Here is a 55,378-nt window from a genome sequence, read left to right on the forward strand (position 1 = left end):
AGCGGTGAGGCCCATCATCTCGTCGGAGTCCATGCGCAGCAGCAAAGGCTGTTTCACATCGGGCGCGACAGCGTGGTGGTCGATCGGGGCGCCAGGATCGTCCGGCGTGAGCGCGGCTTGCAGGGGGTACACATCCGCACTGCCTTCCGCAACCAGGCTGGCGTCCGCGATGCCCAGGTCCAGGCCAGTAGCCCGCTGCATCTGCGAGAACGACCAGTCCAAGCCTTTAGCGAGAGCTACCGCTTTCCCGAGACCAACGTTCAACAGATGGACACGCCCTGTTTCCACATCGGCAACGTTGGATGTGGTCAGGACTTCCTTCCCCTCTTCGTCGTACCCCCCAGCAGCCGCAACGTCTTCCTGACGCTTCCCAAGCGCCATACGCCGCTTCACGAGCGCTTGCGCCCACGCTGGGCGATCTTTTTGCTGGCGGCTGACTCTGGGCATGGGGAGTATGGATGCGTACATTTAGACGCTACTACGCAGACTGTACGTTCTGGGTTCCCCCAGATCAAAAGTTCCTACCCAAGTCGTACATTGACAATGTATGGGTGTACCCATAAACTGAACCATGCGAATGAGCGAGATCAGGCGGCTGCGCACGGAGCGCAACCTGTCCCGTGACGAGCTGGCGGCAAAGTCAGGCGTCTCGTCACTGACGATCCGTGCGCATGAACTAGGCACTGTCAACGGCACCGAAACCAAAACTGCAGAAGCGATTGCTGCGGCTTTGGACGTTCCACTTCAGGCTCTTTTTTTTCCTCTAAACTTGGATATATCCAAACAAGATGGAGAGGGCCAGGAGGCTTCCATATGAAGCTCGCTTACACCTACGACGAGGCAGCGGCGCAGTTGGGCTGTCAGAAGGATTTGGTACGGGACCTCGTGGCCAGCGGCGACTTGCAGGCATTCACCGTGAGCCCGAAGCCGGACGCCCGGAGCAAGCGCATCAGCCACGCGGAACTCACCCGTTTTATCGCTGCTCGCGAGGACGCCGAGCGGCGCAAATTCGCGGGCCTGACCCTCAGCTCCAACGCGCGGCAAAGCGCGTGAGCTTGGGCCGCAATTCGTGCGGCCCAACAACAAAAAGCGCGCCGTACGGGAGTCGCAGTCCCAGGCACGCAGATCGGAGATCACATGAACAGTACCCCGCGTCCGACCGTCATCACAAGTCCCCCGCGATACAAGCGGCGGCTGTCCACCCTGGTGGACAAGGTCAGCGTCCCTCTGCACACCCGCGAGGGCAAGCGCCGCCTGTTCCGCCACAGCGTCTGGCCCTACGTCAACCCCGCCTTCCCCAGCTGGACGTCGCTCACCTTCTGGCCCGGCTGGCTGAGCAACACCGCCAGCGGCCGCATCTGCCTGATGACCAGCGAGGTCTGCCCGACGGGCGACCTCGACGCCACCCTCGACCGCATCCAGGCCGAGCACGGCGTCCACCTGTGGCTGCGCCCGATCCGGGTGCCCACCACCTGGCCGCGCGGGAACTGGTGGTGGCCTGAGGTCAGCCTGACCGTCTGGGAGCTGCACCTGGACAAGGCGCATACGGGTCTGAAGGCGGTGGCCGGGTGAGCCGCTCCGCCCACGACGCCCGCAACCTCGAACAGATCGCGCTGCTGCACGAGCACCTGGATAGCAGGGTCGGCAGTGGCTACCGCCCGCGCGCCTGGTGCCTGAACCCCGGCTGCCACGAGCCCATCGACCCGGCCTGCGCCGCGTGCCCCCACTGCGGGCACCCGCAGGCCCTGCCCGTGCCCACCACCGTCTCCCAAACGCGCTGCCTGCTGTGTGGCCGCGACGGCTGCGACGGCTCGCTCTCGCAATGCACGGAGCGGTGGCGCTGATGCCTCACCCCAACGGACCCCGTACCCGAATTCTGCGGCTGTACCGCACGTTCACCACGCTCGACGCCGGGCTGGTGGCCGCTGCCCTTGGCATCACGCAGCAGCAGGCATCAGGCCAGCTCATCACCCTGTTCCATGCCGGACAGGTGCTCCGTGCGTCACGTCGGAGCGCCCGCCGCCCTTACCTCCGCATCGAATACCACCGGGAAGTCCGCTGATGCGCGCCTATCTGCGTCAGGCCACCGGCTACGGCCCGCTCGGGCTGCTGCTGGCACTCGTGCTGATCCTGGTGGCCACCCTGCTGGGCCTGGACGCCCTGCGCCAGTCCGTCGCTGCCGTCGCCGACCCGCTGCGCCTGCTGCTGGCCGCGCCGGAGATGGCGGGCGCCCTCGCGGCGCTGTTCCTCTCCCGCCGCTTGCAGGACCTCGTGCCTCAGGAGGTGCGCCCGTGAAGCTCTCCGACGTTCAGAAGCGCCTCGCCGCGCCGTTCCCCGCGCATCTCGTGGGCTGGAAGCCCCAGGCCCTGACCAAGGACCGCTCCCGCGCGTTGCTGGTGGCATACATCGACGCCCGCGCCGTGATGGACCGCCTCGACGCCACCTGTCCCGACCTCTGGGAGTTCCGGACCCGTGAGGTCACCGGCACGCCCACCCCCATCGTGCAGGGCAGCCTCACCGTCCTGGGCGTCACCCGCGAGGACTACGGCGAGGCGGGCGAGGGCGAGGCGGGCACGATCAAGGCTGCCGCCTCCGACGCCCTGAAGCGCTGCGCGGTCCACTTCGGCATCGGGCGCTACCTCTACGACCTCCCGAAGTGCTGGGCGGACTGGGACGACAAGAAGCGCGAGCCGGTCAGCACTCCCGAGCTGCCCGAGTGGGCGCGGCCCGAGCACGAGCGCAGCCCCGGCGGCGCCCACATCGTGCAGGCAATGGAGCAACTCCGGTACGAGCTGCCGGAGGACCTCGACCTCCAGCGCGAGGTCTACAGGTGCCTCAAGGCGGCCCTGAACACCGTCTACCCGGCCGCGCGTCAGCCTGTCGCCCGTGAACCCGAAGCGGAGGGCGACTTGCCGACGCCCCCTCTTGACCCCATCAGCAAGGCCACCAAGAGCCAGATCGCCGCGCACCTGGAAGGCCCGCGCTGGGGCCTGGAGCGGGACGAGCGCCTGGCTTTCACGTCCTGGCTGGCCGACCGGCGGGACGCGCCGCTCGCCTCCAGCGCGGAGCTGACCGAGACCGAGGGCCGCCGGGCACTGAACGCCATCGAGCGTTGCGCGAAGCCCAAGACCCTGCTCGGCCAGTGGCGGGCCGACCCCGCCGGGCTGCCCGGCGAGGCCGAGGCGTTGGGGGCGGTGGGCTGACGTGGCCGAGATCAAGCTGCACGGGAAGCGGGGGGAGGGCAAGGTCGCGCTGTGCGACGACGCCGACCACGCCCTGCTCTCGCAGCACCGCTGGCACCTGAACAGCGACGGGTACGTCCGCACGTACTGGCGTAAGCCCGGCGTCCGCAGCACCACGATGCAGATGCACCTGCTCCTGACCGACGAGAAGGGCGGGCACTACAAGGACCACCGGGACGGCAACAAGCTCGACAACCGCCGCGCGAACCTGCGGCCCTGCACGCAGCAGGAAAACTCCTTCAACCGCCGGATGCACCGCAACAACAAGAGCGGGTACAAGGGCGTGGTCCGCCGCAAGAGGAAGTGGGCGGCCTTCGTGCACCAGGACGGGGAGCAGACCTTCCTGGGCCTGTACGACAGCGCCGAACTCGCTGCCGCCGCCTACAACGGCGCGGCCCGCGCCCTCTTCGGGGCGTTCGCCCGGCTGAACGTCATCCCGGCGCCGGAGGTGGCCCATGCCGCCGACTGACGCGCCTGCACTGACCGACGTGCTCGCCGAGCTGTTCGCGGCGGCAGCGGCGGGCGGGGTGGCCCGCCGAACGGTCGCGCGGGGCCTCCAGCTGCGGGCGGTCGTGCGGGAGAGCGGACGGCGCGAGCTGCTGCTGTGGCGCAATGCCTCCCGCCTGCCCAGCGGGACCGAGTGCAAGGTCGTGGCCCGCGACGCCGGGTTCGTCGAGCCGGTGTTCAAGGCCTGGCCCTGCGAGGGCGTGGACGGCTTCCACCTGCGCGACCGCGCCGACTGGCAGCACCCCTGCACCCACGTCTGGGGCGCGACGGTGTTCCTGTCCGGGCGCCAGGAGGGCGGGACCTCGCGGACCTGCACGCGCTGCGGGACCACGGCGAGCGTGCTGCACAGGAAGCGCGCGAAGGCCTCGACCTTCCTCTACAACGACCACGAGGTCAGCGAGGCGACCTACCTGAGCGCCACGGTGGCCGGGCCGATGCCCAGCACCCTGGACCGCGAGGAGAGGGCCGCGCTGATCGCGGAGCTGGCGCAGATGCCCACCACGATCAACGACCGGCTGGCGCTGCGGGGCGAGGTCTGCGGCCTGTGCGTGTACGGGGAGCCTGCCGAGTACGGGATGGTCGCCTGCACGCTGGGCTGGGAAGCCCACGACAACGTCTGGATCGAGCCGTTCGCCGGGAAGGGCTGGCTGCCCGCCACACAGGGACACCCGGGCGTGCCGCTGCCGCTGCTGACGCCCGCCTGCCGCTGCATGGCCACCGGGGGCCGTTGGGCGCCCCGGAGGGTGGCGTGAGCAGCAAGAACGCTGGAGTGCGTCTGGTCGCCCGCTTCCTGGGCGTCCAGAACACCATCCCGGTGCCGGTGCCCTTCGTTCACCTGCTCGGCGACTACACCGCTGCCGCCTTCCTCTCGCAGTGCCTGTACTGGGGTGAGCGCAGCGGCGATCAGGAAGGCTGGTTTTACAAGACCCACGCCGACTGGTACGAGGAATTGCTGCTCACCCCCGACCAGATTCGCCGCTGCACCCGGACGTGCGAGCCGTATCTCGAAACGGCGCGCCGGGGCGTCCTCGGGAAGACGCATTACCGCGTCCGTGAACACGAGCTGGGGGAAGCCCTCCAGATGTTGGGAAACCCAACGTCTAGAAGTGGGGAAACCCAACATCTAGACGTTGGCAAACCCAAGGTCCAGACGTCGGGAAAGTCCACTTCTAGACGTACGGGAAACCCAACATCTCCTAATAAGGAAGCAAAGACTACAGCAGAGACCACAGCAGAAGAGGGCGCGCAGCGCGCCGCCGCTCCGTCCACGGGGCAGGTTCAAAACGACCCATCCGGCACAGGCGGCGCTGATCGCGCCGAAGCCCCTGACGGGGCCCGAGGGTCACACGCCACGGCCGTTTCCGGAACTCAGTCGACGGGTGGGCACGAACCGAGCAACGCCACCAGCACGGAAGAAGTTCCGGCGCGGCCCGGCGAGGTCGCCCTGCGCTCCGCGATGGGCGAGAAGTTCTACGGCGAGCTGCTGGCCGAGGACCCCGACCGCGCCGCCTGGGGCGACCTGACCACGGAGCGCGTCGGCGAGCTGCGCCGCGCCGCGAAGGCCGAGGCCAAGGAAAAGAACCTCGACGCCTGGCGCACCCCCTTCATCCGGCTGCTGGACCACGAGATCGTCCGCGCCCCCGAATCCCCCTCCACCCCCACGAAGGCCAGCGTGTCTGACCTCGTGCGTGCCCGCCTGCAAGGAGCGAAACCGTGAGTACCCAGACCCCGACCGACCTGGCGCAGATCGACGCTAAGACCCTCGGCATGGCCCGGCTGCTGGCCGCCCACCCCAACGCCCAGCGCGGCCTCCAGCGCAGCATCGAGCGGCAGCAGGAGCAGCGCGAAGCGCAGCGGACCCCCCGCCGGTTCGCGGCGCCGATGGACTGCCCCCACTGCGGCGCTCCCGGCATCACCTACCTGACGCTGCCCACCAAGGACGGCCCGCGCGAGTTCAAGCGGAGGCCCATGGACTGCTGCCAGCCTGCTCTGCGCGACGCCGCCGAGAACGCGTTGCACTACGCGCTGAACCCCAACAACTGCGCGGAGGAGCGCGTGGAGGCCGCCGACCGTTACGCGGCCCTGAAGGGGAGCATCACCGCCCCGGCGCTGCTGCGCGAGCTGGACACGCACGAGGCGCTGCTGGCGGATATCGAGGCCCGCGTCTCCGGCCTGACCCGCGCCCAGGGTGGCGTGGAGTACGGGAACGGTGCCCAGAACCTGCGGCTGGTGCAGCCGTGAGCCGCGCCCTCTCGCCCGAGGTGCAAGCCACGCTGCGCGCCGCCACGATCAGCGAGGACGGCCTGACGCTGACCCTGGCCGGGGAACTCGACCGCAAGCTTTATCAGGCCACCGCCAAGGCTATCGAGGCGCTGGGCGGCAAGTGGAACCGCAGAGCTCAGGCCCACCTGTTCACCAGCGACGTGCGCGACCTGCTGGCCGGGGTGCTCGACGGCGACGCGCTGCCCAAGAAGAACCCCCTGGCCTTCTTCGCGACGCCGGAGCCGCTGGTCGTCCTGATGCTGAACCTCCTGGGCGACGTGCGCGGCCAGCGCGTGCTGGAGCCGAGCGCCGGGGACGGCCACATCGCGGACGCGCTGCTGGAGGCGGGCGCCCTGGTGGACGTGATCGAACTCGACGACACCCGGCACGGCCACCTCATCGGGGCCGGGTACCAACCGGTCGCCCGCGACTTTCTGGCCTTCACGCCGAGCGAGCGCTACCCCGTGATCGTCATGAACCCACCCTTCACTGCCGAGGGCGACGCCCAGGCCTACATCACCCACATTGAGCACGCCTGGGCGAACTGCCTCGCGCCGGGCGGGACCCTCGTCGCCATCGCGCCCAGCGGCTTCACCTTCCGCGAGGACCGGCGGGCGCAGGCCTTCCGCGCCCTGGTCGAGGAGCACGGCGAGTACAGCCCCAACGCCCAGAACGCCTTTGTCGAGAGCGGCACGGGCGTCCAGACCGTCACCCTCTACATCCGCAAGCCCGCTCCCCCGCAGGAGGTTGCTATGCTCGTCCCCACCGAACAGGCCGCCAAGAACGCCCGTAAGAGCAGCAAGCAGGCCGCTGTCGCAGAGTCCAAGAAGCAACCCCAGGTCTTCACCGAGTACATGCCCGGCGACTTCGTGATCTGCGAGATCGGCGGGCAACCGATCAACAGCGGCATCACGGGCCTCCACGTCGGCACCCCCCTGCGGTTAGACGTGGTGAACCGCAACGGCCCCAGCACCATCCCGCAGAACGCCATCACCTGCCGCGACGACTACTCGCCCGTCGCGCCCGTGCGGGTGGGGGACCTCGTGACCCTGCGGTTCCGCCAGGGGGAGCTGTTCAAAGTCGTCGAGCCTGCCGGGGCAGACGGGGTAGTGGAGCTGGAGAACATCGCCGCCCCCCAGGACCGGCCCTCCAGTCCACTCTCTGGCCTGCGCGTGACGCGGCGGGTGAACATCGCCGACCTCTACGCCGACCTCAGCCTTCCCCTGCCCAGCTACCTGCAAGAGGCGGCCTCCAATGGTGTTGTCGTCGAGCCTGAGGTTGCCCCCGACCAGCCCGTCCCTGCGGAGTGGCTGGCCCAGCTGGAGGAGTGGCGCACTCGCTTCCACATCGGCGCCCGCGTCCGCTTCCCGGCGGCGAGCAGCACCGAGCCGGGCGCCGTGGAGGAGTTCGTGGGCGTCGTTGTCAGCCACGAGCCTGGGATCAGCGAGCACTGCACCGTGGACGAGGACGGACATAGCACCGTGGTGAAGTTCCGGAACCTTGCGCTCGAAGCTGCCCCCACTGAGGAACCTGCACTCGCCAGCGACCCGGCCCCAGCGTCAGCCACCCCCGACCTTCAGGCCCCCCGCCTCACCCCCGGCGCCATCGGCCTGCTGCTGGTGCCGCTGAGTCAAACCGTCCGCAGCAGTTGCAATGTCCGCAACCACTACGACCCGCAGGCCGTCGAGGAACTGGCGGCCAGCCTCGCGGCCGAGGGCCAGATCGAGAACTGCACCGGCCGCTGGAACGCCGAGGGCCAGGTCGAGATCGTGGCGGGTGAGACGCGCCGCCGCGCACAACTGCTGCGCGTTGAGCGAGGCGAGATCGGTGATGCCTACCCGCTGATGGTCCACATCCGCGAGATGACGGACGCCGAGGCGCTGGCTGTCAGCGCGACCGAGAACATGCGCCGCCGCTCCATGACCGCGCTGGAGGAGTGCGAGGCGATGCAGCGCCTCAACGACGCCGGGCGCAGTGTGGAGGAGATCGCCTCGATGTTCGGGTTCAAGAGCCTCCAGCCGGTGCATGACCGCATCCTCGTTGCGCGGAATTTGCACACCGCCGCCCGGGAGGCCCTTGACAAGGGCAACATCAGCTTCGCGCAGGCTGCCGTCATCGCCCGCGCCCCCGGCCAGCACCTTCAAGAGAGTTTGCTTCAGGCGGCCACCAGCTGGAACCCCACGAGCGCCAAGGGCTTGGCCGAAATGCTCACACGCGGGCAGTTTCTGGTTGCCAATGCGAAGTTCGACGTGGAAGCCAGCGGGCTGGAAATCCGGCGCGACCTGTTCGACGCTTTTGCCCCCTACTTCGAGGACAAGGCAAAGGCGCTCGACGCACAGATCGCGTGGGCGCACGCCCGTGCGCAGGAGATTGAGAAAGACGGTGGGCAGGCGTTCGTCCATGTCGTGACTGGCGAGAACGGCAACTTCTACACGTCTGATCATCGCGCCTACGAGTACGTTGGCCCCAACGATCCAGCTGCGGGCACCATCGTTTACGTCAGCACCCTCTTCGGCACGAGCAGGGAGGAGCGGGCGAAGCTCCGCAGTAACGCTCAGGCCACAACAACAGAGGACGGTGGCACGAAGGTCGAGACGGTACGCCCCATGCGAGACAGTGCCTACCTGGAAGCGCACAAGCTCCGGGCCACCGCTGCCCGCGCCGCCGTCCTGGGTGACCAGCACCTTACCCTCGCCCTGACGGTGTGGGGCCTGATCATCGGCTCCACGAACGACGTGGTGCGGGTGAATCTCCAGCCGGTGAGCGCCGCGCACGAGATCCCCGAGCTGAAGGTCCGGGCAGAGGCGCTGGCGAACCTCCTGGCGCCCGACACCGACAGCGGGAGTGTGTACATCTCGGCGCTCGGCGCATCCGGCGTTCGCCCTGACCCCGAGCGGGTGCTGCGCCGGTTGGTGGCGATGAGCGACGACGAGCTGCTCGGGCACCTCAACACCCTGGCCTCGCTGACTGCCTACGACTGGTTCCAGTACGGCAACAAGACCCCGGCCAAGCCCGAGTACGCCTACCTCGCTTCCTTGACGGACGCACCGCAGCGCCTGGCCGCCAGCTTCCGCCTCACCGACGAGTGGCTCAAGCGCTACCCGCGCCACGAGCTGCTGGCCCTCGCGGACGAGGCGGGGCTAGGGCGAGCGCTGATTGAGGACTGCGGGACCTTGAAGGAGATGCGCGCCCGCCTGCTGGAGCACGCCGACCGCCTGCACGCCGAGGGATTCGTGCCCGCGCTGGTGCGCTTCCCAGAGCCGCCTGCGACCGCTGACGCCACCGCGACTGCCGCCGACTGATCCGCCTTGGGGGCTGCCTCGCGCGGCCCCCTCCCTGCCCTGGAGGGCCCGTCATGACCAGCACACTGACACCGTCCACCCGCCACCACCTCACCATCGCGCCCGCCCCGATTCCCTCCTCCCCGGACGAGCACCAGCTGGCGCTCCCCAACGGCGAGGTCGTCGGGCGGGGCCGCACGCTTTTCCATGCGCGCTGCTGGCGGGAAGGCTGGGACGCCCGCATGGACCTCCGCAGCCAGCGCAGCGGCCCCCGGCCCCACCACGACGGCTACGCCCACTGGCGGCGCGGGTGGGAGCGGGCCAACGCCCACGAGCGCCAGCGGGAAAAGCGCGAGCGGCGCGAGAGGAGCGCATGAAACGGACCCTGAAAGTCGCGGTGGACGCGATCAAGCACGAGCGCGACCAGGGAGGTCAGCCCTTCACGACCCTGCACCTGGAGCTGCCCGACAACACCGAGCTGCGGCTTCTCCAGCGCGCCCACCGCATCACCCGGAAAAAGGACACTCGCGAGGTGGCCACCTTCACCCTCCGCATCTATGGCGGCGGCGACCGGCGCACCTGGACCGTGACCAGCCGGGGCAGCAAGACCAAGGACTTCAAGGTCGTGGCCGTGGTGGAGGTGTACTTCAACGCGCAGGCCCGCTTCGAGAAGTACCTCGACCCGGCAGACCGGACCGCCTACGACGTCGAACTCACGGTGGAGATCGAAGAACCCACCACGCCGCTGTTCCCGAAGAAGGACGACGACAGCGAGAGCGAAGGAATGAGCGCGTGACGGCGCGAGTCCCCTCCCGCACCGAGGACTGCCATGCCTGAGACGATGACCTCACATCCGCTCGACACCTTCCTCGACTGGGCCACCGACCCGCAGCTCGCCGTGCTCGACACCGAGACCACCGGGCTGCAGGGCGAGGTGATCGAACTGGCCCTGGTGGACGCCTGGGGCCGCACGCTGTTCGACGAGCGCATTCGCCCCAGTTGTCCGGTAGAGCCGGGCGCGCAGGCTGTGCACGGCATCTCCGACGCCGACGTGCAGGACTGTCCGAGCATCGCCGAGTTCTGGCCGCGCCTGCGCGACCTGCTGACCAGCCACCACGTCGTGATCTACAACAAGGCCTTCGACCTCCCGCGCCTGGTGCAGTCGCTCGACGCGGCCATGCCCGGCTGGCACACGGCGCCGGAAGGGGGACCCAGCACGGACCTGAAGGCGTTCTGGGCCTTGAGCGACAGGGCGCGGTGCGTGATGCTCGCCTACGCCCCGGTTCATGGTCAGCGCGGTTCCTGGGACAGCTGGCGCTGGGCACGCCTGCGGGATGCCTGCGTGCGGCGCGGTGTGCGCGAGGACGATCTGCCCGGCGCGCATAACGCCCTGGGCGACTGCCTGCGGACCCTGCGGCTGATCCAGGCGACGGCCGCGCTGACCCCTGCCGATGTGCCGTGGCTGGAGGGCGAGGAGTGACGGCAGCCGAACTCGCAGTCTTCCAATTGCTCACTCCCGAGGAGCGTGCCCGACGCGCTGAACTGGAGGAACAGGTCGTGATCGGCGTGCGCGCGGGCATCATGGCAGGCCGCGCGCTGCGCACCCTTCAGGCCGAGCGCCTCTACCGCAGCACCCACCCCACCTTCGAAGCCTACGGGCTGGAGGTCTTCGGCCTCTCCCGCGCCCGGCTCTACCAGCTGATCGATTTCGCGGATGTGGCGGAGGAGGCCGCGGAACGCGGCATCGAGATCACCAACGAGCGGGTGGCCCGGGCGCTGGGCGTGGTGCCCCCGGGCGACTACGGCCTGGTGCTCGACGTGACCCGCGCCGTGACCGGCAAGCAGCAACCCAGCAGCGCGGACGTGCAGGGCGTGGCCGACACCGTGCGGAACATGGCCTCCGGAATGCAGGTCGAACACCCCGACACCCAGCAGCCGGTCCCGCTGAGCGAGATCCCGCCCGAGCGCCGCGTGGAAGCCGTCACCATGGCGGTGCAGCGCGGTGCTCAGGACCGGCGCGACTTCCAGGGCACCGACGATCAGAAGCCGATGGACTACGTGGCCGGATTCCAGAGCATGGGCCTGCGCGGCGGGCTGATGTTCGGCCCGGACGGGTACTGGCTGGAGGTCATGGACCCCACGACCGGCGACCTGCGCCCCGGCCCGGTCGTGAAGAGCATCTGGGACGCCCCCCGTGCGTGGCGCAAACAGCACGAGGCCGAAATTCAGGAGGAAGTGGCATGGCCGAGCGAGTGATCACCCGCAGGTGTGGTTGTGACGGAGACCATCACGAGGGCTGCCCGGCCCATCCTCAGCAACGGGTGCGGGCGCTCTCCGCCATCAGCAGCCTCGGCGCCGTGGTAAGCCTGCGCGAGCTGGAGGTGGACTTCGGCAACGCCGAGGAGGCCGCCAACATCGCCGCCGTGACCCTCGTCTACGACGAGGCGAGCGGCCAGGTGCTGCGCGGCATGTACCGGGGGATGGCGATGCGGGACGCTGTCGCCATGGAAGTCGCCCACCTGCTCCGAACCTTCCGGTTCGTGCGCGCGAGGTACGGCACCTGCCGCCCCTGGTGGCGCTGGTGGCGCCCGACATCTGCGGTCACCCTCACGCCAGCGCGCTTCCGCGAGGTGCTCCTCTGACCCCCTTCGACGAGACGTTTCTGCGCAAGTACAAGCGCAGACACCCGCACCTCTTCCCCCAGGACGCGGCCCCCGCACCGGCAGATCAGCCCGGTGCGGGGCTTCCACGTTCCGCCAGCAACGGCTACGCCACCGAGGCCGAGTTCCAGACCGCCGCGAAGTCGGCGCTGGAAGGGCGCGGCTGGGACGTGCAGGAGAGCCTGAAGGGCAGCCACGGCGGCGGGACCGTCTGGTATACGCCCGGCTGGCCGGACCTCGCCATCTACCTGCAAGACGGGACGCGCCGCCTCTGGTTCGCCGAACTCAAACAGCCGGGCAGGACGCCCACGGACGAGCAGCTCGCCTGCCACGCCCGCCTGCGAAACGCCGGGTTCCGCGTGGTCGTGGCCTGGACGCTCGAAGGCCTGCTCGCCATCGAGGAAGAAGAAAGGACTGCATGACCCAATCCGCTGAACGCCCTCAGGAGACCCTGACCGCCAAACCCGGCCTGCCCGACCTGTACCGTCTCCTCGCCGTGTTCAGCGGCATTCCCAAGCCCACGCTGCCCGCCCTGAGGGATTCCGGCCTGTGGACCCAGGACGAACATGCTGCCATCAGCGACTACCAGCGCGGCCTGCTGCGGATTCTCGCCACAGACGGCCGCATCCGCTGGGTCACCTGGGGACCGGACGGCCCGGGCTACGTCCTGACCGGGTACGGGGACGCGGCGCTCGACGTCTACCGGCAACGCTACGGCCCGGCCCACACCCCGCGGCGTGGCCCGTCCCTCGGCGAGATCTCGAAGCGCAACCGCCAGCGCGATGAGCTGGTGCAGCTGCTCAACCAAAGAAAGGCCTGCTTGTGAAGTGGAGAGACCGGCTCGACGAAGAACGACGCGTGAGTGACCTCCAGACGGGCCGCAGGCCCAGGAAGGTCACGCCCCTCTCTCTCGCAGCCCTGAAGCCTGGCGATCAGGTGTACTACCGTCCTCCTTCCGCCACGCGGCCCTACGCCGGGCAGCGCGCCCAGGTGGTGCGCGCGCCCCGACTGGACGTGAAATCTCCCAGCTTACGGCTGAAGTTTCAGGACGGGGCCGAGAAGACGGTGCCCGTGAGGCAGGTGGGCCGGGAGGGTCAGCCAGAGGTGGCCCCCTACCTGGTCGACGCTCGCAGCCGCCCGAGCTGGAAACGTCTGGTCGCGCAACTGGTGGAGGCGGGGAAACTGGAAGCCGCAGAGGCTCCCGGCGGCGCCGATCTCCGGCAAGCGGCCGAGCAGCGCGCCCGGCAACTCGCGGGCATGGTGGTCCCGAAGGGCAGCGAGGCGTCGAAAAAGGTGGACGTGGCCCGCGTGCTGCTCGAAGCGGCCCAGGTGGAGGCGACGGCCGCCGCTGCCCGGCAGGGTGGGCGAGCTGGGCGCGGCCCGGTGCGGCCCGTGTTCCTGCCTGATCCAACCCAGGACGTGGACACGGCCCGGCTCAATCAGGACCAGCGGGCCATGATCAACAACATCGCCCGCTGCATCCACCTCCGGTATTTCCTCTCGGACGCCGAGGGCCGCGCCGGGGCGCGGGTGCCGGGCGTCCTCCAGCAGATCGTCCGCGAGGCCGCCCGCCCGCTCGGCGGCACCGACCTCTCCACGCCGAGCGGCGGCAAGAAGAACGCGGTGGCCGGGATCATGGAGGACAGCCTGCGCTCGGCCTATCAGCTCGCGCTGGAGGCCTGCCAGCAACTTGACGCGGGCCAGACCGACCACGCCCGCGCCCTGGCTCGCCAGGTGCAGGAGCACCGGCTGACCTACCTCACCGCGAACGCCGAGCTGGAAAAGTACCGGGTCAAGCACCACACGGGCCGGTACTTCCACGGCGACGTGCTGAGCGTGCGTCTGGAGCACGACGGCGGCGGGATGACCCAGTTCTATGCCCGCGTGACCTTCGTGTACGCCGAGGACGGGCACACGCTGATCGTCGCTAATGCGGCCGAGATCGAGTCTCTGACGGCCACCCGAGTCGGGGCGCAGGGCTGGGCCAGCCTGTGCCGCTGGGTTGAGGACACCAGCGAGCGCGCCGGGGGCCGCAAGCAGGGGCGCCGCCAGGACGACGACGAGCACCTGATCTACCGGGACCACGACGGTTATCTGGAGCTGCGGCCCACGCTGGCAAAGTACCCGGACCTGCTGCGAGCGCTCGAAGCCGTCCGGCGGTCGCTGATGATCGACGAGCGACAAAAGGACATCGACCTGAGCGAGATTCCTGAGCATCACCCGGCGCCGGGTTACCACCCACCCGTCCCCACGGGTTCGCAAAGCAGCCCGTAAACTCTCCATATGTCCAGGAGCCACATAGACCACGGCGCGCACGGCTTCACTGTTCTGGCGCTCATGGAGGAGATGACCCGCTCTGGTCAGGACATGATCACAGCGCAGGATCTGCTGCAATACCGGACTCTTCCCAGGCTCTCCGTTGAGGACGTCGAATATCTGATGAAATTCTTGCTGGGCTTCGGCTGGCTCTCCGACCGGGACAGCGACTATGAAACGAGCATCTATCGCGTCACGCCAAGCGGAAAGCAAATGGTCTGGTACTGCAATTCAAACGGGCGAATAGCCCTTGAATTTCCAAGCCCCAACCTGCCTGCTACGCAGGTTAATGTCGGGCAAGGTGCGCAGGCTCCGTTTCAGATGGCTATGAACACGGGCTCTGGAACGATTTACGCCACGCAGACCAATCACATAGGCCCAGAACAACAGGCGCGTGTGCTGGAGTTGCTAGATAAGCTGTCGGCGATCCTCGAACGCATGGAGCCGAACACAGACCGGGATGTAGCTTCTACAGTGCTGAGTACGCTCCAAAACGCTGCCAAGGCGGGCGCGTGGGAACAGGTCAAAGCGCGCGCCAACGCCCTTATGACAACCGTGGCTCTGGTTTCGAGCATCGGCGCCGATGGGCCAGAAGCCTACGCCTTGGCACAAAGCATCTTCCAGGCAGTCACTGGGGCTTGACAAAACGCCCCCCAAATTCGCCTAATTCTGCTCAGACTGCACGCCGTCTACCCTGAACCCAACGCCTCCGCCTACGCGGGGGCGCTTTTCGTTCCGGGCCACCGTGCCGTCTGCCGCCCACCGCCGGAGGTGCCCGCCATGAAGCGCTGAACCTCTTCCCTCTTCTCGCCACACACAACCTGAGAGCAGCACCCGAAACCGCGCACGCCTGAGGGCTGGGCGGCTTTTCTTGGCCCTCAGAACGAGGAGCGGCCCGGACGCGGCGCACTCACCTCACAGGACGTGACCGCGGCCTTCAGGGCGGATCCATCCGGGAGTATCGCTGCCTTCTCCGGGCAGGCATCAGCGGCTGGCCCAGGGCCGAAAACCTGGGCACCCCTGCGCCCCGCCGAGCAGGCACGCCGCCGCGCCGCCCAACCTCCAGGGCACAGCGGACCGGCTCACCCGGTGACAACTCCGGGAGGGCGCACCACCGGGCCGCAGGACTCCCCTGCCCCACGACCACCTCAAGACGCCGCTGCCCCCTTGGGCAAATCCTTGCGCGTCGCCCCGCTGTCTACCCTGGTGGACACGGGCTGGAGCATGTATGGCACCACGTAAGAACCCCGCCCCGGCCGACACCGCCCTGCGGATCGAGTACCTCCCGCTCGACCAGCTCGCCCGCTGGCCCGGCAACCCCAAGGAGCACGCCGACGGTGCCATCGCCGCCAGCATCGCCCGCTTCGGCTTCCGCGACCCCCTCGCCATCGACGAGACGACCGGTCGCCTGATCGCCGGGCACGGCCGCCTCTCGGTGCTGGAGCGCGCCCACGCCGCAGGCAGCCCGCCTCCCCAGTTCGTGCAGGTCCGCGAGGACGGCATGTGGCTGGTGCCGGTCACGCGCGGCGGCAGTTTCGGCAGCGAGGACGAGGCCGCCGCCTACCTGGTCGCCCACAACCGCACCGGCGAACTCGGCGGCTGGAACGACGAACTGCTCAGGGGGATGCTGGGCAACCTCGACGACGACCTGCGCGCCGTGGCAGGCTTCGACCTCGCCGCCTTCGTGCAGGAGACGGACGCAGCAGCCGCGAGTGCCCCCGCCCTTCCGGAACCGCCTTCGGAGTTCCTGAACGACCTGATCGGCGGAGCGGCAGCGCCGCAGGCGCAGGCCTCCCCCACCCCGGCGGCGGGAGGTGACGCGGCCCCTGCCGAGCCTGCGCCTCCCGCATCTGGAGGGCCAGGCGGCCCCGAGTACGTGCAGGTCGTGTACGTGGTGCCTGCGCCGGACCGTGACCTCGCGCAGAAGGCCGTGAAGCAGGCCCGCGAGCAGTTCGGCGTGGCGACCGCGCCCGAGGCCTTCATGGCGATCATCCGCGCCTATCTGAACGAGGTGACCGCGTGAGCCCCGATCCGATGAAGGCCCACCCCGACGACGAGAACGAGATCCACGACATCGCCGCGTTCGTGGACCCAGCGCGGAACGTCGTCACGCCGGTCATGCAGCTGAGCGAGGAGCTGGCCGGGCAGCTCGTGTGGGCCTTCGCCCGCATCGTGCGCGCCGCCCACGGCAGCCGCGCCGCCCGCACCCCCGACGAGGACGGCATCACCCGCGCCCAGGAGTTCGAGGAAGGGGACGTGTACATGCTGGAGAGGCCCTTCGACGGGTACTTCGCCAGTCGCTACCTGATGGACTTCTACAACGTCGAGGAGCGCGGCATCTGCTCGCGGATGCACCTGCACACTGGGCTGAGGTTCGTGCGGATGATGACCGGCCCCGGCACCACGATCCGGGTGGGCAGCCTCAGCCCCTTCCTCGTCACCAACGTGCCCGGCGTGACGCCCTTCATCCCCTTCCAGTTCGAGGACGAGCTGCCCGACCTGCCCCAGGGCGTGGAGCGCACCCGCTACAACCTGCTGGTGCCGCCGAACAGCTTCGTGGACATGCAGATCCCGCGCGGCGTGTCGCACCAGTTCAACGCCATCGGCCCGAACGCGGTGATCGACTCCGTACACCCGGAAGAGTCCATCGAGACGTTCCGCGAGCGCATGTCCGGGTTCAAGATGCTGGCCCAGACGATCTTCCTGACAGAAGACCGTCCCGACGCCAGCAATTGCTCGGACCTCAGGGAAGAGGAATGACGGCGCCCACCATCCCCCGCAAACAGGTGTCCAGTCAGCAGGCCTGGCTCGACACCTGGGCACGGGTGGAAGACCTCTGCCCACCCGCCCAACTGGACGCCCTGATCGAGCACACCCTGGCCGAGATGCGCGCGCAGTTCAGCGGGCGGCAGGTGGCGTTCGCCTGGAGCGGCGGCAAGGACTCGCTGGTCGTGGAGTGGCTGTGCGACCAGCTCGGCACCGAGGCCTGCGTGTTCGGCATGACCAACCTCGAGTACCCGGAGTTCCTCGCCTGGGTCACCGACCACATGCCGCCCGGCGTGCAGGTGATCAACACCGGCCAGGACCTCGCGTGGCTGGCGAGGAACCCGCAAATGCTCTTCCCGCAGCGCGCGCAGGACAACGCCCGCTGGTTCCGGGTGGTGCAGCACACGGCGCAGCGGCGGTACTTCCAGGAGCACCAGCTCGACGTGCTGGTGCTGGGCCGCCGACACGCGGAAGGCAACTTCTGCGGCGCGGGCGGCCTCTACCGCAACCGCGAGGGCATCACACGCTACAGCCCGATTCGGGACTGGTCCCACGAGGCCGTGCTCGCCCTGATCAAGCGCGAGGGGTACAGCCTCCCGCCGATCTACGGGTACCCACGCGGCTGGCAGGTCGGCACCGGCTGCTGGCCGCAGCGCCTGTACACCAAGAGCCAGCAGCAGGGCTGGGACGAGACCTGGGAGATCGACCCGGACATCGTTCGTCAGGCAGCCACGGTGCTGCCCCAGGCCCGCGACTACCTGCACGCCCGGGGGCTGACGTGATGTGCGGCCTGTACGGCTTCTGGCGCAGCGGCGGCCCGCCGGAGGCGGACAGGTTGCGCGGCCTGGCCCTGCGCGCGGGCACACGCGGCCCCCACGCCCATGGACACGCCACGCAGGGAGGACGCCACGTGGCGCTGGGGCCGGTGGCGCTCTCGCCCTTGTCCACCGTGGTGGAGAGCGTGATCGGCCACGCAAGGCTGGCGACCGCTGGAGCACACGACGACCTCGCCTGCGCGCAGCCCTTCCAGGTGGGTCCGCTGTTCGTGGCCCACAACGGCACCGTGCCGGGAGCCTCCGCGCTGGCCGCCCGGCACGGCCTGAACCCGGCGACCGCCAGCGACAGCGAGGTCCTGGCGCTGCTGCTGACCCGCACCGACCTGCGTGCAGGCGTGGCCACCCTGCTCGACACACTGGCGCCGGGCGTGCCGCTCGCGCTGCTGGTGCTGACCGAGGACGGTCAGGTGGTCGCTGCCCGGCGAGGTCACCCCCTGCACGCGCTGACCCGAGAAGAAGGCACCTACCTGTGCAGCCTGCCCTTTCCGGGGAGCATGCCGCTGCCCGACGCCACGGTGACGGTGTACGGCTCGGGCGAGCAGTACCCGCTGGCCACCACGGCGCATCTGCGCCGCCATCAGGGAGGCCCGCAGTGGACCCCCTGATGCGCGAGGACGTCGCCGGGGACGTGTCCGCGCCCCACCCGGGCCTGAAGCCCTTCAAGTACAACCCGAAGAACAGCCGCCTGAAGGCCGAGGACAGCGACCAGGACGTGCTGACCCTGGCCCGCGAGCGGATGCGCGCCCTGTTCGAACGCTTCGACCACGTGTCGGTGAGCTTCAGCGGCGGCAAGGACTCCACCGTCGTCCTCAACCTGGCGCTGGAGGCCGCCCGCGAACTCGGGCGCACCCCGCTCGACGTGGTGTTTTACGACGAGGAGTGCATCTACACCGAGAACATCGACTACGTGCGCCGGGTGGCCGCCGACCCGGACGTGGCCCTGCGCTGGGTGTGCGTGCCGGTCAAGCACCGCAACGCCTGCTCCAGCGAGTCGCCCGTGTGGTACCCCTGGGCGCCGGAGGACCGTCACCTGTGGGTGCGGGAGCTGCCGCAAGAGGCGATCACCGAGATCCCGGGGTACGACCACGCGGACCCGGCCACCCGCCTGAGCATTCCCGAGGTGAGCGGCCTGCTGTTTCCGCCCACCCTCGGCAACGTGGTGCAGCTGCTGGGCATCCGGGCCGACGAGAGCCTGATCCGCCGGGCCGCCGTGAGCCGCCGGGTGGTCGACAACTACATCATCAAAGACCGGGGCGGCTACGGCGGAGCCAACGACGTGCAGCACGCCGGGAATGTCTGGAAGGCCTACCCGATCTACGACTGGCGCACCGAAGACGTGTGGTTGGCGCCCAAGCTGCTGGGCTGGGATTACTGCCGGGTGTACGACCTGCTCGACCAGATCGGGTTCACGCCGGGCAAGCAACGGCTGGCGCCCCCGTTCGGCGAGGAGCCGATGCAGCGCCTCGACCAGTACCACCAGTGCGAGCCTGCGCTGTGGGACCGGATGCTGGCCCGGGTGCCCGGCGCGCAGACGGCCAAGCGCTATTCCCGGACGGAGCTGTACGCCTTCGGGGAGATTCCGGACAAGCCGCACGGCATCACCTACGAGGCCTGGTTGCGGGACCTGGTGACCTCCAACTTCCCCGAGAAGGAAGCCCAGGCCGTCAGCAAGAAGATCCGCGCGCACTTGCGGATGCACTACCGCAAGACGGCGGACGCGCTGGCCCCGCACGTGGACCATCCGCTCACTGGCTACTCGTGGACCTTCTTCGTGAAGATGGCCATGCGGGGGAACTTCAAGGACCGTCGTCAGCCAGCCTTGGGCCGCCGCACTCCTGAGCAGTTCCAGAAAGACCTCGCGAAGTACCGCGCCGACCTCCAGCGCTATCAGGGCGAGCTGGCGGAGGCCCGCGCCCTCCTAGGAGACCAATGAATCACGGCCGCGATGCCCAACCCCTGTCACGGATCGAGTGGGTCCACCGCGACGACCTGCACGCCAACGGGTACAACCCCAACCACGTCGCCAAGCCGGAGATGGACCTGCTCAAGACCAGCCTGTTCGAAGACGGCTGGACACAGCCCATCGTGGCGAGGCCCGACGGTGAGATCGTGGACGGCTTCCACCGCTGGACCTGCAGCGGCGACCCGCGCATCTACGCGATGACTGATGGGTACGTGCCGGTGGTGCGCCTGCTGCCGCCCGCGACCGGCGACCAGATGCTCAGCACCATCCGGCACAACCGGGCCAGGGGCGAGCACGGCGTGCTGCCGATGGCGGACATCGTGCGCCGCCTGATTGACGAGGAGGGGCTGACCCCTGAGCAGGTGATGGTGCGCTGCGGCATGGAGAAAGAAGAAGTCACCCGCCTGTATGACCGAGGCGGGATGACGGTAAGGGGAACGCAGGGGCGAACTCAGTTCAGCAACGGGTGGAAGCCTAGTAGCTAACGATGGTTTTCCGGGTGAACTGCGGCCTGCCTCAGTGCCTCCAGATCATCAGCCGACAGCGCCTCACCCGTTGTTCGGCGCTGCCCGTACTCATCCAGCATGCGCTGATAGCGAGCGCGCGTTGGGCCATGACTGTTCGGGAACCGGCCGTTTCGGAGGAACATGGCGTAAATGCTGTCCTCTTCACGGGCAGCAAATCCCGCGAAGCTAAGAAGGCGGCTCTCGTTATTGCCATCAAATCCAATGAACCGAAGGGCGAAGTTCTCTTGGGCGGCGAGATCGATGCTGTGCGCCTCGACCGCATCGTGAATGGCCACGTACATGTCCAGCACGTCGTATACAAACTCCGATTCTTCGGCGGGAATGGCGTCTGGATCAATGCTCGTGAACAGTTCGTCGTATAGGGCCTCGTAGCCCCGGGTGACGATTTGTTCCATGCGCTCGTAGTGCTCCTTTTCCTCGGGTTCCAAGGCTGCAAGGATTCGGAAATTCTGCATCAGCATCAGCCGTTCCAGCTTCGTCAACTCCATAACGCACCTCCACCCTGACTATGCCAGGGGGAGGCACTAAAAACTCACGCAAAAGAGGAGGTGACCTACCCATGACCAAACGTGCCCCCGCCAAGCCCGAGACAAATCCGAAAAAGAAGAGCAGCAGCGGGGCGCGCAGCGCCGAAGACAAGCGCGTCAAGCACGACTGGAGCGCCATCCGCCGCGAGTACATCCGGGGGGACGACACCGTCACGCTGGCCAGCCTCGCCGCCACACCGGGCTACCCGAGTGAGAGGCAGCTCGAACGCCGATCCAGCGCGGAAGATTGGCCCGACCTGCGCCTCCAGATGCGTCGGGAGGTTGACGGGAAGCTGCGCGCCCTCGACCTCGACATGAAGACCGAGGTGCGTCGGCGGCAGCTGAAGGTCGGAACGGCCCTGATCACGCTGGGGGTCCGCGCCATGGCGCACCAGGACCCGGAGAAGATGGATACGCTCGACATGTCCCGTGTCATCAAGATCGGCGGGGAGCTGGAGCGCAAGGCCCTGGGCATGGACGAGCTGAACATCAACTTCGGCCGCATCAAGTCCCCGGACGACCTCGACAAGTTCAGCGAGGAAGAGCTGTGGCGCATCGCGGGGATGCTGCCACCCGACGAAGATGACGACGAGGAGTTCTAGCCGCCCGCCCGGCTGGATGACGCGGCAGCACGCCCTGCAAGCCATCGCCCGCAAACGCCTGCGCGACAGCGGCAAGCTTCCCGAGCAGCAGCCCCAGCGCGACGAGCAGAGCCGCTGGACCGAGCGCTACGGCACCGACCTGATCGGCTTTTGCGAGCGCGTCCTCGGCATAAAGCCCTGGAAAGGCATGAACGGCAAGCCGGGCCAGTACGAGATCCTGGAGGCGATTCAGGACAGCGTGCGGCGGCAGCTCGCGGGCGAGCAGAACGTCCCGTTCATCTTAGTGATCGAGGCGGCCCACGGCGTCGGCAAGACGTACGGGATCGGCGCCCCCCTGATCGCCTGGTTCTACCGCTGCTTCGCGCCGTCGGTGATCCAGTCCACCGCGAACACCAACGACCAGGTGCGCGACACCCTCTGGAAGAACATCCGCATGCACGTCGCCAACGCCAAAGCGCGGCGGCGTAACGTCATGCCCGGCCTGCTGCCCCGCGACATGCGCGCCGAGCAGAGCGCCGACCACTTCGCCATGGGCTTCGTCACGAACGACGCGGGCGGGACGGGCACGGAGCGCGTGCAGGGCCAGCACAACGACTTCCACCTGTGGGTCTTCGAGGAAGCCGAGGGTATCGCGGAGTTCATGTACGACGCGGTCAAGCGCCAGTTCACCGGCAACACCGTCCGCATCTGGCTGCTCTACGCCAACCCGAAGACCAGCGCCAGCACCTTCCAGGAGATGAAGCTGCACCCGCTGGCCCTGGTCTTCCGCCTCTCGCTGCTCGATTTCCCGAACGTCTGGGGCGGGACCAACGAGGTCCCGGGCGGCACCGACCGGACCACCTTCAACAACTGGATCGAGGACCAGCGGACCTTCGGGTGCGAGGTGGTGCCCGAGCTGGACGAGACGCGCCACACCTTCCAGGTTCCCTGGGACGTGCCGAAGGCGGGGGGCGGTGTCCACCCGGCGGGCACGATCTTCGCCCCGAAGCGTGGCTTCCTCTACGGCGCCCTGGGCGTCCCGCCGAGCGGAGGCGGCGGGGACACTTTCATCAGCGCGGGCCGCTTCGACGCCTGCCTGACCCGCGAGGTGGTGCCCGCGCCCCTGCTGGAACCGGCAGACCCGGTCGGCGATCAGGTGCAGCGCCAGATCTGGGCTGGACAGATCGGGGTGGACTGCTCACGCTTCGGGGACGACGCCGGGACGATCTACTCCCTGGCCCGGCGGGTGCTGCGCTTCGAAGAAGCCATCCAGGGCGCGCAGGAGCTGGACGAGATCGGCCGCACCGACCGCTACGTGCAGGCGGTCGCCAAGGCCGCCCGGCGCCTGGCTGCCCAGGGCATCACACGCCTGAGCATCCGCGTGGACGCCGGATACGGCGGCGGCATCGTGGACGGCCTGCGCAAGCTCACAGACCTCGCCGCCCTCTTCCCGGACGGCTTCGTGGTGCACGAGGTCGCCTTCGGCAGCGTGCCGAGCGACCCCGACCAGTACGCCGACCTGGTGACCGAGATGTACGCGCTGACCGACGAGGTGCTCAGCGCTGTCCGCATCGACAAGGCCACGCTGCCGCTGCTGCTCAAGCGGGATCTGGTCGAGCGCAAGTACGGCTACGTCACGCGCCGTGACCGAGATGTCCGAAAGCTGGAGAAGAAAAGCGACTTCAAGAAACGCACCAAGGGGCAAAGCCCCGACGACGGCGACGGCGCAGTCCTGGCCCTCGCCCCCGAGCGGCTGTTCCAGAGGCCCGGCCGCCACGATCCCGCTGCCGAGGCAGCAGCATCCCTGACCGTGCAGTCCGGGCAGGACACCGAAGGAGGTGAGTACAACGACGTTTATTCTTGGTCCTGACGGACAACCGGTCAGCAGCGCCCGCGAGGCCAGCGACGGGCCGACCGCCCAGCTGCGCGGCGCCAGCATCCCCGCGAACCCGACCATCCTGGATACCGCCGCCGGGATGGACCCCGGCCTGCGCGGTGGCTGGACCTACGCGGACGGCGGCGGCCGCCCGGCCCTGCGCGCCGGGCGCTACGGGGTCAACCGCGAGGCCGAACGCCTGCGCTGCCGCAGCGTGTACTTCCTCAACCCCCTCTTCCAGGCCGCGATGCGAATCGCCACCTCCTTCCTGATCGGCGATGCCTTCACCTACGGCGAGGTGCAGGACAAGACCGCCCGCCTGGGCCTGGAGGAGTTCTGGCAGGCCAACAACCTCGGCACCCTGATGAGCGAGCGCTGGCTCACCGAGTTCTTCCTCGACGGCGAGAACGCCACGGTGTTCCCGACCGGGGACGCCGACCCTGGAGCAGACGCCCCTGCCCGCATCGGCTTCCTCGACCTGGAGGCCGGGGTGCGCGTCGAGAGCGACACGGCCGTCGGCACCACGGCGTCGGACATGGTCACCGCCCTGCACCTGCGGCAGAACCTGCGCGAGCGCACCTGGGACCGGGGCCAGTTCGTCTGGACGGCCAACGACGCGCTCTGGAACGACCCGCGCGGCTTCCCGCTCGTCTCCGGCGCTGTGGACGCGGCCATGGCGTACATCGCGCTCGCCAACCACCGCCTCAACATCCACGAGGTGCAGCAGCGCGTTGTCGGCATCTACACCGCGATGCTCAACCCCAGCGAGCCCGACGGCGGGGAAGCGAAGTGGCGCATGAAGGCCGCCGCGTTCCGGCACATGCCGCCCAAGGGCGCCATCGTCCCCCTGATCACCAAGCCGGGGCACGTGGACAAGGAGGGCAACCGCTACGACGGCGTGACCGAGAAGCTGGAATTCCCCAGGCCCGCGAGCGGGGCGAGCGACGCCGCGTCCGACATGGGCGTGTTCCTCCGGCTGGTCGGCCTGTGCCTGGGCGGTCTCCCCGAGCACTGGTTGGGAGAGGGCGGCACCGTCACACGGACCACCGCCAACAACATGAGTCTCCCAGCAGTGCGCCTCGGGCAGATGCGGCAGGCCACCGTGCGGGGCTACCTCGACCGCCTGGTGCGAACGGAACTGCTGCGCCGCTGGCCGGGCCGCCTCTACACCGTGTACACCACCAGGACCAGCGCAGACGGCCTCACCCGCGTCCGGTCCCGCCAGCGGCTCCCGGCTGAGCGGCTGGAGTTCCCCTGGGTGCTGCCCTCGATCACTGAGGAGAGCCTGGAGACGACGCTGCGCGTGGTCACCGCGATGGCCGATCGTGGCTGGATCAGCGACCAGACCGGCGCGGGACGCCTGGGTGCCGACGTGCCCACCGAGGTCGAGCTGATGGCCGCCGCCGGACGAACGTTCGGCCAGGCCCGTACTCCTATCCCACCGCCAGGAGGTGAACCAAATGCACGACCAGAACCAGAACCCACCGACCCCACTGCGGGAACCAGCGCCTGACCAGCAGGACCGCCCCACGAAAGAGGTAGGCGGGAAGCCCCGTCAGCCCAAGCGCGTGAAGCGCGAGCAGGTCACGGAGCGGGAGGTGCTACGCGAAGCGTAAGGGTTCCCGGCCGCCACGCCCCAACTTCCCCTGAAAGGATCCCTATGCCCGAGCACCTTAACCGTTCGCCTTGCACCTCGGCCGTGTCCGTCCGCCTGCTGGAGAGCGCCCAGCCCCAGCCCGAGCAGGGAGCGTCTCTGCGCGAGAGCCGCGCTCCCGACCGCGCCCACGTCACCATCCGCGAGGAGACCCGCAACGGCAAGACCGTCACGCTGGTCGACGTCACGGTGGCGACCGCCGGGAAGATCAACCGCAACGGCCGCCTCTACACCCGCGAGGTCTGGCAGGCCGCCATCACGGCTGCCCAGGAGGACATGCAGGCCGGGAAGCTGTGGGCGCTGCTGGAACACCCCGAAGACAGCTGGGACCGCTGGGACCCCCTCAAGGGCCGCCTGGAGAACATCTGCATCCGCTACGAGTCCTTGACCCTCGACGGGAACGCGGTCAAGGCCACCGGTCTGCTGATCGAGACCGTGGCCGGACAGGACCTCAAGGCGCTGCTGGGCGGCGGCATCGCGGTAGGCGTCAGCAGCAACGGCACCGGCAGTGTGAAGTACATCCCCGCCAAGGAGGTCGCCCCGGATCATCCCGACCCCGAGGTTTACATCGGCGTCATCCAGGACGACTTCCGCCTCCTGACCATCGACATGGTCAGCGACCCCAGCGACACCAGCGGTCAGGCGCGGCAGCGGGAAGCCGCCCGGCGCCAGAAGGAGAACACCATGCACCCCAAGATCCGCGCCCTGATGGAGAAGCACGGCGTCAGCACCCTCGAGGAGCTGAAGGCCAAGGCCATGAGCGAGTACGTCGCTGCGATGGAAAGCATCGTCAGCGAGGCGACCCAGGCGCCCAGCCCCTCGCCCACGCCCGCCCCGGCACCGGCTCCTACCCCTGCCCCCGCGCCCACTCCGGCCCCCGCGCCTGCGCCTTCTCCCGCCCCGGCGCCCACGACGAACGCCGAGGGCACGCTGGAGCGCAACGTCCTGGCGCTGAACGCCCGCCTCGAAGCCAGCGAGCGCCAGGCCTTTACCGAGAAGCGCACCAACATCGCGATCACTGCGCTGGAGGCCGCGCAGCTCCCGCGCGCGCCCAAGGTCGGGGACCTGGACCTCGACGCCCGCTTCCGCGAGCAGGTCACCCAGGTCGCCATCAGCGCTCAGAGCGACGAGGAGGCGCGGCAGCTGGTGGACCAGATGATCCAGGAACGCCGGGTGCTGATGGGCGCCGCCAGCCTGCCGCAGCGCGGCCGCGCGCAGGAGAGCGCCGGACAGCGCGCGGGGGGTGTCTCCCTCCCGGGCGGCAACAACAGCGCCCCCGCCCGGCAGCTTGAGGGACACAACCCGGTCGCCAGCGTCCGCAGCAGCCTCGGCCTGAGATAAGCCGCGCCGCCCCCGTCGCCCCTGCCGCCCTGCGGCCAGGGGCTTTCTTCTTGTCCCCACCGAGGTCACCAGCATGGATACCCGCGCCCACGGCAGCCCCCAGGACGGCATCACCCTTCCTCTCGCGGTCCCCGCCAACGCCCGCAAGGGCCACCCCATCGCCATCGGCACCGGCGGCCTGATCGGCGTGCTGATCACCGACCGCATCACCGCCGACGACCTGAAGAACCCCGCCAAGGCCAACCCCCAGGGCCTCGTCGCCGGGCAGGCCAGCGTGTTCCTGCCCGGCATCAGCATCACCCTGCGCGTGAACCTGCCCGCCGCGCTGGCGCAGGGCGCCAAGGTCTACCTCCAGCCCGACGGCTCCTACAGCGACCTGAACACGGGCGTGAACGTGGGCTGGAAGGTCAACGGCCTCCTCGCCGTCCGCGCCAACAGCTGAGCGCGGCCCGCCCCGGCCCTCCGCCCCCTTTCCCCACGCACCACCAGGAGACCGCATGACCGTCCAGAAACTCCGCATGGGCTACCGCGAGGCGGCCCTGCGCGGCCACATCCCCGAGGCCAGCGTCGACAAGCTCACCATGATGACCATTCTCGAAGCGGGCATCCAGGCCTTCTACAAGGGCTACTACGGCGCCCTGCTCGACGAGCACCTCCAGAAGAGCCAGGACCTGCGGATCAGCAACCGCGAGGGCTGGGACATGGCCCTCAGTGCCCAGGACAGCGTCCTGGAAGACCTCACGGGCATTCGCTGGGCGCACCGGCAGCTCGAGACGCTGAGCACCAGCGACTTCCTGCTGGCCCTGGCCTACACCCGCGACGCGGCGCGCAAGCCCGGGTACGCGCCTTTCGAGAGCGAGCTGCTCAAGGTCGCCCGCACCCGGACGACCAACAACTTCAAGCCGATCAAGGCGCGCGGCGCGACCAACCTGCTGCACCGCTTCCTGGCCCGGCGTCCCGAGGCGACCAACGTCCAGTACACCGGCTTCATCGGCCAGGGCGAGTTCTACAGCGGGGTCAACTATGAGTTGGCCATCGGCTACACCTGGGAGATGTACACCAACGACGAGATCGGCGAGTTCGTCGAGGCCATGGAGGAGCTGGGCGAGGCGGCGGCGCGCACCCGGGCGTGGTCCGTCATCGACGCGATTGCCCGTATGGCGCCGCGCGTGCCGCTGCTCAACGGCGAGCAGGGGCCGACCATCCAGAACATCCAGGCCATCAAGAGCTTCATGGCGAGCCAGACCGTGGACGGGCGTTTCGTGGCCCGCACCATGACGGACATGTACCTGCCTCCGGCCTGGGACAGCCTGGCGTACGTCAGCCTCAACAGCCAGGCGCTGGCGGGCAGCACGACGGACGGCCTCCAGCCCAACATCAACCCGGTCTACCGGGCCGCCGCGCCTCACAACGAGCCGCTGATGGCCGAGATCTTCACGCAGGGGCCTGAGGGCAACCCCAGCTACAACGACCCGGCCGCCGGGTACGCCAACCTGAGCGACAAGGACTGGGTGGCGCTCGACCGCAACGCTCGCCCCATCGAGATCAGCTACCTCGAGGGCTTCCAGGCCGGGCCGCGCACCTACACCAAGATCCCGGACACCGTGGAACTCAACCACGGTTCGTTCGAGAACCACACGTACGCCGTGAAAGTGGGCGACGTGCACGGCGCGACGGTGTCCGAGCGCACGGCCGTCGTCATCGCCCAGGGCACCTGAGCCGGGCCTGAAGCCCACCTGTTGATTGAACGGGCCGGAAGCGACGCTTCCGGCCCGGGAGGACCTCTATGACGAAACTCCTCACTCTCGTGCTGGCGCTGCCGTACTTCGACGGCGTCACCTGGCACCGCGACGTCGGCCAGTCGTTCGACACCTCGAAGCTCGACGCCAAGGTGGTCGAGAAGCTGCAAACCAAGGGCTTCCTGATGACGGCGGCAGCGTACAAGGCCCGCACCAACCCGGAGGCCGCTGAGGTCCAGGCCACCGCCGACGCGACCGCCGAGCAGTTGGTGGCCGCGCGGGAGCGCGTGACCGAGCTGGAAGGCCAGCTTCAGACGGCCAACAGCAGTCTCACTACCCGGACCAGCGAGCTGACCGAGGCGCAGCGCAAGGTGACCTCGCTGGGCGAGCAGGTCGGCAGCCTGACGACGCAACTGGGCGAGGCCACCCGCAAGGCCCAGGCAGTCGAAGAGGATGTCCAGGCGCTGGCCCAGTACCGCGAGGTGGTCGGCCCGCTGCTGCCCACCACCGAACTCCAGCCGCGCGCCCATAAGAGTCTGCTGACTCACGGGTACTACACCGTGAAGCTGGTGCAGGCCGCCACCGACGAGAAACTCAAGGCCCTGCCCGAAGTCGGCGACACCACGGTGGAGACCCTGCGGCGCCTGTACCCGGCGCAGGGGTAAGCCGTGACCGCGCCTGCTCCGCTGTCCATCTCCGAGCGCCTGGAAGCGGAGATCGCCCTGACAGCCGCTGACCTGAAGATGAGCGAGGAGGTCTACAAGCGGCGGCTCAAGCTTTGGGACCGGCTGGCCAGCCAGCGGACAGGTCTGGACAAAACGTCCGAGCAGCACTTCCAATTCGTTCTCTCCCTGGCGGCAGCAGCCTGGATCGCCGAGCTGCTGCGGGACGCTGAAAAGTTCCGCGTTGAGGGACAGGTCGAAGAGGCTCGCGACCTGCGGATCCGGATCGCCCGACTGGAGAAGATTGAGGCGGCGGCGCGAGTGGCCACGCTCCCCGCTGCCGAACCGATGGCCACGCCGGGCTCAGCCAACCCCACTCCACTCCTGATGGCCTGGGGCGTAGACGGCGGCGAGCCGTGACGGGGCAAGTCGACCGCATCCGCGCCCGGACGCAGGCGCTGCTGGCGAGCAAGGCCGACCTGCTCTACACGGCCAGCAGCACGTTCTCGCAGGCAGGCCTCGTGCAATACGGTCTGCGGGACCTGAACAGCGAGAACGCGGGAAGAAATGCGGTGCGGCTGGCGACCGACCCCATTCCGGCGAGCCTGCGGGTGCTGAACATCCTTCCAGGCAGCCCGCGCCCGGAGACCGGCGAATCTGCCCGCCACGGGCAGGCCAGGCTCTACGTGGGCGACTGGACGGACACGCATCCGGTCACCGGGATTGCGTTCGCTGTCTGCCGCCTGGTGGACGAGCGGGCCTACCCGCTGGTCGCCACCATCGGGACCGTGGGCTTCCGCCTGCGGATCTCGGCTCTGGGTGCTCCGGCCCTCAGCGTGAACGGGGGGAACGACCTCCAGGCGACCGCGAACGACAGCCACCGCGGCCACCTCCCGCCCGGCGTGCAGCTCCAGCCGGGCGAGGTGATCACCACGGTGGGTGGCGACCGCTACCAGGTGGTGCCGCCCGTCCAGCGCGACGCCCTGGGGGACACGGTGGGGCTGAGCTGGCAGGGCAGTGGTGCGGGTGCCCCCCGCCCCCCGCTCTCCCCGCCTGGCAGCCCCGATCCGACCCCCGGACCAGCGCCCACCCCGACTCCCAGGCCGGACGGCAGCTATGACCCCTGGTGGGACGAGGAAACGCCATGAACCAGCCTGATCCTCCTGATCTGCGGCGGCTCCAGCAGCTGGCCGATCGATTGGCGGCTGCGGCCGCCGACCAGCTGAGAGCCGCCCACCTCCAGCTGGACGCCGCCCGGCAGTTCGCGGCGGCTGTGGCTCAGCTTCCGAAACTATGAGCTTCGAGGTCGAGGGCGACCTGCGCGCCCTGATTCAGGACGTGCAGACGCTTCCCGAACAGCTGACCACCGGACTCAACCACGCCTGGGCCGACGAGGCCAGCAGGCGCCTGCGCGAGTACGTGGGCGGTGGCCCGGTCACCAGCTACCTGCGCATGCGCTCCGGCGCGGCCCGGGACAGCGTGCAAGCGACCTGGAATGCCCAGGGCGCCAGCCTCTCCGTTAGCGGCCCCGGCATGAACTTCCTGGAAGAGGGCGGCACCATCCGCCCCAGGAAGGGCAAGTACCTGACCTTCCGCATCCGCGAACCCTGGGACGGCGAGCAGGCCACCGGCCCCTGGATTCGTGCGCGCCAGGTCAAGATCCCTGCCCGCCACATGGTCCGGGACGCTGCCGTGCAGGCCCTGGACACGCTGGGTGATCACCTCGACTTCATTCTGGGAGGTCTGACCGCATGACCGCGCCGGATGCCCTCTGGCCGCAGAACGCTGCCCTGCTGCTGCGCCTGATCTACAAGCGGGCCAAAGCACTGGGGCCACTGCCCGAGCTGCTTCCCCGCGCCCTGCAGGACGTCGAGATCGAGGCGGGCCGCTCCGAGTTCGCGGTGGTGGACAGCCGGGAACTCGACGGCGCGGGCTGGGACGGGACCTTCCTGGTCCTGCCCCGCACCTACACCGGCTACATCGCCGTGCACTACGCCGCCGACGTCGATCAGCGCGAGACGCTCCCCGACGAGGCCCGCCTGACCACCGCGCTCGCCACCTTCACCGAGGACCCCCGGGCGCAGGCCATCCCTGGTCTGCGGCAGTTCGGGACCGTCCCCGCCCGCTGGTTCCTCAACGACCGGCCCGTCAAGTTGGAACGCCCGCTCGTGCTGACGCTGGAGCTGGAGTGGTCGCTCGACGTCGACCTGCTGATCCCCCGTGAATTCCTCACCCCCGGAGGCTCCCCCCCATGACCGAGAAGAAATCCACCGGAGACCGCTTCGAGTACACGGGCGGCACCGCCGGTCACGTCGTGATCGACGGTCAGCACGTCGCGGACGTGAAGCCCGGCGACGTGATCGAGGCCCGCGACACGGCGCACGCCCGGCTGATCAAGAAGTCCGGCCAGTTCGAACCCACCACCAAGCGCGCCACCGCCACCCCCGGTCCCGAGCGCCTGCCCGAGATCCCGGACGCCACCGACGCCCCTGCCCCCGCTCCCACGCCTGAGGCGCCCGCCTCCACGGAGACCGCATGACCTTCGTCGCCAACACGGCGTCCCGCAACCAGGGCCGCCGCGGACACCTGGGACTGGCCCTCCAGGCCTCGCCCGGGACCTTCCTGCCCCCCACCCACTACCTGCGCCTGACCGGCGGCAGCGGCTTTCTTCCCGACGACCTGGAACGTATGAGCCAGGCCTTCCGCGGCACGGCCTTCGAGGCGCCCGCCGAACGCGCCGGGACCGACTACCAGGGCCGTAGCGTGAACTTCGAGGCCAGCGCCGCCGACCTGGTCATGATGCTGAAGGCCAACATGGGGATGCCGGACGCGCAGGGCGTGATCACGCCCGTGGACAGCACCCAGTGGGACAACTTCTTTCCGCTGCCCGCGATCAGCGGCCAGTGGTTCGTGCCCGGCGCGGGCCACGTCCAGTTCACCGACGGCCAGTTGCACGAGCTGACCCTGACCGTGCCCGAGCAGCGCACCGAGATGGTGACCGGCACGGCGAACTTCCACGCCGGGCGGGCGGTGCTGCACCCGGAGGGCGAGGCGGGGTTCACGCCTGCGGCCGCCGTCATCCCCAGCTACACCGGAGCCTTCGGGCGCCTGCACCACAGCGTCAAGATCGCGGGCGTGACCTACAGCCCGGACGGTGCCAGCACTGCGCGCTTCTACAACCCGGTCGAGCCGCTGCCAGCCACGGGCGAGTACGTGGACGGCTTCGCGCCCAGCGAGCAGCCCATCGGCGTGGAGTTCGGCATGGCCTGGGGCCGCCCAATTCCCTCAATTCTGGAGGCGTCCCGCACCAAAGCCTTCCTCAGCTACGTCTGGCGGCTCGCCAGCGGCGGCACCGAGGCGGCGCCCGCCAACCTGATCGAGGTGACCGCCTCGGTGCAGGTGACGGCCCGCGAGGTTCCGGTCAGCCCTGGCCGCGTACGGACCACGGCTACGTTCCGGGCGCGGACGCAGACGCCGGGCGTCAGCCCGTTCAGCATCACCGTCAAAGCCGCCTGACCCTGACCCCTCACCCGCACCTTCCGCCACGCCACCCGCGACTCCCGGGGCGTGGCGGTCGATCACCAGCAGCCCCGTGCGGGTGGCTGCTGACCAACGACAGGCAGGGACATGACAGATACGCTTGCACTTCTCCAGCAGCAGAACAGCCGGGAAGTCTGGCTCCTCCTAGACGCGGCCACCCAGGACGTGACGGTGGTGCGCCCCGGAACACCGGGAGCCGGACGCTTCGTGATCACGCGGGTCCCGGCCCGCGACATTCGCTCCAACCTGCTCTATGCCGCCCTGGGGCGGGACGGGTACCTGGCCTACGCGAACTGGTACAACAGCCAGGCGCAGCAGGCCCGGGCGGCCGCCGAGGGAAACACCCGCAAGGCGGATGACCCCGAGCCGTTCGACGATTCCTTGCCGGACGACGCCCGCTGGCGGGCACACACGGTCGCGCTGGAGGAGGCGGTCGAGGACGCGGTGCTAGCAGTCGGCCTGACCTCCCCGGAGTACGGGGCGGCGCGTAGCGTGCTGGGGGCCTACCGCTCGGTTCTGGTGCGCGAGATCGTGCAGTGGGGCCGGGAGCCTCCAGCGTGGGACCCCCCAGTGCCCCCGCCAGAGGAGGCCACGCCTGAACAGCTGGCGGCGGCTGAGGAGAACGACCTCCAGGGAAACTTCTAGAGCGCGAACTCCGTGCCGCCCTGACCCTGCATGCCATGAGCAGCGGGGGCATGGGCGGCGGGTACGGCAGCCCAGCCCTCCAGGTGGCCCTGTGCTACCTCGACGAGCTGGCGTGGCAGGCGGCTGTCTGGACGTTCGCGCAGGGAAGATCGGCCTACCGGGAGGCCTGGGACCTGGAGCACCGGAAACGAGAATGACACCGCCTGGCGCCCCAGGCGGTGTCGGGTCTCCAGCAGTCGGTTCAGCTGTGGGGCAGCTCGGCCACGTACGCGGGGCCGCCGTCGAGCGGCTCCAACAGCAGCTTGGCGCGGTAGCCCATGCGGTGGGCAGTGTCCCCGACCGTGCTCATGTACAGGTTGGCGTCCTCGGCCTCGATCTGCGAGACCCGGCCCGAGGTCATCCCCCAGGCTTCCCCCGCCTTGCGGACCGTCAGCCCCTGGGCCGTGCGGATGGCCTTGAAGGCGGCCCCGGCGCTGCCCAGGACCACGGCGGCCGCGATCTCGCCCGGGGTCATCTCCACGAAGCGGTCCGGCGGGAGCGTGCCGCCGGAAGCCTCCTGGCCCTCGGCCTCGTTCAGCAGCGCCAGGTAGTCGGCATCCGGCAGTTCGTCCAGGCCGAGCGTGTCTTTCCATTGCTGTGCGGTCTTGGGCATACGGTTCCCCCTTCAGGAATCGGCCTTCCAGGCCTGGAGCGCGGTCTTGAGGGCGGGGCCGGGCGCGTCGCCTTCTTTGGTCTCGGCGCTGGCGATCACGATCTCACCCGTGGGGCGGAAGAAGAAGTACACGCGGGTTCCGCCCTTGATGCCGCCGCGTGCGTGGGTCTTGAGTTCCCAGATGGGCAGCGCCTTGAGCTTCTTGGCGTAGCTGCTGCCCGCGCCGTGGGCGTGCAGGTCGGTCAGCATCACGATGGCCGCGTCCACTGCTGCCTGCTGGCCCGCCGCCACCATGTCCAGCAGGTCGTCGATCACGGCGGGCCGCTGGGCCTGAGGGCGGAGGTAGAGGACCAGGGCGGGCATGTGCTTACTATAGGCTAAGCAAAAGGCTTTGTCAAGCCAATGCTAAGCAGATGACTTAAATGTGTTATGCCCAACAGGGACAGGAGCTTAAGCTGGCGGCATGAGCCTGGACCCCGAGACAAAGGCCCGGATTGAAGCCGAAGAAGCGTATCGAGCAGAGGTGCGTGCTCGGCCTCAGGGCAAACCGCCGACACATAAGGGACGCCAGAACGGCATCTTGCTGCTTGTATTGGGCATCATCGCCGCTCTGTACTTCCTGGGATCAGGGCTGCCTCGGGGCCTGACTTCGGCCCTCCCTGCCCCACAGGGTGACCCGGTGGGAATTGAGGTGCAGGCTCAGGCCACACCAGACAATTATGGAGTAGACCTCTTTGTCACCTTGAAAGACGCTGGGGGGCAAGAAGTTGCTGCCGCGGGGAACGCTGTCATTGCGGTGTACTCGCGCGATTACACCGAGCCGGAGCAAGTTCTATGGAGCAAGAGCGTCGGCGTCCGCACCGACCAGTTTTCTCGGGGAACGCGCGGCCAAGGTGCTTTCGAGCGGGACGCCGTTTTTGCCGAACTGGCCTCGGTAACGACCGCGGAACTGCGGCGGGAATCCGGTAAGGCGATCGATATTCGTGTGCGCTACATCCTGCTGGACGACACCGTGCTCGAAGCCAAAGAGATTGCTTTTCTTCCATAACATCTGATTACCCACACTCCACTACCGCCCTTCGGGGCGGCTTTTTCTTGCCCCCGAGGAGGTGGCTCTTGACGCAGTCCTCAAAGCGCACCGTGGTCTATAACTTGCGCCCCAACGTCACTGGAATTCCCGGGCTCAAGCGCTTTGAGGAGAGCCTGGAGAGAATCCTGGGCGTCCAGACCAAGCTCCAGCAGCAAGGGGACGTGGTGCGGGGACTGCGGGACCAGACGGCCGCCGTGGTCGCCGCTGCCCAGCAGGAGGCGCAGGCCAACCGCGCTGTCGACCAGCAGGCCCGGCAATCGCGCCAGCAGCGCCGGGCTGAGGAACGCGCGGCCATCGCCCAGAAAAAGGCTGACGACAACAGCTACCAGCAGTGGTGGAAGCAGCAACTGCGCGAGCAGGAGCAGAGCGAGCGCCGGGCACACCAGGAAGGGGTTCAAAGGCTCCGCGACCGGGCAGCGACGGCGGCCCTCAACGCGCGCCTCTCCTCACAGGCCGAGAAGCTCGCGCAGCAGGAACTCCGCGCCACCATCCGCGAGCTGGACAACGAGCAAAAGAGCCTGCGGGCGGTGTGGCAGATCGGCAAGCTGGTCGGCCCTGACCTAGTGCAGATGCAGCGGGACGTTCAGCGCCGCGCGCTGGAGGCGGCCAGCGCCCTCGACAAGCAGTCCGACGCCTACCGGCGCCTGATGGGCGTGGCCGCCGCCTCTCAGCGCACCCAGGACCAGGCCACCGGACGCATCACCCCCGGCAGCCTGAGCCACGGCGTCGTGAACGGGATTCAGCAGAGCGGCCTGTTCACCCAGCTGGCCGCGGCGTCCGGTGTGGGTGCAGCGGCACAGAACCTGGGGTTGGTCGCCAGCAACTTCGCGCTGGCGAAGAACAACGCCCTGCAATTTGCGGGGGCGAGTAACACGGCCGCCACGGCTGCCGGGTTCATGAGCGCGGCTGGCGCTGGCCTCGCCGTCGGGCTGGGTGCGGTCGGCGTGGGCTTCGTTTCTCTCGGGAAGGTCGGTCTGGAGCAGACCAAGATTCTGGAGCGGGGCCTGAACACGCTCCAGGCGAGCGGCGTGCAGGACCTGGAGGGCTTCCAGACCCAGGTCAAGGCGCTGAAAGAGGATCTGGGCACCGTGGGCAAAAGCCTGAGCCTGGCGACCCTCACGGCCTCAGCCGCTGAGCTGGTGAAGGCCAACCTCAGCGCGGGCGATTCGCTGACCGTGCTCGCGGCCAGTTCCAAGCTCGCGGCCGCCGAGAACACCAACCTGAACGACACCAGCGCCCAGCTGCTGATGAACACCCGCCAGTACGGGCTGGAAGTCAGCGAGTCCGCGCGGGTGGCCGACATGTTCGCCAAGGCGGGCAATCTGGCCGCCGGGACCGCGAACGACCTGAGCCTGGGCTTCGGCAAGGTGGGCGGCACGGGCCTGCAGGCAGGCATCGAGATGAACGACCTGCTGGGCATGCTGGTCGAGCTGGACCTCAAGGGGATGCGCGCGGCCGACGTGGGCGCCGACGCGCTGCGCACGGCGCTGTCCAGCCTGAGCGACGTGACCGAGAAGGGGCAGGGCATCCTGAGGGAACTCGGCGTCGAGATCGACGACGCCTCTGGCAAGGCGCGTCCGGCGGGCGACGTCATGGCCGACCTGGGCGAAAAGATGCGCGGCATGGGCATCACGGTGAACAAGAACACCGGTGAGCTGGAAGGAAACGGCGAGGCCCTGCGCACCGTGGCGGGGCTGATGGACACCCGAGCAGCGGCGGCCGTCATCAACCTGACTGGCGAATGGCGCACGCACGGCCAGACCATCAAGGACAGCGAGGAATACGCCACCGAGTACGCCAACACGATGAGCCAGGGTGTCGAACCCGCGCAGAAACGGCTGAAGACCGCCTTCGAGGACACCGGGCTGGCCCTCGCCAAGAGCTTCGCGGGTCCGCTGGCAGATTTCCTCGATCAGGTCCTCTCTCCGGCGGTGACGCGCCTGGGTGAGTTCTTCACCAAGCTGACCGACATCAAGAACCTGGGCGAGATCCTCGTGAAGGTGCGGCTGGAGGCGGGCGACGACGGCACGACGCAGGTGCTCAAGCTGCTTACTGCTCCCGTCACCATCCCCCTGGGGCTGGGTGCTCAGGCCGGGCAGCTGCTGAACGTCGACCAGCTGCAGCAGGCCCTGATCAAGGGCGGCATTCTGGAACAGCAGCGGACGCCCTGGGCGATCCTGGCTCAGTTCAAGGAGGTCGCCAACAACTACGAGAAGTACCTGAAGATGGCTTACGAGGCGGACGCCCGCTGGAAGGATGCGCAGTCCAGCAACCCCCTGGTCACGGGTCCATCCGTCACGCTCAACCGCATTCCGGAAAACACCCTCACCGGGGCCGGGCCGCTGTCGCCCGGGCAGACGCGCGCCCTCGACGGAGCGGTGTCTGGCCTGGTGGGTGCCCTGGGCCTGGCGGGGCGGGAAATCCTCAACGAATTCGGGGTCAGCGGGAAGGATTATCACCACGACGGCGCTGTGCGCGCCGATGCGGTGCACAACGGGATCGACCTCGGTGCTCCGCGCGGCACGGCCATCCTCAGCCCCTTCGCCGGGGCCTTGAGCGTCCGCGAGGACACCAAGAACGGCAAGGTGTTCGAGCTGCTCGACGCGGCCGGGAACAAGCTGGTCGGTATTCACCTGGACCAGTTCGACGCCGAGGTTCTCAAGGCCCTCCGAGCGGGCGGCGGCAAGGCGCTGATCCTCAAGGGCCAGCGCATCGGCACGGTGGGGAATACGGGCACGACGGCGGGAAGTGCCCCCCATTTGCATCTGATGGGGTACGCCGCGGGCAGCAGCACGCCCATCGACCCCCGCACCATCCCCTTTGTCGGCGGCGCTCCGGCCAGTGCCGCGAGACCCACCTCCCCCGCTCCCACGCCTGCCGCTACCCCATCCCCCGAGGATGTCCGCAAAAGCGTACAGGCCAGGATCGACGACATCCTCGCGCGGGTCGATCTCAAGCTGATCACCGCGCCCGCAGCCATCAAACAGATCGCCCAGATCCGGGACGAGGCTGAACAGACGGCCCGGTCGATGCAGCAGAAGGGCACCAAGGGCTGGCAAGACTACGCGGCCAGCATGAAGGCCGCGCAGGGGGTCATCGACGGGCTGAAAAAGGGCACCGGTGGAGCGAAAGACGTGCTGGGCGCACTCTCGACCCAGTTCGAATACGCCGGGAAGACCGGCCTCCCCGCCTATATCAACGGGCTGCGAGCTTACATCGCCCAGCAGGACAAGGCCGCCCAGAGCACGAAAAACACACAGGACCGCCTCGACGCGATGGCGAACGTCAACCGTGCCCGGCAGATGCTGGAAGACGCGACCAAGCCCCGCAAGGGTCCAGTCAGCGTCAGTGACGCCGACATGGCGAAGTTTCGCAAGGGGGCCGAAGAGGTCATCCGGCTGGAAAAAGGTCTGGAGACCAGCACGAACGTCGACTGGCGACGCCGGGCCGCCAACCGCATCGCGGCCTACAACGCCCAGGGAGAGGCGGCTCAAGGCGTGCTGGCCGTGCTTCAGGGCACGGCGAAGACGGAAGCCCAGCTCGCGGACGAGTCCACCCGCCGCGAGCAGGCGCGGGCCTCCGCGCTGCGCACCATCAGTCAGGGGGTCCAGAAAGGAAAAGAGGACGACTTCAAGCGTGCCCTGGCGAGCCTCAAAGCCTCTCAGGCCGAGGAACTCGCCCAGGAGGGTCTGACCGCTGCCCAGCGCGAGCAGATCGTCCGGCGCACGGGACCGGCCATCCTGCGGGCCACCTACGCGCTGAACGCCTCGATCAAAAAAGGCAAGGAGGACGAGGCCGAAGCCTGGCGCACCAGCGAGCAGGCCAAGGCGCTGACCGCCAGCGAGGTCAACGCCGAGGTCAAGCGGCTGCGGGACGCTGCCCGCACCGAGGAGAGGACCAACAACCAGACCGCCCAGCGCGAGCAGGCCTCGGCTGCCCGCCTGGCCGGTCGCACACGCGTGCAGGAGGAAAGGCAGCTGGCCGCCGAGCTGGCAGGCCTGAGGACCAAGGCCGCCCAGGCCACGGCCGACCGTCTGAAAAGCATCGAGGATGGGCAGATCGCCCGTGCCCAGGGCAATGCCCAGCGCCAGCTGGACTTGACCCGCGAGTTCAGCCAGGCGCAGTTCAACCGCCAGCAGGCCATCCTGCTCGCCGAGAAGAAACAGGCCTACGCCAACGCTGCTGGTAAGCCCAACCAGGGGGCGCTGGAGGCGGCCGCCGATGCCGATTTCCTGCGCGACCTCGAAACGGCCCGCCAGGCCCGCTTGAGCGCCGTCCGGAGCGCCCAGAAGGCGGTGGAACAGGAGGAGGAAGGTGCCCGCCAGAGGCGGCTGGCACGCGAGAAGATCGTCAATCAGCGCTTGGCTGAAGGGGCGGAGGCCGCCCGTCAGGCCAATATCGAGGACGCGCGGCTCGCCCAGAGCGAGATCGAGGCCCTGCGCGATCAGGATCTCCTGAACGCCAAGGGCAACGTGACCGAGCAGGTGCGGCTCCAGCGCTACTACGCCGAGCAGGTCCGCCTGGCCCGGCGCGCGGTGGCCGACGCGATTTATGCCGACCGGGCACGCGACCTCGACAACGAGTACGCGAACAGGCCCGACGACCCCATGAAAGCCCGCCTGCTGGGGCAGGCCGGGGCCGCCCGCCAGCAGGCCTACGATGCGGCCGACCGCGACGCTGGCAACCAGGTCAACGCAGCTCTGGATACCCAGACCGAGAAGGTCCGCGAGTTGCGCAGCCAGTACAGCCAGCTGGCCGACTCGATCCGCGACAAGGTCAAGGCTGGAAGCTTCGATGAGGAGGCGCAGGAAGCGGCGGCGACGGCCTTCGATCAGCTGGCCGTCTCCGCTGGAGCGGCTGGTGTCGCGGGCAACAGCTACCTCGCCGTGGCCCGTCAGAGCGTGCAGGCGGCGCTCGACGCGGGCCGGGCGGCCGAGACCCAGCGCCTGGCCCTGGCCGATCTGGACCGCGAGCAGGAAGACTTCATCGCCCGGCAGGATGCGGCTGCTGACAGTGCTATCGAACTCGCCGACAGCCTGGTTGAGGCTGGGAGCACCACCGATGGCCTGATGCTGCTCACTACCACCCTCGACGAGCTGATGGCCGCCGCGGGGGAAGGCCCGATCAGCGGGGAGGCCGTGAGCAAGCTGGCCGCCGCGATGGAACGGCTCAACCTCGCCGCCAGCAAGACCAACCTGAACGACGCGGCCGCCTGGCTCGCCGCCTTCAAGGGCGTGGGCGACACGGTGGCGGCGGCCGAGTCCAGCTTCACCCAGGGGGGTGCGGAGGCCACCGCCCAGCAGGGGCAGAACGATCAGATCGGGTCCCTCTTCCAGGGGGGAGCGGGGAACGTCGCGCGCTTCCTCCTGGGGACGGACGGGCAGGGCTTCGCCGAGGCCTTCTGGTTCGACTTCTCCGAGGCGAGCCAGGGGGCGTTCATGCAGGGTCTCGGGCAGCTGGACACCGAGGCGCTCGCCGGACTGGGCACCGACATGCTCCAGCGGTTGCTCGACGGCATGGGCGACGACGCGGCCTGGGACAGCTGGCGGGCACAGGTGCAGGGGGCCATGACCCGCGCGCTGGAGCTGAAGAGCACCGACGCCGGGTACGCGGACCTAGGGGCGGTGCTCGATCAGTTCGAGGCGCTCGACAGCCGGGCCGAGGGCTACAGCGCCACCTTGAGCGACCGGCTCCTCCCCGAGCTGGAGCGCATCCGGGACGCCGCCACCGACCCGGCCCTGAAGGACATGGCCGAGAAGGCCATCGGTTACCTGAACGGTGAGGTCGAGGCGGCCCGCGAGCTGGTCAGCGTGCTGGGGCAGGTCAAACTCTCCCAGCTCGACCGATTGAAAGCCAGCGGCGGCATCGGCGAGCAGGCCTACATCGACCAGCGCCACGTCCTGCTGGTCGAGCAGGAAAACGCCCGCTACCGACTGGACATTCAGGGCAAGACCGGCAAGGCCTTGGAGCTGGCGGAGGCCCAGCATCAGATCAACCTGGGCAACATCGTCGCGGACGGCATGCAGGCCACCCAGCAGCTCACGTGGAGAATCCAGGACGAGACGCGCCAGGTGATCCGCGAGAGCGAGCAGGCCGATCTCGAATACCGCCGCAGCACCGGGCTGATCGGTGAGCGGGCCTACATCGACGCCCGCCACCAGCAGCAGGTGCAGGCGGCCCGGGACGAGTTCAACGTCCGGGTCCGGACCCTGCAAGCGGGTGAACCCGCCTATGTGGCGGCGGAACTGGCCTTGCAGGTCAAGCTCGGGCAGATCACCCGTCAGGGCATGACCGACCAGCAGGCGCTGACGGATCGCCTGGAGGCGCAGGCCCGCCAGCGGCGCCAGCAGGAGGCGGTGGCCGATCTCGATCACCGCCGTTCCCTGGGCCTGGTGGGCGAGCGGGCCTACCTCGAGGAGCGTCAGCGCCTGGCCGAGGCGGCGGCCCGCGAGGAGTTCGCGGCCCGGGTCGCCAAGATGGAGGAGGGAGGCGACGAGTACCGCGATGCGGAGGCCCAGCTACAGGCCGACCTGACGGCGATCACCCGCCAGGGGGTGCTGGACCGGATCGCGCTGGAGCAGCAGCAACTTCAGGCGTTTATCGGCGGCCTGGACCAGCTGGGCGGCGCGCTGGAATCGGCTGGAGCGGGCTGGGGGGTGTTCCTGAAGTTTGCTGGGCAGGGGATAGACCTGTTCGGCAAGTTCCAGGCGAACCTAAAAGACCTCCGCAGCGCCTTCAACGGTGGCAGTCTCTTCGACAAGCTGGGCGCCGTGGGCGGCACGCTGGGGCTGGTGGCGACCGGCATCAACCTGGTAGGCCAGCTGGGCGACGCGATTCTGAACCTGTCCCCTGGGTTCAGGGCCTGGAAGACCAACCTGCTGGAGGTGGCGGAAGCCCAGAAAAAAGCGCTGAGCATCGACGCCGGGGGCTTCAATAGCCCCTGGGCCAAAGCACTCGAGCAAGACGCGGCCAACCGCGAGAAGCTGGCGAACGCGGGCTTCTGGAAGCGCGTCTGGTGGGGCCTGACCGGCAGCGCCCCGCAGGTCATGAAGACCGAGAGCGCCAAGCTGATGGCCGAGCTTCAGACCATCTTCGCCAACCTCGGTTCCGGCCTCAGCAACATCTTTCAGTCCAGCATGTCCGACGCCTTCCTGAAGGGCGACATGACGAGCTGGGCGCAGAATTGGAGCAAGACGTTTGACCAGCAAGTCGGGCAACTGATCCTCAAGACGATGGTGGACGCGGCCCTGAAGGAGGGGGCGGTGGCCGCCGACCTCGCCGAGCTGACCAAGGCGATCCAGGAACAGCGTTACAACGACATCCCCGCCATCATCGAGCGCATCCGGGCGAACGCTGGCGCAGCGATGTCACCCATTGTGTCGGTAGCCCCAAGCCTGCCCGGTTTCGGCAGCGGGAAAGACACCTCCTCGGGAACCGGCACCAGCGACCCCGCCAGCAACCGACAGCAGGACGAACTCTGGTACCAGTACGAGCACGAGACGGACCCGGTCAAGAAGGCCGCACTCCGCAAGCAGCTGCAAGGGGGAAGCAGCGGAACTTCTGGTGGCAGCACCGTCACGATCACCCGCGAGGCGGTCCAGCCCGACTGGGCTGCCCTCACGGTCAGCATCACCCGGCTGGCGGATCGTGCGGATCTCGAAATCCAGGCAGCCAACCTTCAGATGGAGGCCGCCCGCCTCCAGCGCGAAGCGGCGGGCATCAACGCCCAGGCTGCCGGAATGATCCTGATCGCCGCCGAGCGCCTGAGCGGGGGCACCAGCAGCCCCACACGCGCCGTGTTCTAGCCCAGCAATCTCCAACTCCCACAAGCCCCTGCCTCGCCGCAGGGGCTTTGCCGTGGCTGACCCCCAGCGGGCCAGCCGCCTCGGAAATTCCACTTTGAAAGGAGGTGAGGCCCCTGACCCTCATCGGCAGCCACCACCCGGCCCGCGAGGCCTGGGTGGTCTATGTCTACCGGGCCGTCACCGAGACGGCCTACGTCGCCGAGCATGTCTGGACGCCCGAGAACCCCGGCCCGCTGGCCGAGACCTGGGCGTTTACCCACGGCCCCCTCCACGAGTGCCGCTACGGCGAACTGGGCCTGCACACCGATCCCGGCTGGCCGCCCGATACCCGGGTGGTGGTGGTCTGGGAACAGCCCAACACCGACCTCAAGCCCGACTTCATCGGCGCGGCGGGCCTCATCCGGGGCGCGCGCTCCCCCGAGGGCGGCCGGTACACCCTGCCGCTCACCGGGCTGGGCGACGTGGACGCCCGGGGCGTCGCGGGCCGGTACACGGCCGTCGGCCCCTGGGTCCAGAACGGCCTGAGCGTGCACGGCGTCGTCCTGCTGCCTCCCAAGAAGGGGGAAACGGTCGAGGCCCATCACGCGCGCCTCCTCGAACCCTTCCCGGACGGGGGCTGGGGGGTGCGGCCCGACGGCGTGCGGGTGCTGGGGCGCCCGCTGTTCGGCCTCCCGGTCGCCATCCCGGCCGCCGAGGTCCTGGACCTCCAGGGCAGCGGGTACGAGCGCCAGGAGTACGTCACCGAGGCGCTGGCCGACCCCGGCGAGCGCTGGGCGGCCCTGACCGAGGAGAGAGCGCGCCCCACCAGCATCACGCCCCGGGTGATGGCGGCGGCGGGGACGGACAACCTGATCCTGCCGGACGTGGAGCAGGGACCCACCGTCAACTTCATCCGCATGACCCGGGGGCCGCTGGGAGGGGCGCCGGACGAGCAGTTCACCTACACCGCCGCGGACCTGGCGGCGATGGAGGCGCAGCCCTTCGGCTTCCGGTACTGGAACCTGACCCAGGACCTGCCGGACCAGGCCGCCGAGTACAGCGGGAACGATCCGCCTCCGGCCCCGGTGGCGGTCTGGGTCACCAGCGTGATCAGCCTGCCGCTGAGCGCCCTGGTGCGGCAGAGCGCGTCCAGCCGGTTCGCCGAGAACGCGGTGCGGGCGCTGCGGCGTCTGTCGTTCCCCTTCCAGGCCTACACCTTCGGGACCGGGAACAACGACCTGGCCTATCCGCCCCCCGCGCGCTACACGGTGATCGAGGACACGGCGAGGGCCACGCAGGCCACCGCGTATTTCCGCGACTGGCTGAGCGCCACCCCGGACGGCCCGTTCGAGACCGCGGTCGAGCCGCTCACCACCGGCACCCGCCCGCTGACCGGGGACCTGGTCAACGACGTGCGGGAGTTCCGGCTCGCGGTGCCCGAGGACCTGACCACCGAGGTTTACCTGAGCCGCAACGGGGGCCAGTACCACTACCTGCTGCAGGTGTGGATCGAGTTGCGTGCCCGGCGGCTGGTGGCGAAGAAGAACCCGGCGAGCACCGTCACGACCGACCCGCTGTACCTGGCGCGCTACGACCCGTCCGGCCGCGCCACGCTGTCGGTGGGCCTGCCCAGGATGCTGATCGACACCCTGCGGGACACCATTCCGGAGGACAACCTGCCCGCCGGATGGGACGCGCCGACCTACTCGCCCCCGACCTTCCAGGGCAAGGTGCCGGGGCGGCTGATCGCCCCGGCGAAGGTGACGGGTCTGCGCTTTCCGGACGGCAGCCTGAACGACCAGTTCGTGAGTGAGCTGCGGCGGGAGCGGACGGCGGACAGCTACCACACGGTCGTGCAGATCGGGGCGCGGCAGACCCGCAGCCTGACCCCGGCGGAGAAGAAGCTGAAGGTCGCGCAGGAAGGTGAGGCCTGGTGAGCCTGGTCCGCATTCATTTCCGTCAGGCAGGCCTGCTGGCGGGTGAGACCAAACCCTGGCTGGGAGACGACCTGCGGGACTACGACGCCCCGTTTGACCTGGAGTCACCTCCGGTCGGCGGGGCGCGTGCGGCCGACTCCCGGATCGTGGCGCACACGGGTGACAACCTGCCCACCGTCTACGCCTACACCGCGACCGGGCACCTGCACGCCACCAGCCCCGAGGCATTGCAGACCCTCTACTTCAAGGTCAAACGCCAGCTGCGGCATGCCGACGAGATCTGGCGGGGCGACCGCTACCTCAAGATCGCGGGCGCTACCCTCGGCGGCCGTGAGCCTCTACGCGGGCAGTGCGTGGTCCCCGCGCCCATCGTGTGCCGGGTCGTGGACCTGCGCTGGTACGACAAACTACGGAGGCCGCTGGAATGAGCCTGTTGAAACTGGACCCGGCCTTCCGCGTGTTGCTCCCCGAGGGGGCGAACGGCGGGACCGGCGAGATCGAGTACGACCGCCCCTACCGGCTGCCCGCCATGATCGCCGGGGCCAGTAGCGCCTTCAAGATCAGCATTCTCGACCCCAACAACCCCCGACTGGGCAAGATCGTCTCGCTGGCGGGCGGCGACGTCTCCCTGCTGGGAGCGAAAAACGGGGAGGCCGAACCGCCCTACGTCACGGTGCGAATCTACCCGGAGTTTCCGGTGGCCGCCGGGCAGCCGGTGGCGCAGGGGGAGCCCATCGAGTTCCGGGGCAGGCCGCACGAGTTCCCGGCAGGCAGCGGCCTGTGGGATCTGGCCGATCTGGGGAGCGATAACCGCCCGGTGCTCACCACGCCGGAGCAGAAGGCGTCCCTCGTCGAGGCCCTGGCGGCGAGCGAGACCATCATCGAGCGCTATGACGCCTCCACCGTGGAACTGGCGGCAGAACGCGGCAGGATCAACGCCCTCAAGCTCGACCTTCAGATCAGTGCCGCCGGTCTCCAGGGCCTGAAGGTCCGCACCCTCCAGAACGCCACCCCGGCCGCCACGGCCGTCCGGCGGCTGGTCTGGGGCCTGCGCAGCCGCAACTTCAAGCTCCCCCTCTGGGTGGACGACCTCGGCCACACCCACATCACCGTCGCCCGCATCAAGGACCTGATCCTTTCCGGCGCACTGAGCATCCCCTCGCTGCTCACCGGACGGGTCCAGGCCACCGAGCTGGAGGCCAGCCGCCTGGAATTGCCCAGCCTGACCGTCAAGCCCGCGCCCGCCTCCTCGGGCATCGTGCAGGGCTGGACCAGCAAGAACGGCAAGAAGATCGCCTGGATCGACCCCTCGGGCGTCTTTCACATCCGCAAGCTCGGCCCGGGCGTCACCGGCTACGCGGTCTGGGGCGGCACCCTCGCCTCCCAGCTCGCCCCGGCCCTGCCCCTGGCCGGAGTGGTCAACCTGGGCATCGCCGGGCAGACCTCCGCCGACGTGGCCGCGAGGTGGGGCGCGCTGGACCGCGCCGCCACCTTCAAGGCCACCGGTCTCTCCAGCGGCGTCTACACCCTCACCCTGCTCGACAGCGACCGCAGTCCGCTCTACAGCGCCATGCCGCAGACCCAGACCGGACGGCTGGGCGGCGTGCGGGGAACGCTCCGGCGCGGCAGCAGCGGCCAGACGGGGCTGAACGTCAACCGCGCGGCCTACTACGGCTTCGTGCCCGACGCAGGTGCGGCGCTGGAACTCAACCTTGCCCACGCCTGGGTCCCTGACAACCCCCACCGGCCCCGGAACACCATCCTCGCCGTCGGGCGCAGCGACCTCACCGGCACCGGGGACCGCCGGGTGCTCGACGGCCGCATGGTCGCGCAGAACGTCCGGACCATCCTGGTCAGCCTCAGCGGACGGCACGAGCGGTTTCTGGTTCTGGGCCTCTACAACACCAGCACCGAGACCTACGGCGCCGGACTGGAGGAGATCACGCAGGTCAACGCGGGGATCGCCTCGGTCGCGGGACCGGGGTATGTGGACGCCCGGGCGGCCCTGTGCCGCAACGCCGACGGGAGCTGGCGCACCGACGGCACTCCCGACCCCGCCTATCTGGAGGCGGACGGCCTCACCCTCAACGCGGCCGGGCTTGCGCGCCTCGCCGCCCACGTCGCTGCCGCCGCGCAGGAAAGAGGTATGAGCTGATGACGCTGTTTCAACTGGACGACCTGATCCTGGACGATTCGTTCGAGACCCTGCTGCTCGACCCGCTGGACGCGCCGGGGATGGTGCTGCTGCTGGACGCGCCCAACCTGGACTCTTTCCCGGCGCAGCGGATCGGCTGGATCGGCGGCCCCAGCCCCACGCGCACGCACAACCTCTCGCTCCAGACGGGCGCGGTGCCGCGCGAGGACCCCAACTGGGACGGCATGTTCTGGGGCAACGACACCGCGAACGGCATGGTCTACGAGAACCGGGGGTGGAAGTTCCAACGGCCCAGCGGCAACACCGTCACCAATTACCTCGCCGCCACGGGAAACGGGAGCATCACGCCCCAAATCGCTACGACCCACTTTCTGCTGATCGCGTGGGCCAGAATCGGCGCCACGGGCCTCTCGGTGCCGCTGCTAGGGTCTGCCGGAGACGACCTCACTACGGACGTTCGCAACAGCTTTGCCCTGTACCTCCACCACAAGGCCAGCAGCGCCACCAGCCCCGGGTTTTTCCGCATCTGGGATCAGAACGGGGCGCGCGTGGACTCCGGCTTCAGCGGCAACCTGGGGCTGGAGATCGGCCAGCTCGTGCAACTCGGGGTCCACGTCGTCTACGGCACGCCGGGCAACGCCACCAAGCTGCACATGTACGTCAACGGGGCGTTCACCCGGACGGGTGAGGTGGGCGGCATGACGGCCATGCGGAGCAACAACGCGCCGCTGTGGGTCGGCGCGTCGGGCGCCAACAACCAGGGCGCCGTGACCGCTCACCGCCTGCTGGTCCAGCGCGGCTTTTCCTCCACCGCCCAGGCGGCCGGGATCGTCTCGCGCGATTACCAGCTCAACCTCGCGCGGTACCAGTAAGGGGGCAGCATGAGCAACATCGAAGTCATCGGGGGCAAGCTGCTGGTGCGGCTGCCCAACGGCCAGCACGCCCGGGTGTCCATCATCCCCCAGGACTCCTCGCCGGAACTGGCCGCCGACGCCGCCGCGACGGGCGCCACGGCCTCCTCGGAGCCGCGCGGCACCGGGGGCACCAAGGGCCGGGTGACCAGCCGCACGCCCCTGACCGGCACCCGGACGGACCTGCTGCCCTCCTCCCCGCTGGAAATGTGGGACCGCGACCGCCTGGCCGTCATCGACCTCGACAACCGGGTGTGCGGTCCCGGCGACACCGCGCGGATGACCGGGTTGATCCCGGCGGGGCGCCAGTTCTACGTGGACATTCCGGCCAGCGCCACCGCCCCCAATCTCACGGCCATCCCGATTCCCGCGCCCGCAGGCTTCCCCGGCTCGACCATCCACAACAAAGACCGCCCCTTCCTGATCGTGGGCGAGAGTTTCGAGTTCGCGGGCGAGGTGTTCCTCAAGGTCTACGACGACCTCACCGTCCAGGTCAGCACCGTGGAGGGCGTCTACACCTGGACGCTGGACCTGCTGACCCCCCCGCTCGGGGAGGACCTCAGCGTGCCTGGCCCGAACCAGAAGTTCGAGCGCCTCTGGAACTTCGCGGACGCCGCCAACGCCAACGCGGGCGCGCGCGTGTTCGCCCGCACCACCGGCATCGTGAACCGCCCGGGCACCGGCCTGGTGGCGATGACCCTGGTGGACTACTCCACGGGACGCTTCGTGTACGGCCCCATGAACCTGCCCGACGCCCCGAAAAGCCAGGGCCTGGTGGTGATCGAGGCCAGCGACTACGCGCGCGGGCCCGGCCTGGCCCACCGTGCCAAGCTCGCGGGCGCCAACCTGCCTGACCGCAACGGCTACGTCGCCCGCGCGCTGGCGACCGCAGACGGCATCTTGCAGTCGGTCGGGGGCACCATCACTTTTCCCCTCAACCAGTCGGGCAAGAGCTATTCGGGCACCATGATCCTCAAGACCGACATCGAAGGAAGCACATTCCGGTACAAGGTCTGGCCCTACGACCGCACGAAGGCGTTGGCCGACCAGGGGCAGAACGAACCCCTCGGCTGGACCGGGACGTATGTGGACGCGAGCGCGCTCACGACCGGTCGGTTCGGCTTCTACTCGGGCGGCAACCTGAGCTACCACGTCCTCTGGGCGCGCTACTCGACCGGCAACGTGACCTTCGAGGGGGCTTGAGCCGTGGCGGACGAACTGCTATTCCTCACGCTGCACCCCACGCTGGGCATCAAGGTCAAGCGTCCGGCGGCCGACATCGTGGCGCTGGGACTGGGCTACTACCGGCTGACCGGGGACCCCGCCACCTTCACGTACGAGCGCGAATGGGTGCCTCCAGCGGGCACCCCGGCGGCAAACCCCGCCGATGACGCGGCGGCCGAGAAGTACCGCCCTCGGGGTGGCCGCCTGCCGCTGGGGACCAGGCCCGCGCCGATTGTGGTGGTGCCGCCGGCTCCGACCGAGCGCGCCGTGCGCGAGCGCGACCCGAGCAAGATTCCGTGGGGCGTGGCGGTGGATGTTCCCGATCAGCCGTTCTCCGGCATGGACCCGCGCATCAAGTTCCTCACGGATGGGTCCGTGGAACTCATCGGGAACTTCCGTCAGCCCAACGCAGACCGTCCCGCCGTCCGAGTGAACACGGGCCGCAAAGTCCGCATCCGCCGCAGCAACCTCCTTGGGTACGGCAGGGAAGGCGGCGGCGCTCACGTCATCCGTCACGGGGCACGTCTCGATCTGGAGAACGTGATTCTCTTTTCCGGCAACCCCAATGTGGACGGGCATTATCCAGGCCGCTCGGTCGCGGTCGAGGGCTTCATTGACTACCGCGAGCTGCATTGTGAGCACTACGGGACGGGTGGCGTCTACCTGCAAGGTTGGAGAGGGAGCAACGCCGCTGGGGAGGGCTTTTACCAGGGCTACTCGTACTTCCACAACATTGACGGTCGCAAGTCGGCAGGCCCCGGACTCTGGCGCAGCTCTGCCGTGGTGGATACCGGGTTCAAGGTCGCCAACCAATTCCAGCTCGCCCAGTGTTACGGGATGAAGCACAGTCTGGCTGAGTACACCGAACTGTGGGTGGATGTGAACGGGGGGTACGTCGAGGACGCGGGCAGCTACTACCAAAGCTCGGGCTTTGAGGTCGGCGGCATTGGACATGGGCACGTCTGGCGAGAGTTCATGGTGCGCGGTTGCTGGGCTTACGACCCGTTCTATGACGGGACTCAGTACACCTTCTGCGGCGTGCCCTACTCGGGTGGTGGCGGCCTCGCGGGTGACGCGCTGTTCGCTTCTCCCACCGGGACAGCGCTCCCCAGCTTCATCACCTTCGAGGATTACCTCGTCACGGCAGGCGCGAACTACGCGACGGGCATCGGCGCAGGACACGACAACACTCTGCGTCGGGGCAAGGTCATCCGCAGTGGCTACGTCGCCGCACCGCTGAGGGCAGACGGCAAATCGCGCATCGGGCGCAACCACCTCGCGCTCCAGATCAGCGACTACACGAACTGGGTGGGCAACCCCTCGTATTGGTACAACAACCACGCTGAGGACATGTATTTGCAGTACACCGCCATCACGTCGGACGGTAAAACCGTCATGGGCAACGGCTATGACGTGGCGACAGGTGAGCGGGAGCCAGGCAAGAAGCACACTGAACTGCGGGTGACGCGCGTGAACACCCCCGCCACGCTGGAGGACGAGGCTGCTGCCGAGGCCGAGATGCGCGAGCGCTGGAAGGCGGCGGGCGTGGTCATCGGTTGCGTGAAGTAAACCTGCTCCACCCCCCAGCCCGCCCAGGCCCCGGCCCTGAGGCGGGACACTTTCATTCCTGCCGGGAGAGGAGGCCCATGCGCCCAACTCGTCTTCTCCGGGCCGCCCCATCCACCGGGGCGGCCCCCCTGCCCAGTACGGCGCGCCCCCGGGCGCACGGCTGTGGCTAACCTCGCCTTGCTGCTCGGCGCCCTGCTGCTCGCGGCGCCCCCAACCGTCTCTCCCCCCGCTCCGGTCTGCCGGGCGCAGGTCACCGCCCGCCCCAGCACCTTCCCCTGGCTGGGCCGCATCGTCGTCGTCACCCCCCGGGCCGACTGCCCCAAGAGCGGCGTCCTCAAATTCCGCTTCCGTTCCCCCACCGGGACCCAGCCCGACGCCCCTCCCGGCTTCTTCACCCTGAAACGCGGGCAGAAACTCACCCGCCGGGTCCCCGCCAGGTGGTGGGTCGAAGAGCTTGACCGCGGCCGCTGGCAGCGCGTGCCGGAAAGGAGACCGTGATGGAAAAAGCCCTGGTCATCATGGTCGCCACGGCGCTCACGGCCAGCGAGGCCAGCAGCAGCGGCCTCCCGCTCTCACAGGCCGAGGCCTGGCAGCTGCTGTTCGTGTTCCTTGCCGCGCTCGCCACCTCCCTCAGCAACGAGGCCGCCAAGCGCCGCGAGGGGGACGGCTTCGTGCTGATGCGCTTCTGGGGTGACGTGGGCCTGGGCGTCATGGCGGGCATCTGCGTGCCCCTGCTGATCACGGCGGTATTCGAGCATTTCAGCTCCAGCACCGCCGACTGGCGGGCCAGCATCGGCCTGAGCATCCTGGGCGCCTACATCGGCCGGGACGCGCTGGGCGCGCTCTGGAACGGTCTGCTGAGCCTGGGGCAGCTGGCAGCCAAGCTCAAGGGGATCAACGTCTCGTTCACGCCGCCCAAGCCGCCGGACGATGAAGCCCCGAAAGAAGGGGGTGGACCGGATGCGAAGCCTTGACCGCCTGGCCCGCTGGCTGCGCTGGTGCGACCGGGTCCTGGGCCGCCTGGTGACCGTGGGGGCGCTGTACGCGCTGATCGTCTTCGCCTACACCTACAGCGCGGTGCTGGCCGACGTGGGGGACACCGTGATCGGGCCGCCCATCGTGCAGGAGGCGCTGCGGGCCATCATCGTCATCCACGTCGCGCGGGCTTTTGCCAAGCGCTGGCGGGAATTCACGCTACCGCAGCGGCTGTGCTGGGCGCTGCTGGGGGTCGGGATGGCGCTCAACCTGGCCCGCAGCCATTTCGGGGGCGTGCCCCTCACGCTGTCCTACGCCCTGGTGCACCTCGCGCTGGTCGGCATCACCTGGCGGCTGATGGCCGCCACCCGCCGCGAGGTGGTGCTCGCCCGCGACAACGCCCGCCTGCGTCAGGAGGCCCAGGCGGCGGACGCCCGCGCCCGGGTGGCCGAGGCGCGGACAGCCGAGTTAGAGGCCGCGCTCACCACCCGTTCCCGGAGGACCTCATGAGTTTTGATTTTGCCCAAGCCATCAAGACCCGCCCCAGGGGGGACCTGACCGCCCAGCTGATCGAGGCCTACGGCAACCCCAAGGGACCCGGCTGCATCGAGCGGGGTGGCGGGGTGTTCGAGCCGTCGCCCGCCTGGATACGCGACCACATCGTCGACATTCAGGTCAAAGACCTGCCGGGCTTCCCGCCCTACCCGGGCAAGACGGTCACGCGCATCCGGGTTCACCGCCGCATCGAGGGGGTCGTGCGCGCGACTTTCGACGAGCTGGAACGCCGGGGCCTGAGCGGCAAGCTCCGTACCTTCGACGGCGCGCTGCACGGCCGCCACATGGGCCACGACGTGCGCCGCCCGCTGAGCACCCACGCCTTCGGCATCGCGCTGGACTTCGACGCCCAGTGGAACGGGTACGGCGTGCCGCTCTCCCGGATGGAGATCAACCGCGAGGTGGTCCGCTGTTTCGAGGAGTGTGGCTGGCACTGGGGCGGCCGCTGGACGGACCCCTACGAGGACGGGATGCACGTCCAGTGGACTGATCCGCTGGAGCGGGTGGCCGTGCCCGAGTGGCAGGACGCGCTGGCGGGGGGTAGGCCCGCGCCGGTGGTGCCCCCGCCTCCCAAGCCCGTGTTCCTGATCCCAGACGGGAAGGGCCACTGGATGGACATCGCAGGCCAGAAGACTGAAGGCCTGCACCTGCGGGTGGTCAACGCCACAGACCCCTACCGGATCTGGGGACGCTGACTCCCCACCCCTGACCCCAGGCGGCCACCTCCAGCGCGAGGTGGCCGCCACCTTTTTCGCCGGGAGGAAACGATGAACCGATTCTGGAGTTGGACAGCCGCCGCGCTGCTGTTCGTGCGGGACACCCTGTTGATGGCCTGGGGCGCGATGATCGGTCCCCTGCACTTCCTGCTTCCCCTGCTGATGCTGGCAACCGGCGGCAGGGCGCTGGCGCAGGGCGCGGGACTGCCCACGTTCGACCCCGTGTCCTGGGGCAGCAACCCCTTCGAACTCGGCGCGGTGCTGCTGTTCCTGATCGCGGCCATCAAGCGGGCGGTCGAGCAGAGCGCCCTGAAAGACAAGCGGGAGGTTCACAACCCCTGGCTGTGGCGTGGCGTCGCAGTGGTGATGGGCCAGGCCGGAGCCTTCGGGTTGCATTACGGCCGGTTCGGGGCCGAGTTGAACCTGTACGGCATGCTGCCGCCCCTCTCGGTCGCGGCCTTCGGCCTGGTCGCGGCGGGCGTGGCGATGGGCTTCCGGGATCTGCTAAAGACCGCGCTCGGCTGGCTGGCCCAGGCCTGGGCGACGAAACCCAGCAGCCCTGCCACGGCACAGAAGACGGTTCCTGCCTCCACGCAGCCCGGCCAGGGGACCATCGTCGCCACCACGGTGGCCACCACGGCCCCGCCGAGCGGTCTGGAGAACCTGGGACCGCGCGAGGCCCCCGCTGCGCCTCCAGCGGCCAGCGAGCCGCTTCCCTCGGGCCTGGAGGACGGCCCGCCCCCCGAGGCCTTCGACACCGCGCCCCGCGCCCTGCTCGGCCTGCCGTCGCTCGGGGGCCTGACCTCGCTGCCGCCCGCCGTGCAGGCCACGCTCACCGGACTGCTGGCGCAGGCCTTCGGGGGCAGCGTTCCCGCGCAGGTGGCGGTGGAGTACGCCCTGCGCCTGGCGCCACTGGTGCCGGACCTGGCGGACGGCAGCCCGTACCTGAGCGCCGACAACCGCAATCGCGTGCTCGACATCGTCCTCGACCTCAAGAAGAAAGCAGGCCTGACATGAAAAAGCACCTGATGCTGCTGGTCGCCGCCCTGTCGTTCGCCTCCTGCGCCCCGGTCGCCCAGCTCGCCCAGCCGGGCGAGGCGGCCACCCTCACCCGTGACGGCGCGAGCCTACTGCTGAGCAACCCTGGCCCTGACGCCCTGACCGGTGACCCGGGCCGCGCGGGAGACGGCCCGGCGCTGACCGTGGAGGGCAGCGGCCTGGTGCCCGACGACCAGGCGGCGCTGTGGTGCAAGTCCAACGGCATGAAGACCCGCCTGAGCTGCAACCTGCCGAACGTGCCCGCCGGATCTCGCCTGCGGGTGACCTTGATGGCCGGGCAGGTGGGTGACGCCCTGCTGCTGGCCTACCGCGCGAGCAAGGGCGCTGTGCCCGTGTTCGTGGCGCTGAAGTAGGGAGCGTGCAGCTTTCCCCCTTCCCGCCCGATCCGGGCGCCGACCGCTACGTCTACGACCGTCTCCAGGTGCTGCGGGTGGTGGACGGGGACACCGTCGTGCTGCGCTTTCCGCTGCCGTTCAACGTGCTGGCCGACCTCGACGTGAGGCTGCTGGGCATCGACGCCCCCGAACGGGTGGGCGCCAGCCGGGCGGCGGGTGAGGCGGCGAAAACCTACCTCGCCGCGCTGCTCGACTCCGGGGACGCGCTGCGGGCGCGCTCGCACAAAACCGACCGCTACGGCCGCTACCTCGCCGAGCTGTGGCTGCGGCGGGGCGGCGAGTGGCACAACGTCAGCCTGTTGCTGCTGGAGGCGGGCCACGCCTCGCCCTATGACGGCGGCGCTCGTCGCTAAGCCCCTCCCCGGCCGCCTGAGGAGGCTCCCATGATCACTTCCCGCGTTGACCTGACCGCCACCCGCGGGGACACCTGGAGCAGGCTCATCCCCATCGAGGTGCAGACCGGCCCGAACACCCGTCGCCGCGCCACAGCCGAGGAGCTGACCGCCCTGGCCGCGCGCTTCACCCGCATCCGCCTGCACGTCCGCGAGGAACCCGGCGCCCCGGACCCTCCTCTGCTGGCGTTGAGCAGCTCGACCGGGGCGCTGCGGATCGACCCGGCGGCAGGCGGCCTCGCCATCGAGGGACCGGCAACCCAGATGCGCGGATTTGACGGCGGCGAGTACGACGTCGAACTGACCGAACCCCGTCCCGGCAACCCCCAGGGCGACCGGGTCTGGACGCTCTGCACCGGGCGGGTCCAGGTGACGCCGGATGTGAGCGATGGCGCCTGAGCTGCCCTTTCTGGCCGGGGCCGAGATCATCCCCACCCTGCCGGGCCTGCCCCTGTTCATCGCGGGCGAGCTGCCCCCACCCCCGCCGCCCGCCTCGGCGCCAGCTCCCGTCGAGGGCGTGGCAGTCATTCCGCTGCCGGGGCGGGACGGGGCAGCCGGTCCCGTCTTCATCCACCAGCAGGCCCAGGCCGCCGCCGTGTGGATCGTCAACCACAACCTCGGCCTGCGCCCGGTCCATATCGCCGTGCAGGACCCCACCGGGCAGGGCCTGGAGGGCTACGGCGTGGAGCACGTCAGCAACTTCCAGACCCGCCTGTCCTTCTCGCCGCCCGCCGTGGGCGAGGCACGAATCACCTAGGGAGGCCCCATGAGCATCAAACGCTGGAAAGACCTCGACATGCAGGCCGCCAACCGCATTCTCAACCTGCCTGCCGCCGTCGCCGCCGGGCAGCCCGTCACCTTCGAGCAACTCCAGAGCCTGCTCGAAGGCCTGGCCTTTAAGGACAACGTGCGGGTGGCGACCCAGGCGAACCTGAACCTCGCCTCTCCGGGCGCGAACATCGACGGCGTGGCGATGGCCGCCAACGACCGCGTGCTGGTCAAGGCGCAGACCGTCCAGACCGAGAACGGCGTCTACCTG

General features: G+C 69.0%; 65 protein-coding genes and 1 pseudogene (2 of these 66 cut by a window edge). 62 read left to right on the top strand and 4 right to left on the bottom strand.

What is annotated here, in order from left to right:
- Positions 1–447 carry the 5' portion of a S24 family peptidase gene (locus tag HNQ09_RS09210; RefSeq protein WP_184028242.1) on the bottom strand. 243 nt of this gene lie to the left of the window's left edge, so only the first 447 of its 690 coding nucleotides appear in the window; the start codon lies at positions 445–447; the stop codon falls past the left edge of the window.
- Positions 448–577: 130 nt separating this feature from the next.
- On the opposite strand from HNQ09_RS09210, the gene HNQ09_RS09215 reads away from it, so the two are divergent.
- From HNQ09_RS09215 to HNQ09_RS09345, 28 genes and pseudogenes are all read left to right on the top strand, one after another.
- Positions 578–817, top strand: coding sequence for a helix-turn-helix transcriptional regulator (locus HNQ09_RS09215; RefSeq protein ID WP_184028245.1), 240 nt, complete (start codon positions 578–580; stop codon positions 815–817).
- On the top strand, positions 814–1,053 hold the full coding sequence (locus HNQ09_RS09220) for a MerR family transcriptional regulator (protein ID WP_184028247.1): 240 nt from the start codon (positions 814–816) through the stop codon (positions 1,051–1,053). The genes HNQ09_RS09215 and HNQ09_RS09220 overlap by 4 nt, the downstream gene beginning before the upstream one ends.
- A gap of 84 nt (positions 1,054–1,137) precedes the next feature.
- Positions 1,138–1,572: a hypothetical protein gene (locus HNQ09_RS09225; protein WP_184028249.1), complete on the top strand. Its 435-nt coding sequence runs from the start codon at positions 1,138–1,140 to the stop codon at positions 1,570–1,572.
- Complete coding sequence (locus tag HNQ09_RS09230; RefSeq protein WP_184028251.1) at positions 1,569–1,844, top strand: hypothetical protein; 276 nt, start codon at positions 1,569–1,571, stop codon at positions 1,842–1,844. Before HNQ09_RS09225 ends, HNQ09_RS09230 begins: the two co-directional genes overlap by 4 nt.
- Positions 1,835–2,062 (top strand): hypothetical protein, encoded by a 228-nt coding sequence (locus tag HNQ09_RS09235; RefSeq protein ID WP_184028253.1) that lies wholly within the window; start codon positions 1,835–1,837, stop codon positions 2,060–2,062. Before HNQ09_RS09230 ends, HNQ09_RS09235 begins: the two co-directional genes overlap by 10 nt.
- A complete protein-coding gene (locus HNQ09_RS18870; RefSeq protein ID WP_184028255.1) occupies positions 2,062–2,295 on the top strand; it encodes a hypothetical protein in 234 nt (77 codons plus the stop codon). The genes HNQ09_RS09235 and HNQ09_RS18870 overlap by 1 nt, the downstream gene beginning before the upstream one ends.
- Positions 2,292–2,929: pseudogene (locus tag HNQ09_RS18875) on the top strand (Rad52/Rad22 family DNA repair protein). The gene HNQ09_RS18870 and the pseudogene HNQ09_RS18875 overlap by 4 nt, the downstream one beginning before the upstream one ends.
- Complete coding sequence (locus tag HNQ09_RS19330; RefSeq protein WP_425485874.1) at positions 2,910–3,203, top strand: hypothetical protein; 294 nt, start codon at positions 2,910–2,912, stop codon at positions 3,201–3,203. Before HNQ09_RS18875 ends, HNQ09_RS19330 begins: the two are co-directional and overlap by 20 nt.
- A 1-nt stretch (position 3,204) precedes the next feature.
- Entirely contained in the window at positions 3,205–3,711 is a 507-nt protein-coding gene (locus tag HNQ09_RS18670; RefSeq protein ID WP_221269724.1) for an HNH endonuclease, read from the top strand.
- On the top strand, positions 3,698–4,501 hold the full coding sequence (locus HNQ09_RS09255; RefSeq protein ID WP_184028258.1) for a hypothetical protein: 804 nt from the start codon (positions 3,698–3,700) through the stop codon (positions 4,499–4,501). Before HNQ09_RS18670 ends, HNQ09_RS09255 begins: the two co-directional genes overlap by 14 nt.
- Complete coding sequence (locus HNQ09_RS09260) at positions 4,498–5,466, top strand: hypothetical protein (protein WP_184028260.1); 969 nt, start codon at positions 4,498–4,500, stop codon at positions 5,464–5,466. Before HNQ09_RS09255 ends, HNQ09_RS09260 begins: the two co-directional genes overlap by 4 nt.
- Complete coding sequence (locus HNQ09_RS09265; RefSeq protein ID WP_184028262.1) at positions 5,463–5,990, top strand: hypothetical protein; 528 nt, start codon at positions 5,463–5,465, stop codon at positions 5,988–5,990. Before HNQ09_RS09260 ends, HNQ09_RS09265 begins: the two co-directional genes overlap by 4 nt.
- A complete protein-coding gene (locus tag HNQ09_RS09270) occupies positions 5,987–9,313 on the top strand; it encodes a ParB N-terminal domain-containing protein (RefSeq protein ID WP_184028264.1) in 3,327 nt (1,108 codons plus the stop codon). The genes HNQ09_RS09265 and HNQ09_RS09270 overlap by 4 nt, the downstream gene beginning before the upstream one ends.
- Positions 9,314–9,366: 53 nt before the next feature.
- Entirely contained in the window at positions 9,367–9,669 is a 303-nt protein-coding gene (locus HNQ09_RS09275) for a hypothetical protein (RefSeq protein ID WP_184028266.1), read from the top strand.
- Entirely contained in the window at positions 9,666–10,088 is a 423-nt protein-coding gene (locus HNQ09_RS09280; RefSeq protein ID WP_184028268.1) for a hypothetical protein, read from the top strand. The genes HNQ09_RS09275 and HNQ09_RS09280 overlap by 4 nt, the downstream gene beginning before the upstream one ends.
- A gap of 33 nt (positions 10,089–10,121) precedes the next feature.
- A complete protein-coding gene (locus HNQ09_RS09285; protein WP_184028271.1) occupies positions 10,122–10,772 on the top strand; it encodes a 3'-5' exonuclease in 651 nt (216 codons plus the stop codon).
- A complete protein-coding gene (locus tag HNQ09_RS09290) occupies positions 10,769–11,548 on the top strand; it encodes a hypothetical protein (RefSeq protein WP_184028273.1) in 780 nt (259 codons plus the stop codon). The genes HNQ09_RS09285 and HNQ09_RS09290 overlap by 4 nt, the downstream gene beginning before the upstream one ends.
- Positions 11,533–11,934 carry a hypothetical protein gene (locus HNQ09_RS09295; RefSeq protein WP_184028275.1) on the top strand — a complete coding sequence of 134 codons (402 nt, stop codon included), beginning with the start codon at positions 11,533–11,535 and terminating at the stop codon, positions 11,932–11,934. The genes HNQ09_RS09290 and HNQ09_RS09295 overlap by 16 nt, the downstream gene beginning before the upstream one ends.
- Entirely contained in the window at positions 11,874–12,374 is a 501-nt protein-coding gene (locus HNQ09_RS09300; RefSeq protein WP_343057710.1) for a VRR-NUC domain-containing protein, read from the top strand. Before HNQ09_RS09295 ends, HNQ09_RS09300 begins: the two co-directional genes overlap by 61 nt.
- Positions 12,371–12,778 (top strand): hypothetical protein, encoded by a 408-nt coding sequence (locus tag HNQ09_RS09305; RefSeq protein WP_184028277.1) that lies wholly within the window; start codon positions 12,371–12,373, stop codon positions 12,776–12,778. Before HNQ09_RS09300 ends, HNQ09_RS09305 begins: the two co-directional genes overlap by 4 nt.
- 32 nt (positions 12,779–12,810) lie before the next feature.
- Positions 12,811–14,226 carry a hypothetical protein gene (locus HNQ09_RS09310; RefSeq protein WP_184028279.1) on the top strand — a complete coding sequence of 472 codons (1,416 nt, stop codon included), beginning with the start codon at positions 12,811–12,813 and terminating at the stop codon, positions 14,224–14,226.
- A gap of 9 nt (positions 14,227–14,235) precedes the next feature.
- Positions 14,236–14,910 carry a hypothetical protein gene (locus HNQ09_RS09315; protein ID WP_184028281.1) on the top strand — a complete coding sequence of 225 codons (675 nt, stop codon included), beginning with the start codon at positions 14,236–14,238 and terminating at the stop codon, positions 14,908–14,910.
- A gap of 586 nt (positions 14,911–15,496) precedes the next feature.
- Positions 15,497–16,291 (top strand): ParB N-terminal domain-containing protein, encoded by a 795-nt coding sequence (locus HNQ09_RS09320; RefSeq protein ID WP_184028283.1) that lies wholly within the window; start codon positions 15,497–15,499, stop codon positions 16,289–16,291.
- Positions 16,288–17,028: a hypothetical protein gene (locus tag HNQ09_RS09325; RefSeq protein ID WP_343057711.1), complete on the top strand. Its 741-nt coding sequence runs from the start codon at positions 16,288–16,290 to the stop codon at positions 17,026–17,028. The genes HNQ09_RS09320 and HNQ09_RS09325 overlap by 4 nt, the downstream gene beginning before the upstream one ends.
- Positions 17,025–17,816, top strand: a complete 792-nt coding sequence (locus HNQ09_RS09330; RefSeq protein ID WP_184028285.1) for a phosphoadenosine phosphosulfate reductase domain-containing protein — start codon at positions 17,025–17,027, stop codon at positions 17,814–17,816. The genes HNQ09_RS09325 and HNQ09_RS09330 overlap by 4 nt, the downstream gene beginning before the upstream one ends.
- Complete coding sequence (locus tag HNQ09_RS09335; RefSeq protein WP_184028287.1) at positions 17,816–18,475, top strand: class II glutamine amidotransferase; 660 nt, start codon at positions 17,816–17,818, stop codon at positions 18,473–18,475. The genes HNQ09_RS09330 and HNQ09_RS09335 overlap by 1 nt, the downstream gene beginning before the upstream one ends.
- Positions 18,463–19,803 (top strand): phosphoadenosine phosphosulfate reductase domain-containing protein, encoded by a 1,341-nt coding sequence (locus HNQ09_RS09340; protein WP_184028289.1) that lies wholly within the window; start codon positions 18,463–18,465, stop codon positions 19,801–19,803. Before HNQ09_RS09335 ends, HNQ09_RS09340 begins: the two co-directional genes overlap by 13 nt.
- On the top strand, positions 19,800–20,318 hold the full coding sequence (locus HNQ09_RS09345; protein WP_184028291.1) for an IbrB-like domain-containing protein: 519 nt from the start codon (positions 19,800–19,802) through the stop codon (positions 20,316–20,318). The genes HNQ09_RS09340 and HNQ09_RS09345 overlap by 4 nt, the downstream gene beginning before the upstream one ends.
- On the opposite strand, the gene HNQ09_RS09350 is transcribed toward HNQ09_RS09345, so the two are convergent.
- Positions 20,315–20,848: a YfbU family protein gene (locus HNQ09_RS09350; RefSeq protein WP_184028293.1), complete on the bottom strand. Its 534-nt coding sequence runs from the start codon at positions 20,846–20,848 to the stop codon at positions 20,315–20,317. The two genes, HNQ09_RS09345 and HNQ09_RS09350, sit on opposite strands and share 4 nt — an antisense overlap.
- 71 nt (positions 20,849–20,919) lie before the next feature.
- On the opposite strand from HNQ09_RS09350, the gene HNQ09_RS09355 reads away from it, so the two are divergent.
- The 16 genes from HNQ09_RS09355 to HNQ09_RS09430 all read left to right on the top strand — a co-directional run bounded on the left by HNQ09_RS09355 (position 20,920) and on the right by HNQ09_RS09430 (position 33,122).
- Entirely contained in the window at positions 20,920–21,489 is a 570-nt protein-coding gene (locus tag HNQ09_RS09355; protein WP_184028295.1) for a hypothetical protein, read from the top strand.
- Positions 21,490–21,505: 16 nt separating this feature from the next.
- On the top strand, positions 21,506–23,338 hold the full coding sequence (locus HNQ09_RS09360) for a hypothetical protein (protein WP_184028298.1): 1,833 nt from the start codon (positions 21,506–21,508) through the stop codon (positions 23,336–23,338).
- Positions 23,307–24,857 (top strand): hypothetical protein, encoded by a 1,551-nt coding sequence (locus HNQ09_RS09365; protein ID WP_184028300.1) that lies wholly within the window; start codon positions 23,307–23,309, stop codon positions 24,855–24,857. The genes HNQ09_RS09360 and HNQ09_RS09365 overlap by 32 nt, the downstream gene beginning before the upstream one ends.
- A 147-nt stretch (positions 24,858–25,004) precedes the next feature.
- Entirely contained in the window at positions 25,005–26,339 is a 1,335-nt protein-coding gene (locus tag HNQ09_RS09370) for a hypothetical protein (RefSeq protein WP_184028301.1), read from the top strand.
- Between the two features lie 73 nt (positions 26,340–26,412).
- Entirely contained in the window at positions 26,413–26,781 is a 369-nt protein-coding gene (locus tag HNQ09_RS09375; protein ID WP_184028303.1) for a hypothetical protein, read from the top strand.
- A 55-nt stretch (positions 26,782–26,836) separates the two neighbouring features.
- Complete coding sequence (locus HNQ09_RS09380; RefSeq protein ID WP_184028305.1) at positions 26,837–28,057, top strand: phage major capsid protein; 1,221 nt, start codon at positions 26,837–26,839, stop codon at positions 28,055–28,057.
- Between the two features lie 68 nt (positions 28,058–28,125).
- Positions 28,126–28,743, top strand: coding sequence for a hypothetical protein (locus tag HNQ09_RS09385; protein WP_184028307.1), 618 nt, complete (start codon positions 28,126–28,128; stop codon positions 28,741–28,743).
- Between the two features lie 3 nt (positions 28,744–28,746).
- A complete protein-coding gene (locus HNQ09_RS09390; protein ID WP_184028309.1) occupies positions 28,747–29,160 on the top strand; it encodes a hypothetical protein in 414 nt (137 codons plus the stop codon).
- Positions 29,157–29,888, top strand: a complete 732-nt coding sequence (locus tag HNQ09_RS09395; RefSeq protein WP_184028312.1) for a hypothetical protein — start codon at positions 29,157–29,159, stop codon at positions 29,886–29,888. Before HNQ09_RS09390 ends, HNQ09_RS09395 begins: the two co-directional genes overlap by 4 nt.
- Entirely contained in the window at positions 29,885–30,037 is a 153-nt protein-coding gene (locus tag HNQ09_RS09400; protein WP_184028315.1) for a hypothetical protein, read from the top strand. The genes HNQ09_RS09395 and HNQ09_RS09400 overlap by 4 nt, the downstream gene beginning before the upstream one ends.
- The gene (locus HNQ09_RS09405) at positions 30,034–30,495 is read left to right on the top strand and encodes a hypothetical protein (RefSeq protein ID WP_184028317.1); all 462 of its coding nucleotides are present in this window, start codon (positions 30,034–30,036) and stop codon (positions 30,493–30,495) included. The genes HNQ09_RS09400 and HNQ09_RS09405 overlap by 4 nt, the downstream gene beginning before the upstream one ends.
- Positions 30,492–30,995, top strand: a complete 504-nt coding sequence (locus HNQ09_RS09410; protein WP_184028320.1) for a hypothetical protein — start codon at positions 30,492–30,494, stop codon at positions 30,993–30,995. Before HNQ09_RS09405 ends, HNQ09_RS09410 begins: the two co-directional genes overlap by 4 nt.
- Positions 30,992–31,279, top strand: coding sequence for a hypothetical protein (locus tag HNQ09_RS09415; protein ID WP_184028323.1), 288 nt, complete (start codon positions 30,992–30,994; stop codon positions 31,277–31,279). The genes HNQ09_RS09410 and HNQ09_RS09415 overlap by 4 nt, the downstream gene beginning before the upstream one ends.
- Positions 31,276–32,256, top strand: a complete 981-nt coding sequence (locus HNQ09_RS09420; RefSeq protein ID WP_184028326.1) for a hypothetical protein — start codon at positions 31,276–31,278, stop codon at positions 32,254–32,256. Before HNQ09_RS09415 ends, HNQ09_RS09420 begins: the two co-directional genes overlap by 4 nt.
- Positions 32,257–32,367: 111 nt before the next feature.
- On the top strand, positions 32,368–32,925 hold the full coding sequence (locus tag HNQ09_RS09425; protein WP_184028329.1) for a hypothetical protein: 558 nt from the start codon (positions 32,368–32,370) through the stop codon (positions 32,923–32,925).
- Between the two features lie 35 nt (positions 32,926–32,960).
- Positions 32,961–33,122 (top strand): hypothetical protein, encoded by a 162-nt coding sequence (locus tag HNQ09_RS09430; protein ID WP_184028333.1) that lies wholly within the window; start codon positions 32,961–32,963, stop codon positions 33,120–33,122.
- Between the two features lie 44 nt (positions 33,123–33,166).
- Here the strand turns inward: HNQ09_RS09430 and HNQ09_RS09435 are convergent, their stop codons facing one another.
- Positions 33,167–33,577, bottom strand: a complete 411-nt coding sequence (locus HNQ09_RS09435; protein WP_184028335.1) for a hypothetical protein — start codon at positions 33,575–33,577, stop codon at positions 33,167–33,169.
- A gap of 12 nt (positions 33,578–33,589) precedes the next feature.
- On the bottom strand, positions 33,590–33,940 hold the full coding sequence (locus tag HNQ09_RS09440; protein ID WP_184028338.1) for a type II toxin-antitoxin system RelE/ParE family toxin: 351 nt from the start codon (positions 33,938–33,940) through the stop codon (positions 33,590–33,592).
- A 100-nt stretch (positions 33,941–34,040) separates the two neighbouring features.
- Between HNQ09_RS09440 and HNQ09_RS09445 the strand changes: the two genes are divergently transcribed.
- The 18 genes from HNQ09_RS09445 to HNQ09_RS09530 form a co-directional block, all read left to right on the top strand.
- Positions 34,041–34,625 carry a hypothetical protein gene (locus HNQ09_RS09445; protein WP_184028341.1) on the top strand — a complete coding sequence of 195 codons (585 nt, stop codon included), beginning with the start codon at positions 34,041–34,043 and terminating at the stop codon, positions 34,623–34,625.
- Positions 34,626–34,693: 68 nt separating this feature from the next.
- The gene (locus HNQ09_RS09450; RefSeq protein ID WP_184028345.1) at positions 34,694–42,472 is read left to right on the top strand and encodes a phage tail tape measure protein; all 7,779 of its coding nucleotides are present in this window, start codon (positions 34,694–34,696) and stop codon (positions 42,470–42,472) included.
- Positions 42,473–42,576: 104 nt separating this feature from the next.
- Positions 42,577–44,388, top strand: a complete 1,812-nt coding sequence (locus tag HNQ09_RS09455) for a hypothetical protein (protein ID WP_184028348.1) — start codon at positions 42,577–42,579, stop codon at positions 44,386–44,388.
- The gene (locus tag HNQ09_RS09460) at positions 44,385–44,816 is read left to right on the top strand and encodes a hypothetical protein (RefSeq protein ID WP_184028351.1); all 432 of its coding nucleotides are present in this window, start codon (positions 44,385–44,387) and stop codon (positions 44,814–44,816) included. The genes HNQ09_RS09455 and HNQ09_RS09460 overlap by 4 nt, the downstream gene beginning before the upstream one ends.
- On the top strand, positions 44,813–46,543 hold the full coding sequence (locus HNQ09_RS09465) for a hypothetical protein (protein ID WP_184028354.1): 1,731 nt from the start codon (positions 44,813–44,815) through the stop codon (positions 46,541–46,543). Before HNQ09_RS09460 ends, HNQ09_RS09465 begins: the two co-directional genes overlap by 4 nt.
- Entirely contained in the window at positions 46,543–47,415 is an 873-nt protein-coding gene (locus HNQ09_RS09470) for a hypothetical protein (RefSeq protein WP_184028356.1), read from the top strand. Before HNQ09_RS09465 ends, HNQ09_RS09470 begins: the two co-directional genes overlap by 1 nt.
- Positions 47,416–47,424: 9 nt before the next feature.
- Positions 47,425–48,657: a hypothetical protein gene (locus tag HNQ09_RS09475; RefSeq protein ID WP_184028359.1), complete on the top strand. Its 1,233-nt coding sequence runs from the start codon at positions 47,425–47,427 to the stop codon at positions 48,655–48,657.
- Positions 48,658–48,660: 3 nt separating this feature from the next.
- A complete protein-coding gene (locus tag HNQ09_RS09480; protein WP_184028362.1) occupies positions 48,661–50,247 on the top strand; it encodes a hypothetical protein in 1,587 nt (528 codons plus the stop codon).
- A gap of 162 nt (positions 50,248–50,409) precedes the next feature.
- The gene (locus HNQ09_RS09485) at positions 50,410–50,745 is read left to right on the top strand and encodes a hypothetical protein (protein WP_184028365.1); all 336 of its coding nucleotides are present in this window, start codon (positions 50,410–50,412) and stop codon (positions 50,743–50,745) included.
- Positions 50,745–51,221 (top strand): hypothetical protein, encoded by a 477-nt coding sequence (locus HNQ09_RS09490; RefSeq protein ID WP_184028368.1) that lies wholly within the window; start codon positions 50,745–50,747, stop codon positions 51,219–51,221. Before HNQ09_RS09485 ends, HNQ09_RS09490 begins: the two co-directional genes overlap by 1 nt.
- A complete protein-coding gene (locus tag HNQ09_RS09495; protein ID WP_184028370.1) occupies positions 51,208–51,732 on the top strand; it encodes a hypothetical protein in 525 nt (174 codons plus the stop codon). Before HNQ09_RS09490 ends, HNQ09_RS09495 begins: the two co-directional genes overlap by 14 nt.
- Positions 51,729–52,472 (top strand): M15 family metallopeptidase, encoded by a 744-nt coding sequence (locus tag HNQ09_RS09500; protein ID WP_184028372.1) that lies wholly within the window; start codon positions 51,729–51,731, stop codon positions 52,470–52,472. The genes HNQ09_RS09495 and HNQ09_RS09500 overlap by 4 nt, the downstream gene beginning before the upstream one ends.
- Before the next feature lie 72 nt (positions 52,473–52,544).
- A complete protein-coding gene (locus HNQ09_RS09505) occupies positions 52,545–53,510 on the top strand; it encodes a hypothetical protein (RefSeq protein WP_184028374.1) in 966 nt (321 codons plus the stop codon).
- Positions 53,507–53,905 (top strand): hypothetical protein, encoded by a 399-nt coding sequence (locus tag HNQ09_RS09510; RefSeq protein ID WP_184028377.1) that lies wholly within the window; start codon positions 53,507–53,509, stop codon positions 53,903–53,905. The genes HNQ09_RS09505 and HNQ09_RS09510 overlap by 4 nt, the downstream gene beginning before the upstream one ends.
- A 5-nt stretch (positions 53,906–53,910) precedes the next feature.
- On the top strand, positions 53,911–54,300 hold the full coding sequence (locus HNQ09_RS19255; RefSeq protein ID WP_184028379.1) for a thermonuclease family protein: 390 nt from the start codon (positions 53,911–53,913) through the stop codon (positions 54,298–54,300).
- 30 nt (positions 54,301–54,330) lie between these two features.
- Complete coding sequence (locus tag HNQ09_RS09520) at positions 54,331–54,738, top strand: hypothetical protein (protein ID WP_184028382.1); 408 nt, start codon at positions 54,331–54,333, stop codon at positions 54,736–54,738.
- On the top strand, positions 54,728–55,096 hold the full coding sequence (locus HNQ09_RS09525; RefSeq protein WP_184028385.1) for a hypothetical protein: 369 nt from the start codon (positions 54,728–54,730) through the stop codon (positions 55,094–55,096). The genes HNQ09_RS09520 and HNQ09_RS09525 overlap by 11 nt, the downstream gene beginning before the upstream one ends.
- Positions 55,097–55,105: 9 nt before the next feature.
- On the top strand, positions 55,106–55,378 hold the 5' portion of the coding sequence (locus HNQ09_RS09530) for a hypothetical protein (protein ID WP_184028388.1). The gene runs 522 nt beyond the window's last position; the window shows 273 of its 795 coding nt (coding positions 1–273); it begins with the start codon at positions 55,106–55,108; its stop codon lies beyond the right edge, outside the window.

The sequence above is a fragment of the Deinococcus budaensis genome (assembly GCF_014201885.1).
GTDB lineage: Bacteria > Deinococcota > Deinococci > Deinococcales > Deinococcaceae > Deinococcus > Deinococcus budaensis.

Excerpts from the sequence above, each read along its gene's own strand:
- HNQ09_RS09345 (WP_184028291.1), top strand. The coding sequence starts at position 19,800 with ATGAATCACGGCCGCGATGCCCAACCCCTGTCACGGATCGAGTGGGTC.
- HNQ09_RS09425 (WP_184028329.1), top strand. The coding sequence starts at position 32,368 with ATGACAGATACGCTTGCACTTCTCCAGCAGCAGAACAGCCGGGAAGTC.
- HNQ09_RS09435 (WP_184028335.1), bottom strand. The coding sequence starts at position 33,577 with ATGCCCAAGACCGCACAGCAATGGAAAGACACGCTCGGCCTGGACGAA.
- HNQ09_RS09510 (WP_184028377.1), top strand. The coding sequence starts at position 53,507 with ATGAAAAAGCACCTGATGCTGCTGGTCGCCGCCCTGTCGTTCGCCTCC.
- HNQ09_RS09495 (WP_184028370.1), top strand. The coding sequence starts at position 51,208 with ATGCGAAGCCTTGACCGCCTGGCCCGCTGGCTGCGCTGGTGCGACCGG.
- HNQ09_RS09215 (WP_184028245.1), top strand. The coding sequence starts at position 578 with ATGAGCGAGATCAGGCGGCTGCGCACGGAGCGCAACCTGTCCCGTGAC.
- HNQ09_RS09370 (WP_184028301.1), top strand. The coding sequence starts at position 25,005 with ATGCCCGAGCACCTTAACCGTTCGCCTTGCACCTCGGCCGTGTCCGTC.
- HNQ09_RS09410 (WP_184028320.1), top strand. The coding sequence starts at position 30,492 with ATGACCGCGCCGGATGCCCTCTGGCCGCAGAACGCTGCCCTGCTGCTG.
- HNQ09_RS09465 (WP_184028354.1), top strand. The coding sequence starts at position 44,813 with ATGAGCCTGTTGAAACTGGACCCGGCCTTCCGCGTGTTGCTCCCCGAG.
- HNQ09_RS09285 (WP_184028271.1), top strand. The coding sequence starts at position 10,122 with ATGCCTGAGACGATGACCTCACATCCGCTCGACACCTTCCTCGACTGG.
- HNQ09_RS09400 (WP_184028315.1), top strand. The coding sequence starts at position 29,885 with ATGAACCAGCCTGATCCTCCTGATCTGCGGCGGCTCCAGCAGCTGGCC.
- HNQ09_RS09220 (WP_184028247.1), top strand. The coding sequence starts at position 814 with ATGAAGCTCGCTTACACCTACGACGAGGCAGCGGCGCAGTTGGGCTGT.
- HNQ09_RS09475 (WP_184028359.1), top strand. The coding sequence starts at position 47,425 with ATGAGCAACATCGAAGTCATCGGGGGCAAGCTGCTGGTGCGGCTGCCC.
- HNQ09_RS09280 (WP_184028268.1), top strand. The coding sequence starts at position 9,666 with ATGAAACGGACCCTGAAAGTCGCGGTGGACGCGATCAAGCACGAGCGC.
- HNQ09_RS09350 (WP_184028293.1), bottom strand. The coding sequence starts at position 20,848 with ATGGAGTTGACGAAGCTGGAACGGCTGATGCTGATGCAGAATTTCCGA.
- HNQ09_RS09405 (WP_184028317.1), top strand. The coding sequence starts at position 30,034 with ATGAGCTTCGAGGTCGAGGGCGACCTGCGCGCCCTGATTCAGGACGTG.
- HNQ09_RS09315 (WP_184028281.1), top strand. The coding sequence starts at position 14,236 with ATGTCCAGGAGCCACATAGACCACGGCGCGCACGGCTTCACTGTTCTG.
- HNQ09_RS09420 (WP_184028326.1), top strand. The coding sequence starts at position 31,276 with ATGACCTTCGTCGCCAACACGGCGTCCCGCAACCAGGGCCGCCGCGGA.
- HNQ09_RS09490 (WP_184028368.1), top strand. The coding sequence starts at position 50,745 with ATGGAAAAAGCCCTGGTCATCATGGTCGCCACGGCGCTCACGGCCAGC.
- HNQ09_RS09525 (WP_184028385.1), top strand. The coding sequence starts at position 54,728 with ATGGCGCCTGAGCTGCCCTTTCTGGCCGGGGCCGAGATCATCCCCACC.
- HNQ09_RS09505 (WP_184028374.1), top strand. The coding sequence starts at position 52,545 with ATGAACCGATTCTGGAGTTGGACAGCCGCCGCGCTGCTGTTCGTGCGG.
- HNQ09_RS09360 (WP_184028298.1), top strand. The coding sequence starts at position 21,506 with ATGACGCGGCAGCACGCCCTGCAAGCCATCGCCCGCAAACGCCTGCGC.
- HNQ09_RS09375 (WP_184028303.1), top strand. The coding sequence starts at position 26,413 with ATGGATACCCGCGCCCACGGCAGCCCCCAGGACGGCATCACCCTTCCT.
- HNQ09_RS09330 (WP_184028285.1), top strand. The coding sequence starts at position 17,025 with ATGACGGCGCCCACCATCCCCCGCAAACAGGTGTCCAGTCAGCAGGCC.
- HNQ09_RS09520 (WP_184028382.1), top strand. The coding sequence starts at position 54,331 with ATGATCACTTCCCGCGTTGACCTGACCGCCACCCGCGGGGACACCTGG.
- HNQ09_RS09335 (WP_184028287.1), top strand. The coding sequence starts at position 17,816 with ATGTGCGGCCTGTACGGCTTCTGGCGCAGCGGCGGCCCGCCGGAGGCG.
- HNQ09_RS09470 (WP_184028356.1), top strand. The coding sequence starts at position 46,543 with ATGACGCTGTTTCAACTGGACGACCTGATCCTGGACGATTCGTTCGAG.
- HNQ09_RS09500 (WP_184028372.1), top strand. The coding sequence starts at position 51,729 with ATGAGTTTTGATTTTGCCCAAGCCATCAAGACCCGCCCCAGGGGGGAC.
- HNQ09_RS09305 (WP_184028277.1), top strand. The coding sequence starts at position 12,371 with ATGACCCAATCCGCTGAACGCCCTCAGGAGACCCTGACCGCCAAACCC.
- HNQ09_RS09415 (WP_184028323.1), top strand. The coding sequence starts at position 30,992 with ATGACCGAGAAGAAATCCACCGGAGACCGCTTCGAGTACACGGGCGGC.
- HNQ09_RS09255 (WP_184028258.1), top strand. The coding sequence starts at position 3,698 with ATGCCGCCGACTGACGCGCCTGCACTGACCGACGTGCTCGCCGAGCTG.
- HNQ09_RS09445 (WP_184028341.1), top strand. The coding sequence starts at position 34,041 with ATGAGCCTGGACCCCGAGACAAAGGCCCGGATTGAAGCCGAAGAAGCG.
- HNQ09_RS09385 (WP_184028307.1), top strand. The coding sequence starts at position 28,126 with ATGACGAAACTCCTCACTCTCGTGCTGGCGCTGCCGTACTTCGACGGC.
- HNQ09_RS09355 (WP_184028295.1), top strand. The coding sequence starts at position 20,920 with ATGACCAAACGTGCCCCCGCCAAGCCCGAGACAAATCCGAAAAAGAAG.
- HNQ09_RS09275 (WP_184028266.1), top strand. The coding sequence starts at position 9,367 with ATGACCAGCACACTGACACCGTCCACCCGCCACCACCTCACCATCGCG.
- HNQ09_RS09430 (WP_184028333.1), top strand. The coding sequence starts at position 32,961 with ATGAGCAGCGGGGGCATGGGCGGCGGGTACGGCAGCCCAGCCCTCCAG.
- HNQ09_RS09225 (WP_184028249.1), top strand. The coding sequence starts at position 1,138 with ATGAACAGTACCCCGCGTCCGACCGTCATCACAAGTCCCCCGCGATAC.
- HNQ09_RS09295 (WP_184028275.1), top strand. The coding sequence starts at position 11,533 with ATGGCCGAGCGAGTGATCACCCGCAGGTGTGGTTGTGACGGAGACCAT.
- HNQ09_RS09320 (WP_184028283.1), top strand. The coding sequence starts at position 15,497 with ATGGCACCACGTAAGAACCCCGCCCCGGCCGACACCGCCCTGCGGATC.
- HNQ09_RS18870 (WP_184028255.1), top strand. The coding sequence starts at position 2,062 with ATGCGCGCCTATCTGCGTCAGGCCACCGGCTACGGCCCGCTCGGGCTG.
- HNQ09_RS09380 (WP_184028305.1), top strand. The coding sequence starts at position 26,837 with ATGACCGTCCAGAAACTCCGCATGGGCTACCGCGAGGCGGCCCTGCGC.
- HNQ09_RS09440 (WP_184028338.1), bottom strand. The coding sequence starts at position 33,940 with ATGCCCGCCCTGGTCCTCTACCTCCGCCCTCAGGCCCAGCGGCCCGCC.